The sequence below is a fragment of the Neogemmobacter tilapiae genome (assembly GCF_014652215.1).
GTDB classification, from domain to species: Bacteria; Pseudomonadota; Alphaproteobacteria; order Rhodobacterales; family Rhodobacteraceae; genus Neogemmobacter; species Neogemmobacter tilapiae.
Genome location: NZ_BMYJ01000005.1, coordinates 294,372 through 352,042, shown reverse-complemented (window position 1 = coordinate 352,042; position 57,671 = coordinate 294,372). Strand labels below are relative to the sequence as shown.

50 protein-coding genes (2 of these 50 cut by a window edge) are annotated in these 57,671 nt (G+C 61.2%); 23 read left to right on the top strand and 27 right to left on the bottom strand.

The features are described 5' to 3' along the window. The 18 genes from rpsG to IE095_RS10335 form a co-directional block, all read right to left on the bottom strand. On the bottom strand, positions 1-444 hold the 5' portion of the coding sequence (rpsG, locus tag IE095_RS10420; RefSeq protein WP_189411579.1) for a 30S ribosomal protein S7. Its footprint begins 27 nt before the window's first position; 444 of the gene's 471 nt are visible here — the first part of the coding sequence; its start codon is at positions 442-444; the stop codon falls past the left edge of the window. Positions 445-455: 11 nt separating this feature from the next. Beyond that, positions 456-827 carry a 30S ribosomal protein S12 gene (gene rpsL, locus IE095_RS10415; RefSeq protein ID WP_165014620.1) on the bottom strand — a complete coding sequence of 124 codons (372 nt, stop codon included), beginning with the start codon at positions 825-827 and terminating at the stop codon, positions 456-458. Between the two features lie 286 nt (positions 828-1,113). After that, positions 1,114-1,998 carry a DMT family transporter gene (locus IE095_RS10410; RefSeq protein WP_268247716.1) on the bottom strand — a complete coding sequence of 295 codons (885 nt, stop codon included), beginning with the start codon at positions 1,996-1,998 and terminating at the stop codon, positions 1,114-1,116. A gap of 51 nt (positions 1,999-2,049) precedes the next feature. Further along, the gene (locus IE095_RS10405) at positions 2,050-2,874 is read right to left on the bottom strand and encodes a glycosyltransferase (RefSeq protein ID WP_189411578.1); all 825 of its coding nucleotides are present in this window, start codon (positions 2,872-2,874) and stop codon (positions 2,050-2,052) included. Between the two features lie 97 nt (positions 2,875-2,971). Beyond that, positions 2,972-7,213, bottom strand: a complete 4,242-nt coding sequence (rpoC, locus tag IE095_RS10400) for a DNA-directed RNA polymerase subunit beta' (protein ID WP_189411577.1) — start codon at positions 7,211-7,213, stop codon at positions 2,972-2,974. Positions 7,214-7,309: 96 nt separating this feature from the next. Continuing rightward, the gene (rpoB, locus tag IE095_RS10395) at positions 7,310-11,443 is read right to left on the bottom strand and encodes a DNA-directed RNA polymerase subunit beta (protein ID WP_189411576.1); all 4,134 of its coding nucleotides are present in this window, start codon (positions 11,441-11,443) and stop codon (positions 7,310-7,312) included. Between the two features lie 241 nt (positions 11,444-11,684). Further along, positions 11,685-12,059, bottom strand: a complete 375-nt coding sequence (rplL, locus tag IE095_RS10390) for a 50S ribosomal protein L7/L12 (protein WP_189411575.1) — start codon at positions 12,057-12,059, stop codon at positions 11,685-11,687. 71 nt (positions 12,060-12,130) lie between these two features. Next, complete coding sequence (gene rplJ, locus IE095_RS10385) at positions 12,131-12,646, bottom strand: 50S ribosomal protein L10 (protein ID WP_189411574.1); 516 nt, start codon at positions 12,644-12,646, stop codon at positions 12,131-12,133. Positions 12,647-12,890: 244 nt separating this feature from the next. Then, positions 12,891-13,586, bottom strand: a complete 696-nt coding sequence (gene rplA / locus IE095_RS10380) for a 50S ribosomal protein L1 (RefSeq protein WP_189411573.1) — start codon at positions 13,584-13,586, stop codon at positions 12,891-12,893. 5 nt (positions 13,587-13,591) lie between these two features. Then, positions 13,592-14,044, bottom strand: coding sequence for a 50S ribosomal protein L11 (gene rplK, locus IE095_RS10375; RefSeq protein WP_189411572.1), 453 nt, complete (start codon positions 14,042-14,044; stop codon positions 13,592-13,594). 99 nt (positions 14,045-14,143) lie between these two features. Continuing rightward, entirely contained in the window at positions 14,144-14,677 is a 534-nt protein-coding gene (nusG, locus tag IE095_RS10370) for a transcription termination/antitermination protein NusG (protein ID WP_189411571.1), read from the bottom strand. A gap of 188 nt (positions 14,678-14,865) precedes the next feature. Then, on the bottom strand, positions 14,866-15,063 hold the full coding sequence (secE, locus tag IE095_RS10365; RefSeq protein ID WP_189411570.1) for a preprotein translocase subunit SecE: 198 nt from the start codon (positions 15,061-15,063) through the stop codon (positions 14,866-14,868). Positions 15,064-15,131: 68 nt separating this feature from the next. Then, the gene (gene arfB / locus IE095_RS10360; protein ID WP_189411569.1) at positions 15,132-15,557 is read right to left on the bottom strand and encodes an alternative ribosome rescue aminoacyl-tRNA hydrolase ArfB; all 426 of its coding nucleotides are present in this window, start codon (positions 15,555-15,557) and stop codon (positions 15,132-15,134) included. 242 nt (positions 15,558-15,799) lie between these two features. After that, positions 15,800-16,420 (bottom strand): queuosine precursor transporter, encoded by a 621-nt coding sequence (locus IE095_RS10355; protein WP_189411568.1) that lies wholly within the window; start codon positions 16,418-16,420, stop codon positions 15,800-15,802. Positions 16,421-16,503: 83 nt separating this feature from the next. After that, positions 16,504-17,310: an esterase-like activity of phytase family protein gene (locus IE095_RS10350; RefSeq protein WP_229804696.1), complete on the bottom strand. Its 807-nt coding sequence runs from the start codon at positions 17,308-17,310 to the stop codon at positions 16,504-16,506. Between the two features lie 26 nt (positions 17,311-17,336). After that, the gene (gene mepA / locus IE095_RS10345) at positions 17,337-18,227 is read right to left on the bottom strand and encodes a penicillin-insensitive murein endopeptidase (protein WP_189411566.1); all 891 of its coding nucleotides are present in this window, start codon (positions 18,225-18,227) and stop codon (positions 17,337-17,339) included. Then, complete coding sequence (locus tag IE095_RS10340; RefSeq protein ID WP_189411565.1) at positions 18,224-19,585, bottom strand: MFS transporter; 1,362 nt, start codon at positions 19,583-19,585, stop codon at positions 18,224-18,226. The genes mepA and IE095_RS10340 overlap by 4 nt, the downstream gene beginning before the upstream one ends. Before the next feature lie 68 nt (positions 19,586-19,653). After that, entirely contained in the window at positions 19,654-20,184 is a 531-nt protein-coding gene (locus IE095_RS10335) for an acyl-CoA thioesterase (protein ID WP_189411564.1), read from the bottom strand. A 126-nt stretch (positions 20,185-20,310) separates the two neighbouring features. Here IE095_RS10335 and IE095_RS10330 point away from each other — a divergent pair, with 126 nt between their 5' ends. Both IE095_RS10330 and recQ read left to right on the top strand, forming a co-directional pair. Further along, complete coding sequence (locus IE095_RS10330; RefSeq protein ID WP_189411563.1) at positions 20,311-20,598, top strand: YggT family protein; 288 nt, start codon at positions 20,311-20,313, stop codon at positions 20,596-20,598. A gap of 35 nt (positions 20,599-20,633) precedes the next feature. Next, positions 20,634-22,682, top strand: a complete 2,049-nt coding sequence (gene recQ / locus IE095_RS10325; protein ID WP_189411562.1) for a DNA helicase RecQ — start codon at positions 20,634-20,636, stop codon at positions 22,680-22,682. Here the strand turns inward: recQ and IE095_RS10320 are convergent, their stop codons facing one another. Next, positions 22,683-23,621, bottom strand: coding sequence for a sugar kinase (locus tag IE095_RS10320; RefSeq protein ID WP_189411561.1), 939 nt, complete (start codon positions 23,619-23,621; stop codon positions 22,683-22,685). Further along, complete coding sequence (locus IE095_RS10315; protein WP_189411560.1) at positions 23,584-24,291, bottom strand: GntR family transcriptional regulator; 708 nt, start codon at positions 24,289-24,291, stop codon at positions 23,584-23,586. The genes IE095_RS10320 and IE095_RS10315 overlap by 38 nt, the downstream gene beginning before the upstream one ends. Positions 24,292-24,393: 102 nt before the next feature. Here IE095_RS10315 and uxaC point away from each other — a divergent pair, with 102 nt between their 5' ends. From uxaC to uxuA, 9 genes are all read left to right on the top strand, one after another. Continuing rightward, complete coding sequence (gene uxaC / locus IE095_RS10310; RefSeq protein ID WP_189411604.1) at positions 24,394-25,800, top strand: glucuronate isomerase; 1,407 nt, start codon at positions 24,394-24,396, stop codon at positions 25,798-25,800. A gap of 37 nt (positions 25,801-25,837) precedes the next feature. Continuing rightward, a complete protein-coding gene (locus IE095_RS10305) occupies positions 25,838-26,821 on the top strand; it encodes a TRAP transporter substrate-binding protein (protein WP_189411559.1) in 984 nt (327 codons plus the stop codon). 64 nt (positions 26,822-26,885) lie between these two features. Continuing rightward, on the top strand, positions 26,886-27,428 hold the full coding sequence (locus IE095_RS10300; protein WP_229804694.1) for a TRAP transporter small permease: 543 nt from the start codon (positions 26,886-26,888) through the stop codon (positions 27,426-27,428). 3 nt (positions 27,429-27,431) lie between these two features. Then, complete coding sequence (locus IE095_RS10295; RefSeq protein WP_189411558.1) at positions 27,432-28,712, top strand: TRAP transporter large permease; 1,281 nt, start codon at positions 27,432-27,434, stop codon at positions 28,710-28,712. Between the two features lie 7 nt (positions 28,713-28,719). After that, entirely contained in the window at positions 28,720-29,025 is a 306-nt protein-coding gene (locus IE095_RS10290; RefSeq protein WP_189411557.1) for a cupin domain-containing protein, read from the top strand. A gap of 12 nt (positions 29,026-29,037) precedes the next feature. Further along, positions 29,038-29,862 (top strand): 5-dehydro-4-deoxy-D-glucuronate isomerase, encoded by an 825-nt coding sequence (kduI, locus tag IE095_RS10285; RefSeq protein ID WP_189411556.1) that lies wholly within the window; start codon positions 29,038-29,040, stop codon positions 29,860-29,862. Further along, positions 29,859-30,587: a 2-dehydro-3-deoxy-D-gluconate 5-dehydrogenase KduD gene (gene kduD, locus IE095_RS10280; RefSeq protein ID WP_229804693.1), complete on the top strand. Its 729-nt coding sequence runs from the start codon at positions 29,859-29,861 to the stop codon at positions 30,585-30,587. Before kduI ends, kduD begins: the two co-directional genes overlap by 4 nt. Continuing rightward, entirely contained in the window at positions 30,565-31,989 is a 1,425-nt protein-coding gene (locus IE095_RS10275) for a mannitol dehydrogenase family protein (protein ID WP_373295408.1), read from the top strand. The genes kduD and IE095_RS10275 overlap by 23 nt, the downstream gene beginning before the upstream one ends. After that, complete coding sequence (uxuA, locus tag IE095_RS10270) at positions 31,986-33,143, top strand: mannonate dehydratase (protein WP_189411554.1); 1,158 nt, start codon at positions 31,986-31,988, stop codon at positions 33,141-33,143. Before IE095_RS10275 ends, uxuA begins: the two co-directional genes overlap by 4 nt. A gap of 2 nt (positions 33,144-33,145) precedes the next feature. Here uxuA and IE095_RS10265 read toward each other — a convergent pair whose 3' ends face one another. Further along, complete coding sequence (locus IE095_RS10265; protein WP_189411553.1) at positions 33,146-35,710, bottom strand: hybrid sensor histidine kinase/response regulator; 2,565 nt, start codon at positions 35,708-35,710, stop codon at positions 33,146-33,148. Between the two features lie 156 nt (positions 35,711-35,866). Between IE095_RS10265 and IE095_RS10260 the strand changes: the two genes are divergently transcribed. Further along, positions 35,867-41,317: an alpha-2-macroglobulin family protein gene (locus IE095_RS10260; protein ID WP_189411552.1), complete on the top strand. Its 5,451-nt coding sequence runs from the start codon at positions 35,867-35,869 to the stop codon at positions 41,315-41,317. Beyond that, the gene (gene pbpC / locus IE095_RS10255) at positions 41,314-43,356 is read left to right on the top strand and encodes a penicillin-binding protein 1C (RefSeq protein WP_189411551.1); all 2,043 of its coding nucleotides are present in this window, start codon (positions 41,314-41,316) and stop codon (positions 43,354-43,356) included. Before IE095_RS10260 ends, pbpC begins: the two co-directional genes overlap by 4 nt. A 1-nt stretch (position 43,357) precedes the next feature. Here the strand turns inward: pbpC and IE095_RS10250 are convergent, their stop codons facing one another. Then, positions 43,358-44,581, bottom strand: a complete 1,224-nt coding sequence (locus IE095_RS10250) for an FAD-dependent monooxygenase (protein WP_229804692.1) — start codon at positions 44,579-44,581, stop codon at positions 43,358-43,360. A gap of 82 nt (positions 44,582-44,663) precedes the next feature. On the opposite strand from IE095_RS10250, the gene IE095_RS10245 reads away from it, so the two are divergent. After that, entirely contained in the window at positions 44,664-45,995 is a 1,332-nt protein-coding gene (locus IE095_RS10245; RefSeq protein WP_189411601.1) for an amidase, read from the top strand. On the opposite strand, the gene IE095_RS10240 is transcribed toward IE095_RS10245, so the two are convergent. Further along, a complete protein-coding gene (locus IE095_RS10240) occupies positions 45,992-46,993 on the bottom strand; it encodes a polyprenyl synthetase family protein (protein ID WP_189411549.1) in 1,002 nt (333 codons plus the stop codon). The two genes, IE095_RS10245 and IE095_RS10240, sit on opposite strands and share 4 nt — an antisense overlap. Positions 46,994-47,047: 54 nt before the next feature. Between IE095_RS10240 and IE095_RS10235 the strand changes: the two genes are divergently transcribed. From IE095_RS10235 to IE095_RS10225, 3 genes are all read left to right on the top strand, one after another. Then, entirely contained in the window at positions 47,048-47,260 is a 213-nt protein-coding gene (locus tag IE095_RS10235) for a putative signal transducing protein (protein WP_189411548.1), read from the top strand. After that, positions 47,260-48,015, top strand: coding sequence for a tRNA1(Val) (adenine(37)-N6)-methyltransferase (locus IE095_RS10230; RefSeq protein WP_189411547.1), 756 nt, complete (start codon positions 47,260-47,262; stop codon positions 48,013-48,015). Before IE095_RS10235 ends, IE095_RS10230 begins: the two co-directional genes overlap by 1 nt. A 100-nt stretch (positions 48,016-48,115) precedes the next feature. Next, positions 48,116-48,283 carry a DUF465 domain-containing protein gene (locus IE095_RS10225; protein WP_189411546.1) on the top strand — a complete coding sequence of 56 codons (168 nt, stop codon included), beginning with the start codon at positions 48,116-48,118 and terminating at the stop codon, positions 48,281-48,283. Here IE095_RS10225 and yddG read toward each other — a convergent pair. The 4 genes from yddG to IE095_RS10205 form a co-directional block, all read right to left on the bottom strand. Beyond that, entirely contained in the window at positions 48,261-49,151 is an 891-nt protein-coding gene (gene yddG / locus IE095_RS10220; protein ID WP_189411545.1) for an aromatic amino acid exporter YddG, read from the bottom strand. The two genes, IE095_RS10225 and yddG, sit on opposite strands and share 23 nt — an antisense overlap. A 58-nt stretch (positions 49,152-49,209) precedes the next feature. After that, positions 49,210-49,935 (bottom strand): acetoacetyl-CoA reductase, encoded by a 726-nt coding sequence (gene phbB / locus IE095_RS10215; protein WP_189411544.1) that lies wholly within the window; start codon positions 49,933-49,935, stop codon positions 49,210-49,212. A gap of 112 nt (positions 49,936-50,047) precedes the next feature. Then, complete coding sequence (locus tag IE095_RS10210; protein ID WP_189411543.1) at positions 50,048-51,220, bottom strand: acetyl-CoA C-acetyltransferase; 1,173 nt, start codon at positions 51,218-51,220, stop codon at positions 50,048-50,050. Positions 51,221-51,311: 91 nt separating this feature from the next. Then, entirely contained in the window at positions 51,312-52,163 is an 852-nt protein-coding gene (locus IE095_RS10205; protein ID WP_189411542.1) for an EAL domain-containing protein, read from the bottom strand. Between the two features lie 92 nt (positions 52,164-52,255). On the opposite strand from IE095_RS10205, the gene IE095_RS10200 reads away from it, so the two are divergent. From IE095_RS10200 to IE095_RS10175, 6 genes are all read left to right on the top strand, one after another. After that, positions 52,256-52,831 (top strand): DNA-3-methyladenine glycosylase I, encoded by a 576-nt coding sequence (locus IE095_RS10200; protein WP_189411541.1) that lies wholly within the window; start codon positions 52,256-52,258, stop codon positions 52,829-52,831. Between the two features lie 129 nt (positions 52,832-52,960). Next, complete coding sequence (locus tag IE095_RS10195; protein ID WP_189411540.1) at positions 52,961-53,497, top strand: DUF2087 domain-containing protein; 537 nt, start codon at positions 52,961-52,963, stop codon at positions 53,495-53,497. Positions 53,498-53,528: 31 nt separating this feature from the next. Further along, positions 53,529-55,922: a ligase-associated DNA damage response DEXH box helicase gene (locus IE095_RS10190; protein WP_189411539.1), complete on the top strand. Its 2,394-nt coding sequence runs from the start codon at positions 53,529-53,531 to the stop codon at positions 55,920-55,922. 27 nt (positions 55,923-55,949) lie between these two features. Next, positions 55,950-56,609, top strand: a complete 660-nt coding sequence (gene pdeM / locus IE095_RS10185; protein WP_189411538.1) for a ligase-associated DNA damage response endonuclease PdeM — start codon at positions 55,950-55,952, stop codon at positions 56,607-56,609. A gap of 85 nt (positions 56,610-56,694) precedes the next feature. Continuing rightward, a complete protein-coding gene (locus IE095_RS10180) occupies positions 56,695-57,048 on the top strand; it encodes a fluoride efflux transporter FluC (RefSeq protein WP_189411537.1) in 354 nt (117 codons plus the stop codon). Beyond that, positions 57,045-57,671, top strand: the 5' portion of a protein-coding gene (locus IE095_RS10175) for an RluA family pseudouridine synthase (protein ID WP_189411536.1). 426 nt of this gene lie beyond the right edge of the window; the window shows 627 of its 1,053 coding nt (coding positions 1-627); the start codon lies at positions 57,045-57,047; the stop codon falls past the right edge of the window. The genes IE095_RS10180 and IE095_RS10175 overlap by 4 nt, the downstream gene beginning before the upstream one ends.

The window sequence follows — 57,671 nt, the reverse complement described above, 5'->3', positions numbered from 1 at the left end:
GTTCGCATCGGCCATCTTGTGGGTGTCTTCCCGCTTTTTCACGGCGGTACCACGGTTGTTCACGGCATCCGACAGTTCGGCGGCCAGACGCTCTTCCATGGTGTTTTCGTTGCGCTTGCGGGCCGCGATGATCAGCCAGCGGATCGCCAGAGCCTCGCGGCGCTCGGCGCGCACTTCGACCGGAACCTGATAGGTGGCCCCGCCCACACGGCGCGAGCGCACTTCAAGTGACGGCTTCACATTGTCCAGCGCTTCGTGGAAGCACTCGATCGGTTCGCGCTTCAGACGCGACTGGACACGGTCCAGCGCACCATAGACGATGCTTTCAGCGACGGATTTTTTGCCGTCCAGCATCAGGTTGTTCATGAACTTGGTCAGAACCCGGTCGCCATACTTGGCATCGGGCAGAATTTCGCGCTTTTCGGCGGCGTGACGACGAGACATATCTTAAATCCTCACTTCGGACGCTTGGCGCCGTATTTCGAACGACGCTGGCGACGGTCTTTGACGCCTTGCGTATCAAGCACACCGCGCAGGATGTGGTAGCGGACGCCCGGAAGGTCTTTTACCCGGCCGCCGCGGATCAGAACAACCGAGTGCTCTTGCAGGTTGTGCTTTTCGCCCGGAATGTAGCTGATGACCTCGAAACCGTTGGTCAGGCGCACCTTGGCCACTTTCCGCATAGCGGAGTTCGGCTTTTTCGGCGTCGTCGTGTAGACGCGGGTGCAGACGCCACGCTTTTGCGGGCAGGATTCCAAGTGCTGCGACTTGGACTTTCTTACGTTGGCTTCCCGCGGCTTGCGGATAAGCTGTTGGATCGTCGGCATTCACATACCCCTTTTGCGCCATCGGCGCTGTCAATACTCGCACCCGGCCCCGGGCGCACTGCTTCTCGACGTCGCTTTGCGCGAATCGCAAAACGATAAAACCGCGGCCTGCCCCTTTGGCGGGGGCGGTGCGGTGGAATTCCAGAGGATCGGGGCATTTCGGCCCGGATCATGACCACATCAAGCAATCTGATCCCAAAGTTCGGGCGGACCTGCCCCTTGGGATGGGGGGCGTATAGGGTGAGTCTGTCGGACTGTCAACATGCGCTGATGGGCGGCAAGGCCGCTATGCACGGGCCGCGCGTTTCAAATGTCGTTCGCGCAAAAGCGTGAAGATGCCGCTGCCGACAACGATGGTCGCCCCGATCAGGGTCAAGGCATCGGGCAGGCTGTTGAAGAGCAGCCATCCGGCAATCAGGGCCCAGATAAGGGACATATAGCGGAAAGGCGCGATCAGGCCGATATCGCCTGCCCGCATGACCATGACAACGGTCAGATAGCCGATGATCAGATTGGCTGCTGCGGCCAGCAGCAAAAGGGCGTTCCAGCCGGTCAAGGCCACGGGTTGCTCGAAAAGAATGCCGATGCCGCCCATGATTGTGACAGCGAGCGAGGCCCAGAGAGCCACTGTAAGGGAAGGGACCGCGGACGAAACGCCCCGCGCGGCCAGGTCGCGGACCATGACCGTCAGAACTGAGGCCAGGCCGAGCAGCGACCAGACCGTAAATCCAGAGGTTCCGGGTTGGATGATCAGGATGACGCCCACGAACCCCACAAGAATGGCCGACAGGCGACGCCAACCGATTCGTTCCTTGAAGATCAGAGCGGCGGCCAGAGTCACGACCAAGGGCAGCGACTGCATGATGGCCGAAAGATTGGCGAGATCCATATGTTGCAAGGCGGTCAAGAAGGTGAGGGTTGCGGCCACCTCGGCTGCGGTACGCAGGGTCATGATGCCCATGTCACGGCCGGGCGGCAGCAGAACCAATTGACGCATCACAAGCGCCATGATCAGAAGCCCGGCTGTGGTGACAATGCCGCGCAGGGTGATCGCCTGGAACAGCGGCATGGTCTGCATCACGGCCTTCATCGCCGTATCGTTCAGTGTGAACACCAGCATCGCCAGGTTCATCAAGAGAATGCCACGCAGATTGTCGGACAAGAGATTCACGCCATTGCAATTCCGATTTGGCCTATCAGCCTGCCCTGCCCGGCGAAAGTCCTATTGCGCGAGACGGGCCAGTTCTTGGCTAAGCTTTTCCAAATCGATGGCGAATCTTTCCCGCATGATCCTTTTGGGGGGACCGGGCAGATCGACTGGCGTGCCAACCCGCACAGCATCGCGGCTGTCGTTTTCCGCATGCCGCCCCCGCAGAAACATGACCTGATCGGCTAGGGACAGAAGCGGAAAGAAATGGCCGAGTTTGTGATGGGCGAAACTCATCACCGAATTGCGAAAACCCGATGGGGTAAATAGCGCCAAGGCCGCTGGATGCTGATGCGATATCTGTGGATGCAACATCAGATGCCCGGTCTGTCCAGTATCCAGCGTAATGCCGAATGAATAATCCAAGGCCACAGCCTTGCCAGCGCCGGCCATCAACGGGTCAACAAGAGCCCGATAGTCCTGCCGAAGCCGCGCCACGAAGTCGACGGCGACAGCATCGTCATCATCCAAACGAAACTGGGCTGTGGCCTGGGCCAAAGCGTCGATTTGCGCGTGGAGAACAGCGGTGCACACACCGCGGTGCGGCAGTGGGTCTTCTTGCACCAGACGAATCTGGGGAATGTCGGCAACCAACGCCCGCAACCGGTCAAATTGCGGGAAGTCCCGGCCCGTCAGCACGATCAGGGTGAAATCTGCGTCGGTTTGTGCCCGCAGGGCTGGCAGCGTAACATGGGTGAACCAGCCGAACCGCCGATCCAAACGGGCTGGATCATAAAGAAATGCGCGCTGCGCGGCCAGGCTGGGCTGAGCCTGTTTGAAGCCGCCGATCGCCAGATAGGAAAATCGGCATAGTCCCAGAACCTGCAATCGCTTGGTCATTCGCTGCCCCCTGCCCTTCTGCATAGCGGTCAAAGGAAAGGTCCGGCAAGGCTGTTGCCTTGCCGGACCTGATCAATACACCGCGTAGGAACCGGGCTTACTCTTCCCGGCTCTCCACGGTTTCCACCAGCCCGCTATCAGCGTCGTCCTCAAAAACCGCCATCGGCGCGGCCAAGGCCACGGCCGCCTCGGCTTCGGAGCGGCGGGCGTCGATCACCGTCTGATCGCGGTCGGTGGCGATCTTCTTGATCCGCGAAGTGGCCCCACCCGTCCCTGCCGGGATCAGACGGCCCACGATCACGTTCTCTTTCAGACCGACAAGTTTGTCGCGCTTGCCTTGAACCGAGGCTTCGGTCAGCACCCGCGTCGTTTCCTGGAACGAGGCCGCCGAGATGAAGCTGCGGGTTTGCAGCGACGCCTTGGTGATCCCCAGCAGAACCGGCTCGGCCTTGGCCTCGCGCAGGCCACGGGCCCGTGCCTTGGCGTTTTCCTCGTCCAGTTCGATCTTTTCGACCTGTTCGCCTTTCAGCAACGTGGTTTCACCCGAATCCAGCACTTCGAACTTTTGCAGCATCTGCCGCACGATGACTTCGATGTGCTTGTCGTTGATCTTCACGCCTTGCAGCCGATAAACGTCCTGCACTTCGTCGATCATGTAGTTGGCCAAGGCCTCGATCCCCATGATCCGCAGGATGTCATGCGGCGCGGGGTTGCCGTCCATGATGTAATCGCCCTTCTGGACGAAGTCGCCTTCCTGCACCGGAATATGTTTCCCTTTCGGGATCATGTATTCCATCGGCGTCAGCGTTTCATCGACGGGTTCCACCGTGATCCGACGTTTGTTCTTATAGTCCTTGCCGAAGCGCACATAGCCATCGCTTTCGGCGATGATCGCGTGATCTTTCGGACGGCGGGCTTCGAACAGTTCGGCCACGCGCGGCAGACCCCCGGTGATGTCCTTGGTCTTGGCCCCTTCGCGCGGAATACGGGCCACCACGTCGCCCGGACGCAGTTCCTGACCGTCTTCCACCGAAAGGATTGCGTCCACCGACATCGGATAGGTGATCGGATTGCCCGCGTCGTTGCGCACCGGTTCCCCCGTTTCCGGGTTCATGATGATGACCTCGGGCTTCAGTTCGTTGCCTTTCGGCGCGGAACGCCAATCGGTTACGATCTTCTGCGTCATGCCTGTCGCTTCGTCGGTTTCGTCCCGCACCGAGATGCCGCTGATCAGATCCACAAAGCGCGCCACACCGCCCTTTTCGGCGATGATCGGCAGGGTATAGGGATCCCACTCGAACAGCTTGGTCCCACGCTTGACCGCCTGACCGTCGGTGACATGCACCTTGGCCCCGTAAGTCAACTTGTGCGCGGCGCGTTCTGCCCCGGTCTCATCCAGGATGGCAATCTGCATGTTCCGGCCAACCACGATGTTTTCGCCGGCCACATTGGCCAGCAGGTTGGTGTTGCGGAACTCGATCTTGCCCTCTTGGCTGGCTTCGAGGAAGGACTGTTGCCCACCCTGCGCCACGCCACCGATGTGGAAGGTCCGCATCGTCAGCTGCGTGCCCGGCTCGCCGATGGACTGGGCTGCGATGATCCCCACGGCTTCGCCGATGTTCACCAAGGTGCCCCGTGCCAAGTCACGACCATAGCATTGCGCGCAAACACCCTCTTCCGCTTCGCAGGTCAGCGGCGAACGGATGCGGGCGGTCTGCACATGGGCCTGATCAATGGCGTCGGCTTTGCGTTCGTCGATCACTTCGCCGCGCGCCACGATCACCTCGTCGGTGCCCGGCACCACGATGTCATCGGCCGCCACACGGCCCAGCACGCGTTCGGCCAGCGACAGGACCAGTTCCCCATCGTTCACCGCCGCTTCCGCCGTGATCGCGTTTTCGGTGCCGCAGTCATGGACACGCACGATGCAATCCTGCGCCACGTCCACCAGACGCCGCGTCAGATAGCCCGAGTTCGCGGTTTTCAGCGCGGTGTCCGACAGACCTTTCCGCGCGCCATGGGTCGAGTTGAAGTATTCAAGAACGGTCAGACCTTCCTTGAAGTTCGAGATGATCGGCGTTTCGATGATTTCGCCCGAAGGTTTCGCCATCAGGCCGCGCATCGCGCCCAGCTGCTTCATCTGGGTCACGGAACCCCGCGCCCCAGAGTGGGCCATCATATAGACCGAGTTCGGTTCACGTTCCGAACCGTTGTCATCATGACGCACCGCCGAAATGGTGGCCATCATCGCCTCGGTCACCTTGTCGTTGCACTTGGACCAGGCATCGACAACCTTGTTGTATTTCTCGCCCTGCGTGATCAGACCGTCCAGATACTGTTGTTCAAAACCAGCCACCTGTTCCTTGACGTCATTCACGATTTCCCACTTGCTGTCCGGGATCACCATGTCGTCCTTGCCGAACGAAATCCCGGCGCGGAAGGCTTCGCGGAAGCCCATCGTCATGATCTGGTCGCAGAAAATGACCGACTCTTTCTGCCCGCAATAGCGGTAGACGGTGTCGATGACGTTCTGCACGTCTTTCTTCCGCAGCAGGCGGTTCACCAGTTCGAACGGCGCTTTCGCGTTCAGTGGCAGCAGGTTGCCCAGACGCAGACGACCGGGGGTCGTCTCGTAACGCTTCCAGACTTCGTTGCCGGTTTCGTCGATCTGCTTGATCCGCGCCTTGATCCGGGCGTGCAGATGCACGGCCCCGGCGGCCAGGGCGTGTTCTACTTCTTCGACATCGGCAAAGGCCATGCCTTCGCCGACCATGCCCTTGCGTTCCATGGTCGTGTAGTAAAGCCCAAGAACCATGTCCTGCGACGGAACAATGATCGGCGCGCCGTTGGCGGGCGACAGAACGTTGTTCGTCGACATCATCAGAACACGCGCTTCCAGCTGGGCTTCCAGCGAAAGCGGCACGTGAACAGCCATCTGGTCGCCGTCAAAGTCGGCGTTAAAGGCCGAACAGACCAGCGGGTGCAGCTGGATTGCCTTGCCTTCGATCAGGATCGGCTCGAACGCCTGAATCCCCAGACGGTGTAGCGTGGGGGCCCGGTTCAGCAGAACCGGATGTTCGCGGATCACTTCGTCCAGGATATCCCAAACCTCGGGACGTTCCTTTTCCACCAGCTTTTTCGCCTGCTTCACGGTACTGGAAAGCCCTTTGGCCTCCAGTCGCGAATAGATGAACGGCTTGAACAGCTCCAAAGCCATCTTCTTCGGCAGGCCGCACTGGTGAAGCTTCAGTTCCGGCCCGGTCACGATGACCGAACGGCCCGAGAAGTCCACCCGTTTGCCAAGCAAGTTCTGACGGAAACGGCCCTGTTTGCCTTTCAGCATGTCGGACAAAGATTTCAGCGGGCGCTTGTTCGTGCCCGTGATCACCCGGCCCCGACGGCCGTTGTCAAACAGCGCATCGACCGCTTCTTGCAGCATCCGCTTTTCGTTGCGCACGATGATATCGGGCGCCCGCAATTCGATCAGCCGCTTCAGACGGTTGTTCCGGTTAATGACCCGACGATACAGGTCGTTCAGGTCAGAGGTCGCAAAGCGGCCCCCGTCCAGCGGCACCAGCGGGCGCAGCTCCGGCGGGATCACCGGCAGCACGGTCAGAACCATCCACTCCGGCCGGTTGCCGGATTCCAAGAACGACTCGACAATCTTCAGCCGCTTGATGATCTTTTTCGGCTTCAGCTCGCCCGTCGCCTCTTTCAGCTCTTCCCGCAGGGTTTCCGCGGTCTGATCCAGATCGATGTTCGCCAGCATCTCGCGGATCGCTTCGGCCCCGATGTTCGCGGTGAAAGCATCCGCGCCATAGGTGTCTTGCGCATCCAGATACTCTTCCTCGGTCATCAGCTGACCATAGGACAGGTCAGTCAGACCCGGTTCGATGACGACATAGTTTTCGAAATACAGAATGCGTTCCAGATCGCGCAGCGTCATGTCGAGCATCAGCCCGATCCGCGACGGCAGCGATTTCAGGAACCAGATATGCGCAACGGGTGCCGCCAGTTCGATATGGCCCATCCGTTCGCGCCGCACCTTTTGCAGCGTGACCTCAACACCGCATTTTTCGCAGACAACGCCGCGATATTTCATGCGCTTGTACTTGCCGCAAAGGCATTCGTAGTCCTTGATCGGCCCAAAGATCCGGGCGCAGAACAGCCCGTCCCGTTCGGGTTTAAAGGTCCGGTAGTTGATCGTTTCCGGCTTCTTGATCTCGCCATACGACCACGAAAGGATCCGCTCGGGCGAGGCCAGGCTAATCTTGATTTCGTCAAAGGTCTTGACGGGGGCAACCGGGTTGAACGGGTTCGTCGTGAGTTCCTGGTTCATTTCATTTCCTAAGAATGGGGGCGGCGGGGGAAGGTTGCATGGCGGGGAAACCCCGCCCTACAGGGGGCGTAGGTCGGGCTTCAGCCCGACTGCCGCTCACTCTTCCTCCGCATCCAGGAGTTCCATGTTCAGGCCAAGGCCACGCACTTCCTTCACCAGAACGTTGAACGATTCCGGGACGCCTGCCTCGAAATTGTCCTCGCCCTTGACGATGGATTCGTAAACCTTCGTCCGTCCGGCCACATCGTCCGACTTGACTGTCAGCATCTCTTGCAGGGTATAGGCGGCGCCATAGGCTTCCAGGGCCCAGACCTCCATCTCCCCCAGACGCTGACCACCGAACTGCGCCTTACCACCCAGCGGCTGCTGCGTGACCAGAGAGTACGGCCCCGTCGAACGGGCGTGCAGTTTGTCGTCGACCAAGTGGTGCAGTTTCAGCATGTACTTCACGCCGACCGTCACCCGACGTGCGAATTTCTCGCCCGTCCGCCCGTCAAAGACATCCGATTGACCCGAGGTATCAAAGCCTGCCCGACGCAAGGCGTCGTTCACGTCCGATTCCTTGGCCCCGTCGAAAACCGGCGTGGCAATCGGAACGCCCTTGGTGACCAGACCCGCCTTTTCGATCAGCGTGTCATCGTCCATCTCGCCGAAGGCCTCGTCATAGGTTTCGTCGCCATAGGCAAAGCGCATCGCCTCTTTCACCGGAGTCAGGTCGCCCGACCGACGATAGCCTTTCAGCGCCTCGTCGATTTGCAGGCCCAAGCCGCGCGCGGCCCAGCCCATATGGGTTTCCAGAATCTGCCCGACGTTCATCCGCGACGGCACGCCCAAGGGGTTCAGTACCATATCGACCGGCGTTCCGTCAGCCAGGAAGGGCATATCCTCCATCGGCACGACTTTGGAGATAACACCCTTGTTTCCGTGCCGACCGGCCATCTTGTCGCCCGGTTGCAGCTTGCGCTTTACCGCGACGAAGACTTTGACCATCTTCATCACGCCCGGAGGCAGATCGTCGCCGCGGCGGACCTTTTCCACCTTGTCGTCAAAGCGGTGATCCAGCGCCCGTTTCTGGGCTTCGAACTGATCATGCAGCGCTTCGATTTCCTTGGCCAGATCCTCTTCGGCCACCGCCAACTGCCACCACTGGCCACGGCTCATCGTGCCCAGCAGTTCGTCGTCGATGGTCGAGCCGGCCTTGATGCCTTTCGGCCCCTTGACCGCCACCTTGCCCGAAATCAGCGATTTCAGACGGCCATAGATGTTGCGTTCCAGAATCGTCAGCTCGTCGTCCCGGTCACGGGCCAGACGTTCGACTTCTTCCCGCTCAATCTGCAAGGCGCGTTCGTCCTTGTCGACGCCGTGCCGGTTGAACACCCGCACTTCGACGATGGTGCCGAATGCCCCCGGCGGCAGGCGCAACGAGGTATCGCGCACGTCGCTGGCCTTTTCACCAAAAATGGCGCGCAGCAGTTTTTCTTCTGGCGTCATCGGGCTTTCACCCTTGGGGGTGATCTTGCCCACCAGAATGTCGCCCGGCTGAACCTCGGCCCCGATATAGACGATGCCGGCTTCATCCAGATTGCGCAGGGCTTCTTCACCCACGTTCGGGATGTCACGGGTGATCTCTTCCGGCCCCAGTTTCGTGTCGCGCGCCGCCACTTCGTATTCCTCGATATGGATCGAAGTGAACACGTCATCGCGCAGAATGCGTTCCGAAATCAGGATCGAGTCTTCATAGTTGTAGCCATTCCACGGCATGAAGGCGACGACCACGTTCCGACCAAGGGCCAGTTCGCCCATGTCGGTGCAGGGGCCGTCCGCGATCACCTCGCCACGGGTCACCGGGTCACCCACTTTCACCAACGGACGCTGGTTGATGCAGGAGGACTGGTTCGAACGCTTGAACTTGCGCAGACGGTAGATGTCGACGCCCGGCTCGCCAGGCTCCAGCATCTCGGTCGCCCGCACAACGATACGGGTTGCGTCCACCTGGTCGATGACCCCCGAACGCCGCGCCATGATGGCGGCACCCGAGTCGCGGGCCACAACGGCCTCGATCCCGGTGCCCACGAAAGGCGCATCCGATTGCAGCAAGGGCACGGCCTGACGCTGCATGTTCGAACCCATCAGCGCGCGGTTGGCGTCGTCGTTTTCGAGGAAGGGGATCAGCGAGGCCGCAACCGACACAAGCTGCTTCGGCGACACGTCGATCAGGTCAACCGCTTCGGACGGGTTCAGCATGAATTCGCCAGCACGACGCGACGAAATCAGGTCATCCGTAAAGCGGCCCTCGGCATCCTGCGCCGCATTGGCCTGCGCCACAGTGTGGCGCATTTCCTCGGTCGCCGACATATAGACGACCTCATCGGTCACCTTGCCGTCGATCACCTTGCGATAGGGTGTTTCGATGAAGCCATATTTGTTCACCCGGGCAAAGGTCGCCAGCGAGTTGATCAGACCGATGTTCTGCCCTTCGGGCGTCTCAATCGGGCACATCCGGCCATAGTGCGTGATGTGAACGTCCCGCACCTCGAACCCCGCCCGTTCCCGCGTCAGACCGCCCGGCCCAAGCGCCGACAGACGGCGCTTGTGCGTCACTTCGGACAGCGGGTTCGTCTGGTCCATGAACTGCGAAAGCTGGCTGGAGCCAAAGAATTCGCGCACAGCGGCTGCCGCCGGTTTCGCGTTGATCAGGTCTTGCGGCATGATCGTATCGATTTCGACCGACGACATCCGTTCCTTGATCGCCCGTTCCATCCGCAGAAGACCAACGCGATACTGGTTTTCCATGAGTTCGCCGACCGAGCGGACCCGGCGGTTTCCAAGGTGGTCAATATCGTCGATCTCGCCCTTGCCGTCGCGCAGTTCGGTCAACGCCTTGATGCAGGCCACGATGTCGTCGCGGTCCAGCGTGCGCTGGGTGTCGGGCTTGCCCAGATCCAGACGCATGTTCATCTTGACCCGGCCCACGGCCGAAAGATCATAGCGTTCCTTGTCAAAGAACAGCGTGTCAAACAGCTGGCTGGCCGCCTCAACGGTCGGCGGTTCGCCCGGGCGCAGCACGCGATAGATGTCCATCAGCGCCGTATCACGGCCCATGTTCTTGTCCGCCGCCATCGTATTGCGGATGTAGGGGCCGACATTGACGTTGTCGATGTCCAGAACCGGGATGTCGGTGATGCCTTGATCCAGCAGCACCTTCAGCGTGCCGCCTTTCACTTCGCCGTCACGGTCGTAGTCCATGGTCAGCTCGTCGCCGGCTTCGACCCAGATTTCGCCCGTTTCTTCGTTGATCAGGTCTTTTGCCACATAGCGGCCGACGATGTGATCGAACGGCACCAGCAGTTCGGTGATCTGCGCATCGTCGATCCACTTTTTCACCATCCGCGGGGTCGCTTTTTCGCCCGCCTTCAGGATCACCTCGCCCGAGGCGGCATCCACCAGATCATACGAAGGCCGCGTGCCGCGCACGCGTTCGGGGAAGAACTTGGTGACCCAGCCCTTATTCTTTTTATGGCTGAACGTAACGGTCTGGTAATAGGCATCCATGATGCCTTCCTGATCCATCCCCAGCGCATAAAGCAGCGTCGTCACCGGCAGTTTGCGGCGACGGTCAATGCGCGAGAACACCAAATCCTTGGCATCGAACTCAAAGTCCAGCCACGACCCGCGATAAGGAATGATCCGGCAGGCGAACAGCAACTTGCCCGAGCTGTGCGTCTTGCCCTTGTCATGGTCGAAAAAGACCCCCGGCGAACGGTGCATCTGGGAAACGATCACCCGTTCGGTGCCGTTCACGATGAACGTCCCATTCGGCGTCATAAGGGGCATGTCGCCCATGTAAACGTCTTGTTCCTTGATGTCTTTCACCGACCGTGCCCCGGTCGTTTCATCGACATCAAACACGATCAGACGCAGCGTCACCTTCAGGGGTGCCGCATAGGTCAGATCGCGCTGCATGCATTCGTCAACGTCGTATTTCGGCTTTTCCAATTCGTATTTCACGAATTCCAACACGCTGGTGTCGTTGAAATCCTTGATCGGGAAGACCGATTGGAAAACCCCCTGAATCCCTTCGCCATCCGCGGCTTTCGGGCCCTCGCCCGACCGCAGGAACAGGTCATAGCTGGATTTCTGAACCTCGATCAGGTTCGGCATCTCCAGAACTTCACGGATTTTGCCAAAGTAGCGGCGGACGCGCTTTTGACCGACATATGCTTGAGCCATGCTCGAAGTCACCTTTCTCTGTCTCGCATTGCCAACCGTCGGGCCACGGGCAGCATGCTTGCAAAGCTAAGACTGGTTCCATTCATGCCCGCCGTGCCAAAGGCGGGCTCCCGAACCAGTCGCACCTTGAATGAAACACTTGCCATGTTCCGATCAAGAGGCGACGTTTTAGACGCGCATGGCTGGAACCGATTTGCACGGTTCCAGCCAGTAACCCAGCCGGGGCGAGCCCCGATCCGAATTATTTCAGTTCGGCTTTGGCGCCAGCCTCTTCGAACTTCTTCTTCATCGCTTCAGCGTCAGCTTTCGAGATGCCTTCTTTGATCTTGCCGCCAGCTTCGGTCAGATCCTTGGCTTCTTTCAGGCCCAGGCCGGTGATTTCGCGCACAACTTTGATCACGTTGATCTTGTTGGCGCCTGCATCGGTCAGGACGACGTCGAATTCGGTCTGCTCTTCAGCAGCCGCAGCCGGGCCAGCAGCCGGGCCAGCAACCATGACAGCGCCGCCAGCAGCCGGTTCGATCCCGTATTCGTCTTTCAGGATCGTTTTCAGTTCTTGTGCCTGAAGCAGGGTCAGACCCACGATTTCTTCGGCGAGTTTTTTCAGATCAGCCATTTGTTTCTTCCGTTCAGTTAAGATGGGTTCCAACGAGATTGGATTTACCCCACGCAAGGTTCACGATTGCCTCAGGCCGCAGCCCGATCTTCGATGGTCGAAAGGATGCCAGCGATATTCGCCGCAGGCGCGCCAATGGCACCAGCGATGTTCGCAGCCGGAGCACCAATGCAAGACACGATCTGAGCGATCAGCTCTTCACGCGACGGCATCGAAGCCACGGCTTTCACACCAGCCTGGTCCAGAACCGTGTCGCCCATAGCCCCGCCCAAGATCACGAACTTGTCGTTGGTCTTGGAATAGGCTTCCGCCACCTTCGCCGCAGCGACGGGGTCTTCGGAATAGGCCATCACGGTTTGCCCGGTCAGCAGGTCACCCATCTTTGCAGCGGGGTTGCCTTCCAAGGCGATTTTGGCGAGCTTGTTCTTGGCGACACGCACGGACCCGCCTACTTCACGCATTTTCGCGCGCAGGTCCTGCATCTCGGCAACAGTGATCCCTGCGTAGTGTGCAACCACAACCACGCCAGAGCTTGCGAAGATCTGGCCGAGTTCCTCGACCACTTTCTCTTTCTGGGCTCTATCCACAGGTTCACTCCAAGGTTGGGGGTTTCCCCCCGGCTCTAGTTTGCCATCCCGGTTGTCCGGAACAGCGTTCGGGTCCGTTCAGGTTCCCGAGGCCAAAATCGCCCGTCGAAAGGCGCTTCAATCTCGTTCCCCATCTCAGGCAGGATTTATGACCTTTGGGGGTCACCCGCCGTCTCGGACAGGATGGGGCGGGCGAACCGCCCCATCGTTACCCTCGTTTGACCGAGGGATTTCTTACGCGCCCTTATTGGGCGGTCGAGGCCAGATCCAGGGCAATGCCCGGACCCATGGTCGACGACAGCGAAACTTTCTTGACGTAGGTGCCTTTGGCCCCAGCCGGTTTGGCGCGGGTCACGGCATCCACGAAAGCGCGGACGTTCTCGGCCAGTTTGTCGTCAGCAAAGCTGATCTTGCCGATGCCAGCATGGATGACCCCTGCTTTTTCGACTTTGAACTGGACTTCGCCGCCCTTGGCTGCTTCGACGGCCGCTTTCACGTCCATCGTCACGGTGCCCACTTTCGGGTTCGGCATCAGGTTGCGCGGGCCCAGGATTTTGCCCAGACGGCCCACCAGCGGCATCAGGTCCGGCGTTGCAATGCAACGATCAAACTCGATCTTGCCGCCCTGGATGGTTTCCAGCAGGTCTTCGGCGCCAACGATGTCAGCCCCGGCCGCTTTCGCCTCGTCGGCTTTTGCACCGCGCGCGAACACCGCCACACGAACGGTCTTACCCGTGCCGTTCGGCAGTTGCACAACGCCACGAACCATCTGGTCTGCATGGCGCGGGTCAACGCCCAAGTTCATCGCGATTTCCAGCGTCTCGTCGAATTTGGCCGAAGCCGCTTTCTTAACCAGCGCCACTGCATCTTCAACCGTCAGGCTGGTTTTGCCAGCAAACAGTTCTTGCGCCTTCTGGACGCGTTTTGCCAATTTTGCCATGACGATCAGCCCTTGATATCAATGCCGCAGGATTTCGCCGAGCCCAGGATGATCTGCATCGCCGCTTCCACGGAATTGGCGTTCAGGTCTTTCATCTTGGTTTCTGCGATCTGGCGGATTTGTGCCACGGTCACGGTGCCAGCCACTTCGCGGCCCGGCTTGGTCGAGCCTTTGGCGCGGTTCCGCTTGCCCACAGGCGGCAGGCCAGCGGCTTGCTTGAGCAGGAACGAGGCCGGAGCGGTTTTCAGTTCAAGGCTGAACGACTTGTCCTGATAATAGGTGATGATGACAGGCGTCGGGGTGCCCGGCGTGATGTCGGCGGTCTTCGCGTTGAATTCCTTCACGAAGGCCATGATGTTCAGGCCGCGCTGACCCAGTGCCGGGCCGACGGGCGGGGACGGGTTCGCTTGCCCCGCTTTGACTTGCAGCTTCAGGCTGCCGATAATCTTCTTGGCCATTTGGCCTCTCCTTCAATCACTGCGCCCTTTGGCGCGGTTTAGTGGTCCGGATTGTCACGGGCGATTGTCTGCCCGCGCGCCCCTCCCACGCGAAACACGTCAGAGCCCTTTGGTGACCTGCGTGAATTCCAATTCGACCGGGGTCGGACGGCCAAAGATCGACACCGACACTTTCAGCCGGTTGTGCGCCTCGTCCACCTCTTCCACCATGCCATCAAAGCCGTCGAACGGCCCGTCGGTGACCTTGACCTTTTCGCCGATGTCAAAGCGGATCAGGTTGCGCGGTGCAACTTCGCCCTCTTCGACACGGTTCAGAATGCCGTTCACTTCCGAATCGCGCATCGGCATCGGTTTGCCTTGCGGCCCGAGGAACCCCGTCACGCGATTGATCGACGAAATCAGGTGATAGCCCCGGCTGGTCATTTCCATGTTCACCAGCACATAGCCCGGCATGAACCGACGCTCGCTGGTCACTTTCTTGCCCCGGCGGATTTCAATGACTTCTTCGGTTGGGACCAGCACTTCGCTGATCTCATCCTCAAGCCCTGCGTCGGCGACTGCCGTTCTGATCTGTTCAGCCACCTTCTTCTCGAAGTTCGAGAGAACGGAAACCGAATACCACCGCTTCGCCATGCCTACTGCCATCTGCCTGCCAGGACATCTAAGTCCCGGTAATTCCTGTTATTTCAGACGGCTACACCGCCCGAACCCGAACAAAAAACAGCGCGCACGACGAATCGCTGCGCGCCGATTTCCATTGGTCTGGTGGGCTGTTTATCGTCAGGGGCCCGAAACTTCAAGGGAAACCTGCGCTTTTCGCGTCAGTTGAAGGCCGAGAGAATTCCTGTCAGCCCCGAGCGGATCGCCCAATCGACCAGACTAAAGAAGGTCGCCGTGATCGCCGAAAGGATAAAGACCATGATCGTCGTCAGGACCACCTCACGCCGGGTCGGCCAGACGATCTTGGCCGCTTCGCTGCGGACCTGCTGAAGAAACTGAAGCGGGTTCGTCGTGGCCATGGATCTGTCCTTTGCGGCGGTTCATTGCGGCAGATACGCCATCGGGGGGCGGGTTTCAAGGTCTGCGGCTATTCCTCATCCGTACCGACGCGGCCACGCCCGGCCTTGACCTCGCCGCGCACAGCTTTGGCAACCAGTCGCCGTTGCTGGCTGCCGTAGGTCGGTTTGGTGGCAATGCGCCGTTTGGGCGCGACCAGCGCCGCGCGGATCAGTTCAACCAAACGCTCTTCGGCGAGTTCACGATTGCGTTTCTGGCTGCGGGTTTCCTCGGCACGGATTACGATCGCGCCTTCCGTCGTCCAGCGCCGACCGGCCAGCCGTTTCAGCCGCGCCTTCACCGGCGCGGAAAGGTGGGGCGAACGATCCGCCTCGAACCGCAGTTCGACGGCGGTTTCCACCTTGTTCACATTCTGCCCACCGGGGCCCGAGGATCGGCTGAACTGTTCGCTCAACTCCCAATCCGCGATGATGATGTCGTCATTGATGCGCAGCATGATGCAATTCCAGAAGAGAAAGGGCCGCCCGCAGGCGACCCTTTCCGAGATCCTAGGAGACGAGCCAGTTAGAGGTAAGGCTCAATCACCGGAATGGTTTGCTGAGAGGCTGCCCTCAGAAAACACCCCCCGCGACTGTCCCGACACGTTTCTCCAATGACACTCTAGACACTGGATCACCTCCTTTCAAATGGTTGCCGATAGGGGGATGGTGGCACAGATTTGGTGTTTGTCAAAAGGTTTTACGCAACCCTTGTGGTAAATCTTCCGACAATGAGGCGGAAGGGAATCAGTGCCACAAAAGCCAGCAGCATCTTGACCGACCAATCCGCCACGGCGAGCGAGACCCAGAGCGGGGCCAAGGGGCCAAAGCCCAGCAAAGGTAGGCTTTCATTGGCCCAAGCGACATCATTGCCGGGTTCCAGAAAGGTTAGTGCGGCAGCAAAGGCGATGGTGAAGAAGACCAGCGTATCCAGCGTGGCCCCGACAAGGGTGGAAATGAAGGGGGCCTTCCACCACTGGCCTTGGCGAAAGCGGTTGAAAACCGTGATGTCGACCAGTTGCGCCAAAAGGAAAGCCGCCCCCGAACCCATGGCGACGCGCAGGGTGACCAGCGGACCGAATTCGCCCATGATCTGCGTGCCCACAAAAGAACAAACGACGCCGACAACAAAACCCACGACAACCACCTTGCGAGCAGCGGCGGCCCCCTGAAAGCGGTTGGTGAGGTCGGTGACAAGGAAAGCGAAGGGATAGGTGAAGGCCCCAAGGGTCAGCCATTGACCGTATAGGAACTGCACAAGGATGTTTGAGGCGACGACAATCGCCGCCATGGCAAGGATGCCGGGCAGAAGCTGTTTCATGTTGTATTCCGTTTTTACAAGGTCGCGGAGACTTGGCCCCATCCGGGGCAGAGGCGGCGCTTTAGGCGCGCAAAGGCGGCCTGTCAATCGCTCAGGCGATATTCGGCAATCTCGGTGCTTTGGAAAAAGCGGAAATTGTCGTCGGCGATCATCGTCAGTCGGATGAAACCATCCTGATCGCGCCAGACGGCCAGCCCTTCCAGATTGTCATGTTGACCAAGGCGGCTTTGCATCACAGTTTCACCCATGCCGCCGATCAAAGGGTCAAAACGCCTGACCCGGCTGGCAAAGCCACTGATTCCCTGAAAATTCCGCTCCAATATGTATAGCCATCCATCTGGCCCGAAATCGGCCGCAACGGGCAGAAAGTCACCCTGCCGCGCGATGAACACATCTTGCGACCATACACCCTCGGCGAAATGCCAAAGCGGAAAGTCGCCCTTCACATCCTCGGGCAGGGTATAAAGTGATCCGTCCGACGCAATAGCCAAAGCTTCCAGTGAGGCGTTGCGGGAGTAGCGCTTAAAGGCGTCTGGCCGGGGCAGATTTATTGGTTCCGCCTGCATGTCGACATAGTGCAGCACTCGCGTGGCCCCTTCGAACGAGACATAGAATGACCCGTCATCGGCCACCGCCAGTCCTTCGCTGTCAGCGCGTCCTTTGGGCAGGATCGCCTGCCCGCGCCCCAAAAGCTTTTGCAAGGGCGCGGCACGAATGCCCAGCAGCGCGCCCATCGCATCACGCTCCAGAATACCGTGGGTGACGGCACCTCGATCAGACAGGGCCACAAAACTCACCCCATCCGTCGTTAGGTCAAGGGCTGACATCCCCCCCATCAAGGGGTCATCACTGCGCCATGTGATGCTGCCCAGCCATTCGGCCTCGGCCATGGCAGGACCAACGCTCAGTGCAAGGATTAGTCCGAAGCTAATACAGCGGCGCATTGTGCAGGCAAATCGGCCATCGTGTATTCACGTGGCCCCTTTTTGACAGGTTCATCGGGGTCTTTTTCAACTTTGCCGCCTTCGGGCGGGTTCAGATAATCGGTCACCCACCACATCAGCGTGTCATCACAGCCATTGCCCCCGTTCGAAAGCTCGTCCACGGTCGGGGTCTGCGTCTCGCACAGCGTCGCCCCCTTGGGGCATTTCAGGCGCACATGGAAATGCGTGTCATGGCCCGCGACCGGCCGGATTTTTTGAAGCCATTTGGTATCGCGGCGCTTGGCGGTCTTGCACATTTCAATCTTGACGGCCGCGGCCACAAAGATGCGGTCTACACGCTTGTCGGATGCCGCTGCTTTCAGCAGCTCGCGGTGGGAATTGGTCCAGTTTTCGGTGACCGAAAGCTGATCAGCGGAACGGACGGGGATAGAGCTGATGTCTTCGCGTTGTTGCCGCGACAGCGCGAGGCTGGGCGGCGGCAGCATCCAGATGTCGGCATCGAGGCCAATCTGGTGGCTGGCGTGACCGCTGACCATTGGCCCCCCGCGCGGCTGGCTGATGTCGCCGATGTAAAGGCCGCGCCAACCAACCTTTGTTGCTGTGACCGACAGATCCTGCAAGAATTCGATCATGGTCGGCTGACCATAATTTCGGTTGCGTGACAGACGCATGGCCTGCCACGTCGGCCCGGTTTCCGGCAATTGCACCAAGCCTGCCGCACAACCCTTGGAATAGAAACCCACTGGCATTGGGTCTTGTTGCGAAGGCGCTTCCTTTGCCCCGAACAACTGGTTCGCCAGATCTTCGGCCTGCGTGGGGCCAACAGTCAAGGCGGCGATCAATAAAGCAAGACGGAGGATCATGCCCGGCTATCCCCTTCTGGTTTCACCCAGATTAGCAGAACCAGCCCGATCAGGAACAGCAGGATCAGGGGCGCAATGCCAATGCGCGGGTTGCCGCTGGCCAGCGTGACAGTCGTGATCAGCGCCGGCGCCAGAAAGGCCGTGGCCTTGCCGGAAAGCCCATACAGGCCGAAGGCACCATTGGCATCGTCTTGCGTCGCGTGAAAGACCATCAGCGTCCTGCTGGCGGATTGGATTGTCCCGCCCGCTGCGCCGATCAGCGCGCCGCAGACGTAGAAAATCAGGTTCGGGAGGCCAGATTCCGGGTCCAACTGGACGCCGAAAACCGAATGCGGTGTCAGGCCCATCAGCACGCAAACGACGGCGATCAGCACAAGGATCGACGCCACGATCACCGGCTTGGGCCCGATACGGCTGTCGATATGCCCACCCGCCCAAGCCGCCAAACCTGCGGTCACGGCGGCCAGAATGCCGAACAGCCCGCTTTGCACGACAGACCAACCCATGACATTGCTTGCAAAGGCCCCGCCTAATCCATAGACCGAATTCAGCGCATCGCGGTAGAACATTGATCCCAGCAAAAACGCGCCCAAGGATTTTCGGCGGGCAACACCTTTGATGTTGCGGCCCAATTCGCGTAGGCTTTCCCCCATCGGACGACGCTTGGTCTTTTTCGGCTCTTTCACCCAAAGGAAGAAGGGGATCATAAAGACAATATACCAGATCGCGGTGAAGGGGCCGACAAAGCGCGTGCCTTCGCGCGCTGCGGCATCCAGACCAAAAATCGGATCTAGGCCCAGGAAGGTTTTTCCGGTTTCAGCACTTTCGGCAAACAGGGCAAGCATCAGGATCAGCGCCAGCACGCCGCCCAGATAGCCAAAGGCAAAGCCCATGCCGGAAATCTTGCCCATCTCTTCATGCCCCGTCAGATCCGGCATCAGCGCGTTGGTAAAATTGGTGGCAAGTTCCATGGCTATGAAACCCAGTGAAAACCAGAACACAGGCCAGAACAGGCCCGGCATTTCCGGCATGACCCACCACAGCGCAAAGGAACCAACGACGTAGACCGCGGAAAAGGCCCAGATCCACAGCATACGCCGTTTGGACCCATCGGCCAGAACCCCTAGAACCGGTGCCAGCAATGCGATCAGCAGGCCGGTGATCGTCTGCGCGCCGGTCCAATAGGCCTGCGCCTGGGCCGCGGCGGCCTCGCCCTGATAGCCTTGGGTTGTGAAATAATCCCGCGCCACTTCGGCGAAGTAGGGGCCAAAAATAAAGGTCAGCAGCAGGGTGTTGTAAGGCTGGCTGGCGAAATCAAAGAAATACCAACCCCAAATGCGCTTTTTCTGACTGACCATCGCCTGCCCCTGCTATTTGCGCACATCTGGACAGAAAGCGCGGCGGGTCGCAAGGCAAGGTTGGGTGACTAGCGTTCCGGCGGCCAAGGCCTTGCGGCCTCGGCACTACTCCATTGCTGCACCCAGTCCGGCAAAATAGGATTTTCACCAGCATAACCCATTGCTTCCAGCACGCGTTCTGGCGGGACGATGCCTTGTTTTGATGTCACGGCCATGCGAACGACAACATGGCTGGTGCATTCCGTCGCGCGCCACAGACTTTGTTCCACATAAAAGAACCGCGCATCCCAGCCGATGCCTCGGCTGTGCATCTCCAGCCGATCAAACAGCACCACACGGCGGCGATAGCGCACGGTGCTGCCTGCCACCGTCATGCCCCAGCGATTGGTCCGGACCGCCCGCTTCAGCCCAGTGCGAAGACCCAAGGGAATGCGGCCCAGATCAAAGATCGTCAGTGTTCGCCCGTTGTTCAGTTCCAGAAACGGGTCCAGGTCCCAGGGCAGGATGAGATGATGGCTGACATGCGTATCTGTCATCACCAAGGAAGGGGTTTTGCGGACCTTCCAGGTTTGCCAAGCCAATCGGATAAAAGGATACATAGTGCCCCCTGTTTGCCTTGGCCTGCCCGCGCCCTGCCCCAAGGTCAAGCCCAACGCCGCGTCACTTCTTGCGACTTGGGCCGGTTTTCGCTACCAATCACTAGGGATGGTAGGAAAGGCCAAGAAATGACCTCGATCTTCCAAATTTTGATGCTGCTGCTGAACATCGCGCTTTGGATCGTTCTGATCCATGCGATCATGAGCTGGCTGATAAATTTTCAGGTGCTGAACCTGCGCCAGCCCCTTGTTGCGCAAATCTGGTATGGGCTTAACCGTCTGCTGGAGCCGGTCTATGATCGCGTGCGTCGGTTTCTGCCCAGCACGCCTGGGCTGGATCTGGCGCCGCTGGTGATCATTCTGCTCATCTATGCGCTGCGGATCATTCTGGTAAACAACGCCGCAATGTTCATCTGATTTTAACCTTGGTCCGGAAGGATCAGGGGCCAAGCATGCATCACCCGCGCGACCTTTTATCGACGATCTTTGGCTTTCCCGGCTTTCGTCCGGGACAGGAAGAAATCGTGCAGGCCGTGCTGGACGGGCGCGATACGTTGGCCATCATGCCGACAGGCGGCGGGAAGTCCCTGTGTTTCCAATTGCCGGCCCTTTGTTTGCCGGGCGTCACGATCGTCATTTGCCCTCTGATTGCCCTGATGCGCGATCAGGTGCGTGCTTTGAAGGCCGCTGGGGTAGAGGCGGGGGCCCTGACCTCGGGGAATACAGAGGCGGAGACGGAAGAGGTTTTCGAGGGGCTGGATCAGGGGCGCATTCGTCTGTTGTATATGGCGCCGGAAAGGTTGGCATCGCCCGGCACTCTGCCGATGCTGCGACGGGTGGGCGTCCAGAGGATTGCCGTGGACGAAGCACATTGCGTGTCACAATGGGGGCATGACTTCCGCCCGGACTATCTGCGCATTGGCGATCTGAAGCGGGCGCTTAATGTGCCTTTGGCGGCCTTTACGGCCACGGCGGACGAAGAAACCCAGGCAGAAATCGTCACGCGGCTTTTTGAAGGGCGTGAACCGGCGACGTTCCTGCGCGGTTTTGATCGACCGAACATCCATCTGGCCTTTCAGGTCAAGGACAATCCTCGCAAGCAGATTCTGGACTTTGCCGGGGCGCGCAAAGGTCAGTCGGGGATCGTCTATGCCGCGACGCGGGCCAAGACGGAAGTCATGGCGCAGGCGTTGCGGGAGGCCGGGCATGCAGCGTGTCACTATCACGGCGGGATGGACGCCGAAGACCGGCGACAGGTGGAAATCCGTTTTCAACGCGAGGATGGGCTGATCGTTGTGGCGACGGTGGCCTTTGGCATGGGGATCGACAAGCCCGACATCCGCTGGGTGGCCCATGCCGATCTGCCGAAGTCCATTGAAGGCTATTATCAGGAAATCGGGCGGGCGGGGCGAGATGGCGCCGCGGCGGAAACCTTTACCCTTTACGGCCCGGATGACATCCGGTTGCGCCGTTCGCAGATTGACGAAGGGATCGCGCCCGCCGACCGCAAGGCCGCAGATCATGGGCGGCTGAACGCGCTGCTCGGTCTGGCCGAGGCGACAGGCTGTCGGCGGCAACTGCTGCTGGGCTATTTCGGCGAGGCGAGCGGGAATTGCGGCAACTGTGACCTTTGCGAACGGCCAGCTGATGTGTTTGACGCGACGGATGCTGTGCGCAAGGCGCTCTCAGCGATCCTGCGGACGGGGGAGTGGTTCGGAGCGGGCCATCTGATCGACATTCTGACGGGGAATGCGACGGACAAAGTCAAGGAACGGGGACATGATGGCTTGCCGACCTTTGGTGTCGGGCGGGAATTGTCAAAGCCGGCTTGGGGGGCGGTGTTCCGCCAGATGATGGGGCGGGATCTGATCCGTCCGGATGGGGAAAGGCATGGTGCGTTGCGGATGACCGAGGCTGCGCGGCCCGTGCTGCGCGGCGAACAGCCGGTGACGCTGCGACGAGATTCGATCGCGCGCGCCACGCCGGGGCCGGTGGTGAAAACGCAGGTGTCGGATGAGGATGCGCCGCTTTTGTCAGCGCTCAAGGCCAAGCGGCGGGCCTTGGCAGAACAACAAGGCGTTCCGGCCTATGTCGTTTTCCCTGACAGAACACTGATCGAAATGGCGGAAAGACGACCAGCCAATCTGGACCAGATGGCGGGGATCACCGGGGTTGGGGCGAAAAAGCTGGAATCCTATGGAGCCGATTTTTTGGGGGTGATTACCGGCGAAATGGCCGCCAAGGCGCATCCCGCGCGGATGAAGCTGGCGGGGCGGGAGGCCGGATCTTTGTATGACCGACTGGCCGAATTGCAGCTTAGATTGCTGCGGGGCGCCGATGGGATTGGCAAGCCGATGTCACTTTCGCCCGCCCAGCTGCGCCGTATTGCCGAGGCGCGCCCGACATCCCTGTCGGATCTGGATCGAATTGCCGATCTGGGCGCGGCCAAGATCGAACGCTTTGGCGCGGCTATTCTTGAGGCCGTCGCCGAAAGCGCCTGATCAGGACATTTCGACCAAGGCCCCACGCGCCCCGATGACACGCCCGGCCAAGGCGGCCCCAGCCTGCAACGCCGTCGGCACACCAGTGCCAGCCAGACGCGCCGCCAAATAGGCCGCATTGAAACTGTCGCCCGCGGCGGTTGAATCAACGACCTGCGCTACGGCAGGTGGCTGGAAGTCGAACACGTGCCCACTGGATCTCACGCGCATAGCCCCTTCGCCGTTCTTGACCACCACCTCTTCCGCCTGTGCGTAGCGCGCCAAGGTTGCCGCTGGGTCAGTATCGCCAAACCAGCGCGCCTCATCGTCAAAGCTGGGCAGAACGATGTCAGACTGGGCCGCAGCCTGCATGATGGTTTCACACATCATGTTGCTATCCGACCAAAGCGCAGGGCGCAGATTGGGGTCGAAGGCCACTTTCGTTCCCGCCGCACGCGCAGCAGCCAGCGCCGCGAACAACCTTGCCCGGCCTTGGACATCCAAAATGGCCAAAGTGATGCCACTGAAATAGGCCAGGCCAACCCCGGAGAGCCGTTGAATCAACTGCGCCTCGTCGTCGGCCAAAAGCCGCGCCGCTGACTGGTTGCGCCAATAGGCAAAGCTGCGCTCGCCCTTGTCGGAAAGCTGTATCATGTAAAGCCCAACCGTGCGGTCAGGTCGCCGGATCACCGCGCTGGTGTCGATGCCGCTATCGGCCATGAAACCAATCATCCGGTCGGAAACGCCGTCTTGCCCGACCGCCGTCAGATAGCCGACCGACCAATCGGCAGGCAGGCAGCGGCGCAGATACCAGGTGGTGTTGAAGGTGTCCCCGGCAAAGCCCATCTTATAAAGGGCGCCCGCTTGCGGGGCCATTTCGACCATACATTCGCCAATCGCCAGAACACGCTTGGCCTTCAGATCAATCGACAAGTTCGTCCCCCTCAAAGAACGCCTCATGCTCGGTCCTGATCCGCCGGATCTGCTGCTTGATCCGCCCCAGATGATGCCGGATCACGCCCATGGCCGTTTCTGGGTCTCGCGCGCGGATTGCCTCCAGCAGCTTCACATGGTCGCCGAAAGCATCGTTCGACGCAAAGGACAGCGACAGAAAACGCACCCTATCCATATGCGCCTTGTTTTCGCGGATCGCTTCCCAGGCAAAGCCGTTGCCCGAGCGTTCGCAGATTTCACGGTGGAACTGGTCGTCCAGCCGGTGGAACAGCAGCGGTTCTTTCGCCTCGACCGCGCGGCGCTGGTCTTCGATCAGCGCATCCAGTGCCTCAAAATCACCGGCGCGGAGCTTGTCGCAGGCAACGCGCACGGTTTCCGCCTCAATCGCCGCCCGGATGAACCGGGCCTGCATCACCGCCGCTTCGGACAGATAGGATACCGTCGTCGCCCGCTGCGGGCGGATGGTCAGAAAGCCCAGCTTTGACAAGCGGTAAAAGGCATCTCGCACCGGCTGGCGCGACACGCCCAGCGCATTGGCCACGTCCGCCTCGGACATCTTGGCACCGGGCGGCAGGTCCAGCGCCAGAATCTGGCGGTGCAATTCGTCAAAGACACTGTCCGCCACCGAGGGGCGCTGGATCGGTTCCAGAGTTCTTAGAATTGCCGGTTCGGACATTTCTGGCCTCGTTGACAGGTTTCACATACTAGCATATTAGTCTACTAGAGCTTTGGGAAGTCCCTTGTGATGACCCAGACACCTGCGGAGGGGAGAACGCAAGTGCCGTTGTTGAATGCAGATCGTCTGTTCCCGGTCGACGGGCCAAGCCGCGCCACGGCGCGCGATCTGTATGAAACGATTCGCGGCCTGCCGATCCTAAGCCCGCATGGCCATACCGATCCGCGTTGGTTTGCTGAAGACGCGGCCTTTCCCGACCCGGCCCAGCTTTTCGTGACGCCCGACCATTATGTGTTCCGGATGCTGTTTTCACAGGGCGTACCTTTGGAACGCCTTGGTGTTCCGCGCGTGGATGGTGGGCCGGTGGAAAGCGACGGGCGGGCAATCTGGCGGCTGTTTGCGCAGAATTATCATCTGTTCCGGGGTACACCGTCGCGGCTGTGGCTGGATCATGCATTTTCCACCGTCTTCGGGCTGGAGGAACGGCTTTCGGCAGGGAATGCGGATGCTTTCTATGACCATATTGCGGCTTGCCTGAAACTGCCGGAGTATCGCCCGCGTGCGCTGTTCAAACGCTTTGGCATCGAGGTGATCGCCACAACCGAAGGTGCGCTGGACGATCTGCGCTGGCACCGGATGGTGCGCGAAAGCGGCTGGGATGGACGGGTGGTTACCGCCTATCGCCCCGATTCGGTGGTGGACCCGGAGTTCGAAGGTTTCGTGCAGAACGTCGAAAAACTGGGCGAACTGACCGGGGAAAATGCGACCGACTGGCAGGGTTATCTGAACGCGCATAAAATTCGGCGGGACTATTTCCGGGGTTTCGGTGCGACCTCCAGTGACCATGGCCATGCGACGGCCCGCACCGAAAACCTGACCAGCGCCGATGCGGCGGCGCTGTTTGCCAAGGCGCTGCGCGGTCAATGTTCGGCGGATGAGGCGGATGCTTTCCGGGGCCAGATGCTGACCGAAATGGCGAAGATGAGCGTTGAGGATGGGATGGTCCTGCAAATCCATCCCGGTTCCTACCGCAACCATTCGGCAGGGGTGATGGCCAAATTCGGCCGCGATAAGGGTTTCGATATTCCGACCCGCACCGATTATGTCCGTGCGCTGAAACCCTTGCTGGACGCGGTGGGGATGGAGCCTGGCCTGACCGTCATCGCCTTTACTTTGGATGAATCCGCCTATGCGCGGGAACTGGCCCCATTGGCGGGGGCCTATCCGGCGCTGCGGCTGGGTCCGGCCTGGTGGTTCCACGACAGCCCCGAGGGCATGTGGCGCTATCGGCAGATGACGACCGAAACGGCGGGATTCTACAACACCGTCGGCTTCAACGACGACACGCGCGCTTTCCTGTCCATTCCGGCCCGTCACGATGTGGCGCGGCGGGTGGACTGCGCGTTTCTGGCGACCCTCGTGGAGGGGGGGCGTCTGGATAAAGAGGAAGCATTCGAGGTCGCCCGCGACCTTGCATATGGGCTTGCGAAACAGGCCTACAGGTTGTGATCTGATCACAATCCACAAACAGGAGAGGAGAGGCTAAATGAAACAACTGAAAACAACACTGGCCGCACTGCTGGCCACGGCCGCGATGGCCGGGGCCGCAATGGCCGAATGCGAAGTGACCCTTAAATCATCTGACACGCACCCCGACGGTTATCCGACCGTCGAGGCGGTCAAGCATATGGGCGCGCTGGCCAAGGAACGCAGCGGCGGGCGGATCTGCATCGAGGTCTTCCATTCGGCCCAGTTGGGCGAGGAAAAAGACACGATCGAACAAACGAAATTCGGCGTGATCGACCTGAACCGCGTGTCGATGGGCCCGTTCAACAATCTGGTTGAACAGACCAAGATCGTGTCGCTGCCCTATATTTTCCGCAACGTGAACCATATGCACAAGGTGATGGACGGGGCCATTGGCGATGAAATCCTGGCGGCCTTTGCCCCGCATGGCTTTGTCGGTCTGGCCTATTACGACGGCGGCAGCCGCAGCTTTTACAACAGCCAGAAGCCGATCAAATCGATGGAAGACCTGAAGGGCATGAAGGTTCGCGTCATGCAGTCGGACATCTTTGTCGACATGATGACGGCGATGGGCGCTTCGGCGACGCCGATGCCCTATGGCGAGGTCTATTCGGCGATCCAGACCGGCGTGATCGAAGGGGCGGAAAACAACTGGCCGTCCTATGAAAGCTCGGGCCATTTCGAAGTGGCCAAATACTACACGCTGGACGAACACCTGATCGTGCCGGAAGTTTTGGTGATGTCGCAAGTCAGCTGGGACAGGCTGTCGCCGGAAGACCAAGAGATCGTGAAAACGGCGGCAAAAGATAGCGTGCCGGTGATGCGCAAACTGTGGAAAGAGCGTGAGAAGGCTTCGGAAGAGAAAATCCGCGCCGCTGGGGCCGAGATCATCACCGAGATCGACAAAACGCCGTTCATCGAAGCGATGATCCCGGTCTACGAAAAATATGTGACTTCGCCGGAAATGCGCGACCTCGTGAAGCGCATTCAAGCGACGCGCTAAGGCTGCAAGGCGCGTCTGGCGGGCAAGAGCTGGGACTTGCCCGCCGCATTTACAGGGGATAGTGGTGAAACAATTCGTCGAACAACTGGCCGGAGTGACCGGCAGGCTTTCAAGGCTCGCCTTGTGGATCGCAGGGATCAGCCTTGTGGTGATGACCCTTCTGGTCCTTTGGCAGGTGTTTACCCGCTATGTCCTGCATGAACCGTCGCATCTGACCGAGCCCTTCGCGGTGGTGCTGATGAGTTGGTTCATCTTTCTGGGGGCCGCCGTCGGCACGCATGAAGGCTTTCACATGAGCTTTGATGTGTTGACCCATGCTCTGCCCGCGCGGCTGCGCTGGGTCCCCGAAGTGATTTCCGACCTTGTGGTGGGCCTGTTCGGTCTGGGTATGGTCTGGTGGGGGGTGCAACTGGTTCTGGCCGGCATGGATTCGACGATGCCCTTGGTCGGCCTGCCGGACGGCGTGACCTATATTCCCGTCGTGGCGGGGGGAGCCCTCTTCGCCCTCTTCTCTTTGGAACGGCTTTGTCGCCGTTCGGTAGGCTTGCCCGCCAGCGCCCATGTCGCCGATCCCCACAATCCCGTCCCCGAAGTGACCGAGGCCTGATCCATGGAAATGACTATTCTTTTCGGGCTGTTCTCGGTCCTTCTGCTGATCGGGACACCGGTCGCCTTTTGTCTGGGTGCTGCGTCCTTGGCGACGATCATCTATATGGGCCTTTCGCCCATCGTTGTCTTCCAGCGCGTCAATTCGGGCATGAACGTCTTTTCGCTGATCGCCGTGCCCCTGTTCATCTATGCCGGTGACCTGATGGTGCGGGGGGGCATTGCCCAGCGCATCGTGGCCTTTGCCGGGTCGCTGGTCGGCCATGTGCGCGGCGGTTTGGGGCAGGTTAACATTGCGACAAGCACGCTGTTTGGCGGCATTTCCGGTTCGGCCGTGGCCGAGGCGGCGGCTGTCGGTGGTCTGATGATCCCGCAGATGAAAGAGCGTGGATATGGCGCGGATTATGCGGTGAACGTCACCTCGATGGCGGCGCTGATCGCGCTGCTGATCCCGCCGTCGCATAACATGATCCTGTATTCGATCTCGGCTGGGGGCAACATCTCGATTGCCGACCTGTTCACGGCGGGCATCATTCCCGGCTTGCTGCTGGCGGTTTCGCTGATGGTCACCGCCTGGATCGTGGCCGTCAAGCGCGGCTATCCGACCGAACCCTTTCCCGGTTTCGGCATTGCCCTGCGTTTGGGCCTGATTGCCTTGCCCGGCCTTTTGCTGATCGCCATCATCTTTGGCGGCGTGCGTTCCGGCGTCTTCACCGCCACAGAAAGCTCTTGCATCGCGGCGGTCTATGCCCTGCTGGTCACGATCTTTGTCTATCGGCAGATGACTTGGGCGAACTTTGTCGAAGCAACCTTTGGCGCGGTGCGGACCACGGCAATGGTGCTGCTGATCATCGGCATGGCCAGCGCCTTTTCCTGGCTGATGGCCTATGACAAGGTGCCAGCCCGCCTGATTGAGCTGATGAGCGGCATTTCGGAAAATCCGCTGGTGATCCTGCTTTTGCTGAACGTCATCCTGCTGCTGCTTGGCACGTTCATGGATATGGGCCCGACGATCATCATCGTGACGCCGATCTTTTTGCCCGTGGCGCAAGCCTTCGGCATCGATCCGGTGCATTTCGGGGTGATTATGATCCTGAACCTAGGGATCGGGCTGAATACACCGCCGGTGGGCGGGGTTCAGTTTGTCGCCTGTGCTGTGGGCAAGATCAGCATCTGGGAAGCCATGCGCTCGATCTGGCCCTTCTATGGCGCGGGGGTCTTCGTGCTGTTGCTGGTGACCTATATCCCCGAGCTGTCGCTTTGGCTGCCCGCCCAGTTCAAGTGAGGACAAGATGCGCTTTCCCATCGTTCCCACCGATCCGGGCGTGACCCGTCAGGTTCTGTCCGATCATCCCGATCTGATGGTGGTGGCCTTTCGTTTCACCGAAGGGGCCAGCGGCAAACTGCACAACCATGTGCATGTGCAGGCCACCTATGTCGAATCCGGCCGTTTCCGCTTCACGCTGGGGGATGAGGTCCGAGAGTTTGGGCCGGGCGACAGTTTCGTGATCCCCTCGATGCTGGTGCATGGCTGCACCTGTTTAGAGGCGGGGGTGCTGGTGGACAGCTTTACCCCCCGCCGCGACGATTTTCTGTAAAGGACGACTGCAATGCTGACCGTTGAAACCCGCCATGCCGTTTCGCAGGCTGAAACCAAGACATTGGACACCGAAGGCCTGCGCCGCGCCTTCCACGCCGGGGGCATGTTCCAGCCGGGCGAAATCCGTCTGGTCTATAGCCATTATGACCGGATGATCATGGGCGGGGCGGTGCCGAATGGCAAAGCCTTGGTGCTGGACCATGTCAAGGAATGCGGCACGGCCAGTATTCTGGATCGGCGCGAGTTGGGCGTGGTGAACATCGGCGGTTCAGGCAGGGTTTCAGCGGCGGGCACGGATTATGCGATGGAAAAGGGTGATGTCCTTTATCTGCCGATGGGCGCGGGGCCAGTGACCTTTGCCGGTGACGGCCGTTTCTACATCCTGTCGGCCCCGGCGCATAAGGCGCTTGAGGCGCGGTTGATTCGGATTGAGGACGCGAAATCCTTCCGCACAGGTTCGGCGGAAACGGCGAATGACCGGACGATCTTTCAGTTCATCCACCCTGAGGTGATGCAGTCCTGCCAGTTGGTGGTCGGTTATACCCAGTTCCACGGCGGTTCGGTCTGGAACACGATGCCCGCCCATCTGCATGACCGGCGGATGGAGGCTTATCTGTATTTCGACATGCCCGAAGACCGCCGCGTGTTCCACTTCATGGGCGAACCGCAGGAAACCCGGCATCTGGTTATGGCGAATGAAGAGGCGGTTCTGTCGCCGCCATGGTCGATCCACTGCGGGGCAGGCACGGGCAGTTATACCTTTGTCTGGGCGATGGCCGGGGACAATGTGGATTACCGCGATGTCGAAGTCGTGCCGATGGGGGCGCTGCGGTGAACCCTTTCTCACTAGCAGGCCGCCGCGCCTTGGTGACGGGGGCGAACACCGGCATCGGTCAGGCGATTGCTTGGGCGATGGGGCGTGCGGGGGCAGAAGTGGTCTGCGCAGCGCGCGGGGATTGCAGCGAAACGATGGCAGGTCTGCCGAATGGTCGCGCGGTGACGCTGGATCTCTCTGATCCGCTGTCGGCGAGTGATCTTTTCAAGGGTGAAGGCATCGACATTCTGGTGAACAACGCCGGAACGATTCACCGCGAGGACGCCATCGACGTGGCCTCCGACGATTGGGATCGCGTGATCGACCTGAACCTGAAGTCGGTCTATTTCACCACGCAGGCTTTCGCCCGCGAACGGATCGCCCATGGTCTTGGCGGTGCGGTGGTCAATATCGCCTCCTTGCTGTCCTTTCAGGGTGGCATCCGGGTTCCGGCCTATACCGCATCGAAACATGCCGTCGCAGGTGTGACAAAGGCTTTGGCTAATGAATGGGCGGCCAAGGGGCTGAACGTGAACGCCATTGCGCCCGGCTATATCGTGACGAACAACACTGCGGCCCTGCGCGCCGATGCCGACCGTTCGCAGTCGATCCTTGACCGCATTCCCGCAGGCCGTTGGGGAAAGGCGGATGACATTGGCGAGGCGGCGGTCTTTCTGTCTTCGCCCGCCGCGCATTACATTCATGGCGTGGTCCTGCCCGTCGATGGAGGCTGGCTTGCCCGTTAGACTGACCCGCGAACCGGGCGCGCTTCCCGGTATTGGCATTGTCCATCTGGGCCTTGGCGCTTTCTTCCGCGCGCATGGGGCTGTCTTTACGCAAGAGGCGATGGCAGCTTCGGGTGGGGATTGGGGCATTCTGGGCATCAGCCTGCAATCGCCCACCATTCGCGACCAACTGGCCCCGCAGGCCGGGCTTTACACCGCGCTGGAACTGGCCCCGACCGGGCCAAAGGCGCGGTTGGTTGATGTGGTGCAAAAGGTGCTGGTGGCACCCGAAGATCCCGAGGCGGTGCTGGCTGCAATGGCCGCGCCGGGGGTGCGGATCGTATCGCTGACCGTCACCGAAAAGGGCTATTGCCATGAACCAGCGACGGGGCGGCTGAATCTGGAACATCCGGGGATCGCGCATGATCTTGTGAACGACCTGCCCCGCACCAGCATCGGCTTTCTGGTGCGCGGCTTGCAGCGGCGTTTTGCGGCGGGGCTGGCCCCCTTTACCGTGATGACTTGCGACAACCTGCCACACAATGGGCAGCTTTTGCGTGGTTTGGTTTTGGATTTTGCGGGACGACTGGACAAGGGTTTGGCCGCGTGGATTGCCGAACAGGGGCGTTTCCCCTGCACGATGGTCGATCGCATCGTCCCGGCAACGACCGAGGCGGACCGGGAACGTGTCGCTGCCCTGACGGGCTTTGAGGATGCCAGCCCTGTCGTTCACGAACCCTTTCGCCAATGGGTGATCGAGGATGCTTTCGTCGGCGGCCTGCGCCCCGATTGGGGCCGCGTCGGCGCCGAGATGGTGGTCGATGTGGCCCCCTATGAATTCATGAAGCTGCGGATGCTGAATGGCACGCATTCCTCGCTCGCCTACCTTGGCTATCTGGCGGGGCATGAGACGATTGCAGATTGCTTGGCCGATGACGTTTTCCGCGCTTTCGTGCGCCACCTTTGGGCGGCAGAAATCATCCCCGCCCTGACGCCCCCCCCCGGCGTGCGTCTGGCGGACTATGCCAGCGCCTTGGAAACCCGCTATGAAAACCCCGGCATCCGGCACCGAACATGGCAGATCGCCATGGACGGCAGTCAGAAACTGCCGCAGCGCATTCTGGGAACTTTGGCCGAAAACCTAAAGGCAGGCCGCCCCTGCCCCGGTCTGATGCTGGCCGTCGCCGCGTGGGCACAATATGTCAGCGGCAAAGGGCTGGACGGCAAACCCATCGACGTGCGCGACCCCTTGGCTGCGACCTTGGCACAGGCGGCGAATGCGGCGGACCCGATCACCGCCCTTTTGGCGATGACGCAAGTCTTCCCTCCCGAGTTGGCCCCGCAACTGGCCACCGGTCTGCAAGCGGCAAGGAATGAACTTTTGACCAAAGGCGCGCGTGGCGCGATACAGGCCCTGACATGATCGAAAGCTGGCGCTGGTATGGGCCGTTCGACAAAATCACCTTACCCGAGATTGCCCAGACGGGTGCAACGGGCATTGTCACCGCTTTGCATGAAATCCCCTATGGGGAGGTTTGGCCAAGCGCGTTGGTCGCCAGCCGCAACGGCGAAATCCGTGCCGCTGGCTTTGATTGGGTGGTGGTGGAAAGCCTGCCGATCCACGAGCGCATCAAGCGCGGCGAGGGGGATCTTTCCGAACTGTTCGCCAACTATCGCCAGTCGATGGCCAATCTTGCCGCGAATGGCGTCAAAACCATTTGCTACAATTTCATGCCCCTGCTCGACTGGACCCGCACCGACCTGACCGCCCCCGTCGCACGCGGGGGTTCCTGCCTGCGGTTCGAGGCGGCGAAAATGGCGGCCTTTGAAATCCACATGCTGGGCCGCGCCGAGGCCGAGGCGGACTATACCCCCGAAGCCCTGCAAATGGCGGCGATCTGGTTTCAGAAGGCCAGCGAAACCGACCGCGACGCCCTGCTGCACGCCATCATGTCGGGCCTGCCGGGGGCCTTTGACCGCTATGATATCGCGGGTTTGCGCCAAGCGCTGAAAGGTTATGAAGGCATTGGCCGTGCAGACCTGCGGGCCAATTACCAGCGTTTCCTAGACGAAGTCGTGCCTGCCGCCGAAGACCTTGGCATGGCGCTGTGCGTCCACCCCGACGACCCGCCCCGTGACATTCTGGGGCTGCCACGGATCGTGTCGTCGGGGGCGGACATCACATGGGTGCTGAACGCCGTGGACAGCCCCGCCAACGGTTTGACCTTTTGCACGGGTTCCCTTGGGGCCAACCCCACCAATGACCTGCCCGCCTTGGCCCGCCAATTCGCGGACCGCGTCCATTTCGCCCATCTGCGCAATGTGCGCAAAGACCCGGACGGCAGCTTTGAGGAAGCGGCGCATCTGGAAGGCGACACCGACATGGCCGCTGTCATTGCGGCGCTGTTGGATGAACAAAAGCGCACGGGAAGGATCATCCCCTTCCGCCCGGATCATGGCCATGAACTGCTGTGGGACGCCGAAAAGGGAACCCATCCCGGCTATCCGCTGATCGGGCGGCTGCGCGGGCTGGCGGAACTGCGCGGTGTCATCGCAGGACTTCGGCATCGCGACTGATTTCAGGCGACTTGCGCCGCAGGGAGGGTTGGCTCTTCAAGAGGCGGTTGGGTATCCTGCGGCCTGTGGCGCAGCAAGGTTTCCACAATCGCCGCCCGGCGCAGCGGTTTTGTCATATATTGGTCGATGCCCGCCGCAAGAATGTCAGCCTCATCCCCATCCATCGCATGGGCAGTTAGCGCACAGATGGGCACATGGCCGCCCTCTTCCGCTTCGATCAGGCGGATCGCTCTGGTTGCCTGTCTTCCGTCCATCTCTGGCATTGAGATATCCATAAAGATCAAATCCGGTCGGAAGATGCCGAAAAGGTCCACCGCCTCGGCGCCATTGTTGGCAAATTCCAGTTCAATGGCCAAATCCTTCACCATCTTACGGAAGACCAGCTGGTTGGTCCTGTTGTCTTCAGCCGTCAACACCCGCATCAGGCGCAGATTCACCGGCATATCCGCGACGGGGGCCAGCGCTTCAGTCGTCGGCTCTCCGGCCAAGAACCGCAGCTTGCGATACAGTTCGCTGCGCAGAACCGGCTTTTGTACAATCCCAGCCAACAATTCATCAGCCCCCTGCTCTCGCAATGCCATAGGATTGACGGACATCAGCAGCACCGGGACGGTGCATCCCTTGTCGCGCAGTCTTGCCGCCAAAGTCAGCCCGTCCATGTCCGATAAATCCTGATCAGCAAGCAACAGCTCAAAATCTTGATCCTTGTCCAACAGGGCTAGAACATCCGCCCCGCTGCGGCAAAACGTGACCTGAATTCCGCAAGGGGTAAGTTGTCGTTCCAGAATTGTCCGATTGATCAGTTGTGCATGCACAACCAGCGCCCGGCGAATGCCCTGCGGCAGCTCCGCCGCGCCGGATTCTTCCGCGACGGGCAGGCTCAGGCGAAAGCCGAAACTTGAGCCTTTGCCCAATTCGCTGTCAACCCAGACCGATCCCCCCATATGTTCCACCAGACGCCGTGTAATCGCCAGACCCAACCCGGTGCCTTCAAACTTGCGGTTGGCGGCACTTTCCACCTGATTGAATTCGCCAAAGATGTTGTCCAGATGCTCGGCGGGAATGCCGATGCCGGTGTCTTCGACCGTCACATGCAGATCTTGTGTCCCATCGCCCTGTTCGATCCCAACCACGCGGATCAATACATGGCCCTGGTCGGTGAATTTGACCGCATTGCCCAACAGGTTGGTCAGGATCTGGCGCAATCTCCCTGGATCACCCACGAAATAGGTGGGCAGGAACATGTCGAAGTCGATCATGATGTCGATGCCCTTGGCCTTGGCGCGCGGCTGCAACAGCATGGCCACCTCGTGGATTGTGCGCTCCAAATCAAAAGGTTCTGGATGCAGGGTCAGCCGTTCTGCCTCGATCTTGGAATAATCAAGAATGTCATTGATGATGACAAGAAGTGCTTCGCCGGAGGATCGGATGGTTTCAGCAAACAGTTTCTGCTCTTCGGACAAGTCGGTGTCACAAAGTAACTCCGCCATGCCCACCACCCCGTTCATGGGCGTCCGGATTTCATGCGACATATTCGCCAGAAACGCCGATTTGGCGCGGTTCGCAGCCTCGGCAGCCGCTCTTGCAGCTTCTAGGGCTGCTTGCTGCTCCTTGGCAGGCGTAATGTCGATCCGCAGTCCCACCCGCCCTCCATCCGGTGTCGAATGGTCGTAGACACGTATCCACCGGCCATCAGCCAAGTTCTGCTCCGACGCACCTTCGGCCAACAAATGCGACCGCATTCGATCAGCCAGCCATTCCTCCTCCCGACCCAACGCATCGACATGCAAACCTTGCGCCAGACCGGCGCGCAAAATATCTTCAAAATACACGCCAGGCCTAATGGCCGACGCCGCTGCGGAATAAAGATCGCGATAACGTTGATTGCAGGAAATCAGCCGATCCTGGCGGTCGAAAAGCACAAAACCGTCGGGGATCGCCTCGATCGCGGCCCATGTGCGCATCTGTTCGGTGATATCTTGCACCAGCGACACCATGCCCCCGTCCAAGGTCCGCCGGTCCATCTTGCGCATCCAGTTGCCGTTCGTCAGCGGCATGACGAATGGTTCTGTTTCAGACATATCCCATCGCGCCAGCATGTCGGCGACCCAAACCTCCGGATCCTTCGCGCTGGCATCCATCACCCCCGCCGCCAAAGCACGGCGCAAAGCCTCTTCATAGGGCGTGCCAACCTCCAACGGATCGTCTCCGAACAAGGCCTGATAGGCCCTGTTCGCGGCGGCCAGCCGCCGATCCGGTCCGAATAGGGCAAAGCCATCGCCAATAGTGTTAATGGCTTCCCATAACCTTTGCTCGGCGGTCACAGCGACAGAATGCGCCTTCTCCAGATCAGTCATAAAGCGGCTGTTTTGGCCTTTCAGCGTCTCGGCCTCGCTGATCGCCGATTGCACCGCATAGCGTTGCTTGACAATCTGGTCAGACAGGGCTCGCGCGTGCAGGGCCAAGCGTTCGTTGGCCGCATAAAGTTCGCGGCTTTTCTGTTCTAGCAAGCGCTCAGCCTGCAACCGTGCCCGCCTTTCCTTGGCCAGCCGTTCCGCGAAATCCATACTTTGCCTGCGCCCTGGTCGCCCCTTCCCACCCAGAGTGATCAAGAGCAGTGAACGGGCGATTAACAGACGAGGATCACAGAGAATTTTGTAGATATCCTTGCAAGCCGGGGCCTTGCCGTGCCACATTCTGGCCAGATTTGAGGAGGTTTTTCCATGCGCACGCTCTCGCGGCTTGTTTTCCTTGGGCTTTCAATGCTGGCCACGCCAATGGCCCTCCAGGCGCAAGACCTGATTCCAGCCAAGCGATTCGCGCTTTCGGAAAACACCGACTTGCCAGGGGGTGATCTGGCCTCGATCTTCGATACTGACCTAAACGCTTGCGAGCGGGCCTGTCTAACGAACAGCGCCTGTACCGCTTTCACCTTCAACACGACAAACGGTTCCTGCTTCCCCAAATCGGGGGCCGGTGAAGGCGCTTATTTTGAAGGGGCAATGTCCGGTACGATCCTTTTGGCGCAACCAGGAGTGACGGCCCGTGCTGGGTTCCGCCGCGGTGAAATTGCCTTCCTGCCCGATTGGGACGTGGCCGCTGCCACCGAACAGGCCGCCGATATCGGCAATCAGCACACCACCAACGGCTACAGCGCCGAGGAACATCTGCAATCCGCTGCCGATTCCGAAAATTCCGGCGACTTCGTTATGGCCACGAACTTCACCGGCGCGGCATTGGTTTTGACCGATAGCGGGGCGCATTGGGCGGAATATGCTCGGCGTCTGTTGCTGGCGGCAACACAGGACACCAATCAAGCCAGTTGGTATCAATCCCGCGCTTTCAACGCCTCGATCAACGCTTATCTGCGGTCAGAAAACCCGGCCCTGCGCCATTCGATCCTTGTGACCATGGCCGATGCGGCGGAAAAGATCGGGCGCGGTCGCGATACCGTCTCCGCCCTGCGACTGGCGCAGGAACTCCAACCGCGCGACGATACGGCGGCACTGCTCGATGATGCGATTGGCAAGTATGGTTTCCGTATTCTGGAAACCGTGGTGCAATCGGAATCGACTCGTCCACGCGTCTGCGCCAATTTCTCGGAAGATTTGGTCGCAACCGGTGTCGATTATTCGACCTTTGTCCAACTGCCGGAACCGGGGCTTACCGTTGTTTCGGGTGAATGGCGGCAGCTGTGCGTCGAGGGGATCGAATTCGGCAAGCGCTATGCCATCACCTTCCGCGAAGGTCTGCCCGCCGCCGATGGCCAAACAATGGCGAAATCGGTCGAAATCACCCAATACATCCGCGACCGTTCGCCCGGCGTCCGCTTCTCGGGCCGAGGCTATGTGTTGCCCAAGACAGGCAATGTGGCGATTCCGGTCGAAACCGTGAACACGGAATCGCTGGAACTGGTGCTGTACAAGGTCAGCGACCGGAACATCCTGCGGTCGATCCAAAACAGCTATTTCGGCGCGCCGATGGGCGATTGGCAGACCTATGACTTTGCCAATCAGGTGGCCGCACAGGTCTGGACCGGCACGGCAACGGTCAGCCAAGACGTGAACAAGGATGTGACGACCCGCCTTCCAATGGAAGAGGCACTGAAAGACCTGCCTGCGGGGATTTACGCGCTGGAGGCCAAGGTGCCGGGAGTTGATCCCTATACGATCCCTTCGGGCTGGCAGTGGTTCGTGGTGTCCGATTTGGGCATGACGACGATGACGGCGACCGATGGCCTGCATGTCTTTGTGCGGTCCTTGGGCGATGCCTCGGCCAAAACTGGGGTGACGGTGGAACTTCTGAGCCGTGCGAACGAGGTGCTGGGCACAGCCACGACCGATGATCAGGGCTATGCGCGTTTCGATGCGGGGTTGGTTAAAGGCACCGATGGGGCCGCACCTTCGGTGGTGGTGGCGAAATCGGGGACCGAGGATATTTCCTTCCTGTCGCTGACCGATCCGGAATTCGACCTGTCCGACCGTGGCGTCGAGGGGCGCGAGGCGGCAGGTTCGGTCGACGTGTTCATGACGACCGACCGTGGCGCCTATCGGGCGGGCGAGACGATCTATGCCACCGCATTGACCCGCGATGCTGACACAAAGGCCGTCGAAGGTTTGCCGTTGACGGCGATCCTGTATCGGCCGGATGGGGTGGAATATTCCCGTGCGCAGGTGCAGGACGGCGGCAAGGGCGGCCATGTCTTTGCGATGCCCGTCGGCGGTTCCGCCCCGCGCGGCGTTTGGCGTCTGGCCGTGATGGCCGATCTGGAAGGCGAAGAACTGGCCAGCCAGTCGGTTCTGGTCGAGGATTTCCTTCCCGAACGCATCGATTTTGAACTGTCTTTGCCCGAAGGCATCCTGAATGCCTCGGACACGCCGGAACTGACCGTCGCTGCGAAATATCTGTTCGGCGCGCCGGGGGCCGGGCTGAACATTGAGGGCGAGGTTTATCTGACCCCCACCAGCGAGTTGCCAGATTACCCCGGATACAGCTTTGGCAAGCACGACAGCGCCAGCTATGGGCTGATGCAGTCCTTCGACGGCGGTTATGTCACCGATGAACAGGGCAATGCGGTGATCAGCACCTTCCTGCCGGAACTGCCCGAAGGTGCTGGCCCCTTCACCGCGAACTTCAACGTGCGTGTTGCAGAAGGCTCCGGTCGTCCGGTGGAACGGCGCGAAAGCCGAACGCTGGCACCGGGAACCGATCTGATCGGTATCAAGCTTTTGTTCGATGACGTGGTCCCCGAAGGCACCGAGGCGCGGTTCAGCCTGATGGCGCTGGACGCGGGTCTTGCGCCCACGGCGATGCAGGTGAAATGGCGGCTGAACCGGATTGATACGCATTATCAATGGTATCAGAACTATGGCAACTGGTCGTGGGAGCCTGTCGTCACCCGCGAACTGAAAGCCGAAGGCGTGGCTGACATTGGCACCGCACCCACCGAAATCGCAGCGGCGGTGGAATGGGGCGAATATGAATTGGTCGTTGAACGCACCGTGGGCGATGCGCCTCTTTCGGCTTCAACCACTTTCTGGGCGGGTTGGTATGCGCCCGCCGATGCCAGTGCCACACCCGATACGCTGGAATTGTCTCTGGACAAACCGGCCTACAAACCGGGCGAAACCGCAAACCTGCGTGTCGTGCCGCGTGCGGCTGGGACGGCGCTGGTGACGGTTCTGTCGAACCGCCTTGTGTCGATGCAGGCGGTGCAAGTGAAGGAAGGGGAAAACCTGATCCCGCTCCCCGTGACCGATGAATGGGGCGCGGGGGTCTACGTCACCGTTTCCGCCATCCGTCCGATGGATGTGGCCGCTGGCCGCAATCCGGCGCGGGCCTTGGGGCTGACCTATGCCAGCATTGATCCGGGTGCGCGGCGGTTGTCCGCAACGGTGGAAATGCCGGATGAGGTCGCGCCGCGCGGCCCGTTCGACGTGGCTGTCAAGGTCGATGGCGTCGAACCCGGCGATCATGCCTATGTCACCATCGCCGCCGTCGATGTCGGCATCCTGAACCTGACGGGCTTTGAAAGCCCCAATCCCTCCGATTATTATTTCGGCCAGCGCAAGTTGGGCGTCGGCATTCGTGACGTTTATGGCCGTCTGATCGACGGGCTGAACGGGGCCGAGGGTACAGTTCGTTCCGGTGGCGATGCGGGTCTGCAAGCGGGGGCCGAAGCGCCGCCGCCGACAGAGGAACTGGTGGCCTATTTCTCTGGCCCTGTGGCGGTGACCGAAGACGGCTATGCTCGTGCCAAGTTCGACATGCCTTCCTTCAACGGCACCGTCCGCGTCATGGCGGTGGCTTGGTCGGGCAAGGGCGTCGGACAGGCCGAAAAGGATGTCTTCGTCCGCGATCCGGTGGTGGTAACGGCCTCTGTTCCGCGTTTCATGGCCCCGGGCGATACCTCGCGTCTGCTGTTGGAAGTTGTCCACGCCACAGGCCCTTCGGGCCGCATGGGGCTTGACGTGACGGCCAATGGTTTGACGCTTGGAACGGCTCCTTCGGGGGTTGATCTGGCCGACAAGGGCAAAGCGGTGATCGAGGTTCCGGTGACGGCTGGCGATGTGGGCAACCAGACCATCACGATCAGCCTGACCACGCCCGACGGCAAGGTTCTGAAGAAAGATCTGACCGTGCCCGTGCAAGCGAACGATCCGATCATTGCCCGCATCAGCCGCTTTGATCTGGCCAAGGGCCAAACCTTTACCTTTGGTCCCGATGTGTTTGCCGGGATGCTGCCCGGATCGGGCAAGGCCACGCTTGCGGTGGGGCCGATTGCGAAACTGAACGCGCCGGGGCTTTTGCAGGCCTTGGATCAGTATCCCTATGGCTGCACCGAACAGATGACATCAAAGGCCCTGCCACTGCTGTATTTCGATCAGGTGGCGCAGGCGATGCAGTTGAAGGGGGCGGAGAATATCCGCGTTCGCGTTGATCAGGCGATCACCGAAATCCTTCAAAACCAGACCGCTGAAGGGGCCTTTGGCCTGTGGTATGCCTATTCGGGCGATATGTGGCTGGATGCCTATGTCACTGACTTCCTGTCCCGTGCCCGCGCCCAAGGCTTCACCGTGCCGGATGTCGCTTTCCGCAACGCTTTGGACAACCTGCGCAATCAGGTGAACTATCACCCCGAATTCGATCAGGGGGGTGAGGCGCTGGCCTATGCTTTGATGGTTCTGGCCCGCGAAGGGGCAGCGGCGGTCGGTGATCTGCGTTACTATGCCGATGTGAAGCCAGATGCCTTCAGCACGGCCTTGGCCCAGGCCCAACTGGGCGCGGCGCTCGCATCCTATGGCGATCAACCCCGCGCCGATGCGATGTTCACCCGCGCGGCGGCGAAGCTGGATGCTTTGGCGACGGCGGAAAAGGAACAGATCTTCCGCGCAGATTACGGCACCAACTATCGTGATTCTGCGGCCGTTCTGGCCTTGGCTTTGGAGGCAGGGACAAAAGCCGTCGATGCCACCGCCTTGACTGAACGGCTGGCCCGGCAAGGCGACTACCTTTCGACGCAAGAGGCGACATGGGCTTTGCTGGCGACGAATGCGCTTCTGGATGGGCCGGGGCTAGAGGGCGTGACCATCGACGGCAAACCCGCCAATGGGCCTTTGGTCCGCGTGCTGGACGCGGGCGCTGCAACGGCGGCGGTGATCAAGAACGACAGTCAGGCGAACACCTATCTGACGGTCACCACCTATGGCGTCCCGGTGGAACCCGAACCTGCGGGCGGCAACGGCTATGCCATCACCCGCAGCTATTTCACGCTGGATGGTCAGCCGGTGGACCTTTCGCAGCCGGTCAAGGCCGGAACGCGGATGGTCACGGTGCTGGAGGTCACGCCCTGGGGCCGCGGCGAAGCGCGCTTGATGGTCAACGATCCGCTGCCCGCCGGGTTTGAAATCGACAACCCGAACCTGATGGCGGCGGGCTCCACCTCGACCCTCGGTTGGCTGGACGCGATCACCGATGTTCAGAACAGCGAATTCCGGCAGGAACGCTTCCTGACGGCGGTGGACCGCTATGACAATTCGACCTTCAAATTGGCCTATGTGGTGCGGGCGATTTCGCCGGGCACCTACAAACACCCGGCAGCCAGCGTCGAAGACATGTATCGCCCGGACTTCAGGGCGCGCAGTGAAACGGGGGCGGTGACCGTCACCCCATGACGTTGCGCGCGCGCTGGTATTTTGCCTTGGCCGTCACCCTTTGGGTGGCGGCCTTTGCGCGTGACAGTTTTGACGATTGGGTGGATGCCACCGAACTGCCTTCTCTGATCTTGGCCACCTCGCCCGAGGTGCGGGCGCGGGATGGTTCCCTGCTGCGCGCCTATACCGTCGCCGATGGCCGTTGGCGGATGGCCGCGACGGTGGGTGAGGTGGACTCGGAATATCTGGATCTGCTGATCCGGTACGAGGATAAGCGTTTCTATTCCCATGCGGGCGTGGACCCAGTGGCCGTACTTCGGGCCTTTGGGCAGGCGGTGCGTTATGGGCGGGTGGTCTCGGGCGGATCGACGCTGACGATGCAGGTGGCCCGGCTGCTGGAAGAAAGCGGCACGGGCAAAGTCGGCGGCAAGCTACGCCAGATGCGGGTGGCTTTGGCCTTGGAACGGCGGCTGACCAAGGATGAAATCCTGAACCTTTACCTGCAACTCGCCCCTTTCGGGGGTAATCTGGAAGGGGTCAGGGCGGCAAGTTTTGCCTATTTTGGCAAGGAACCCCGTCGCTTGACAACCGCCGAAGCGGCGCTGCTGGTCGCCATCCCCCAAGCCCCCGAAAGCCGCCGCCCGGATCGTCACACCGACCGCGCCAAAGCCGCCCGCGAAAGGGTGCTGCTGCGCGCCGTGCGCGACGGCATTCTGGACGATGACGAAGCCCAAGCCGCCCTGACCGAACGCGTCCCCGATGCCCGCCGCGCCTTTCCTCAGCTTGCCCCGCACCTTGCTGACCGCCTGCGCGCTGCCGATCCCTTGGATATGCGGATCGAGACCACCATCGACGCCGCCCTACAAGCCAAGCTGGAAAAGCTGGCGGTCGAGGCGGTGGCGGGGCAAGGCGAACGCTTGCAAGTCGGACTTCTGGTGGCCGATCACCAAACCGGCGAAATCCTCGCCTCGGTCGGTTCGGCGGGCTACACGGGTGACGCACGCCAAGGCTTTGTCGATATGACCCAAGCCCTGCGCAGCCCCGGTTCCACCCTGAAACCCTTGGTCTATGCCTTGGCCTTTGACGAAGGGCTGGCCCATCCCGAAACCCTGATTGACGATCTGCCGATCAACATCGGTGGCTATGCGCCCCAGAATTTTGACAAGCACTATCGCGGCACGGTCCGAATGCGCCAAGCCTTGCAGATGTCGCTGAACATTCCCGTGGTGCTGATCGTGGATGCCATCGGCCCCGCCCGTCTTTTGGCCGCGATGGATCGGGCGGCGATGGGCTATGAAATTCCGCCGCCCGGCAAGCCAGGTCTGGCGATAGCCTTGGGCGGGCTGGGGGTCAGCCTGCAAGACATGGTGCAGCTTTACGCCGCCCTCGCGCGGGGCGGGGTGGCCCTGCCGCTGCATGTGACGGGGGAGGACTCCGCAGAGGGCCAAAGGCTGGTCTCTGCCGTCGCCGCTTGGCAGGTCGCGGATATTCTTTCAGGCATGCCCCCGCCGCCCGGCTCGCCGGAAAACCGGCTGGCCTATAAGACCGGCACCAGCTATGGCCACCGCGACGCTTGGGCCATTGGTTTTGACGGGCGGCACGTGGCGGGGGTTTGGCTCGGCCGCGCCGATGGCACACCGGTACCGGGGGCCTTTGGCGCCGAAACCGCTGCACCCCTGCTGTTCCGCGTGATGGGGCGGATCAAGCCTGAACTGGCGCAACTCCCCCCGCCGCCGCCCGCAACGCTGTTGTTGTCCAACGCTCAGCTTCCTCAGCCCTTGCAGAAATTCCGCTCGCGCAGCGCCGCCTTCGTTGTCGCCGATGCCCCCGCAGTGGATTTCCCACCTGATGGTGCACAGGTCGAATTGCTGCCCGAAGGGCTGCTGGTGCGCGTGCGCGGTGGCAAAGCGCCCTTTACATGGCTGGTTGATGGCCTGCCTTTGGCGCGCGACCAACGCGACAGGGCCACGATCCTTTCTCTGCCCGGCAGGGGTTTTATCACGCTATCGGTGATTGACGCGCTGGGGCGTTCGGCAAGGGCAAAGGTACAGGTGCGTTAGATCATAACGCCTGTCCCGCCAAAAGGCGCGGCAGGGGGCCGGATAGGCCCGCCGCCTGCCGCATGGCAGCACGGCGCAGGGCGGGGGTGCGGGTGATCACGCCCATGCCGATGTCGCGCACCATGCGCAACAGGCTGTTGTCGTTAGAAAACAGCCTGTTCACGCTGTCCATGCCCAAGGCCATCGCCGTATCGTCAAAGCGCCGCCAGCTTTGATAGCGTTCCAAAACATCTAGCGCGCCAATGTCTTCACCGCGACGCACCGCTTCGACCAAGACTTCCGCCAAAGCCCCGACATCGCGTAGGCCCAAGTTCAGACCTTGGCCTGCAATCGGATGCACGCCATGCGCCGCATCGCCCACCAGCGCCAGACGCGGGGCGACATAGCTTTCGGCAAGGGACAATGACAGCGGATAGGTGAAACGGACCCCCGCCAAGGCCACTTCCCCCAGAAAATCGCCGAAGCGGGGGCGCAGGGCGGTCAGGTAGTCGGCATCATCCAGCGCTTGGATCGCGCGGGCTTGGGCATCGGTCTCGCTCCACACAATGCTGGAATGATGGCCGCCGGGCAGGGGCAGGATCGCCAAGGGGCCTTCGGGCATGAAATATTGCTGGGCGATGCCTTGATGGGGCTTGGCGTGGTGAATGGCGGTGACAAGGGCGGTCTGGCCATAAGCCCAACCCTGCCGCCGGAAGCCCGCCCGCGTGGCCGTGCCGCTGCCCCGCCCATCGCAGCCGATCAGCAGACGCCCCTTAATCTGATCGCCATTGGCCAGCGTGACCATCGCCCCGCTGGCCGTGATGTCCTGCGCCACAACGGTCTGGCCGTGGATAAGGGTGATACCGGGGCTGGCCTGCATCTGCGCCAGAAAGGCCGCGTAAAGGTGGCGATCTTCGACCATATGGCCCATCGCGCCTTCGTCCAGTTCGGCGCTGTCGAAATGCAGGAACAGGGGGCTTGGCCCTTCGCCCGCGCGGCCATCGCTGGCTTTGACCTGAAGGATGGGTTGCGCTTTGTCGGCCAGTTGCGGCCAGACGCCAATGCCTTGCAACAACCGCCGTGACGCCAGCGCCAAGGCATAGGCCCGCCCGTCAAACCCAGCCTCGGCGCGGGCGGGGGCGGGGCGTGCGTCGATCAGCGTGACGGGCAATCCGGCCCCCGCAAGGGCCAAGGCCAAGGCGGGGCCATTCAAGCCGCCGCCGACGATCAGAACACGGTTTTCCATGGGCTTGATTATGGCGCTTGATGCGGGATTGTCCATGGCAGGCGGGGCGGTTAGCGTGGCTTTGCAATCATGGGGCGGGCATATGGACGGGAACTGGCTTTGGAGACCGGCGGCGGAACTGGGGCGGGCCATCGGCGCGGGCAAGATCAACCCGGCGGAACTGACCGAAGCCTATCTGGACGCCATCGCCGCCCATCCCGACGGCGCGCGGATCTATGCGCGCACCACGCCAAACCGCGCGCGTTCGATGGGTTTGGCGGCGGCGGGGCGGGCCAAGACGGGGCAGCGGCTGGGTCTGCTGGATGGTGTGCCGCTGTCGTGGAAAGACCTGTTCGATGCGGCGGGGGCGGGATGTGAGGCGGGCTCGGCCCTGCTGAAAGGCCGGGTGCCCGACCGCGATGCGGAAGTGCTGGCACGGGCGACGGCGCAGGGTTCGGTCTGTCTGGGCAAGACGCATATGACGGAACTGGCCTTTTCCGGCCTTGGGCTGAACCCGGTGACGGCCACGCCGCCGAACCGCAATTTTCCGGGCGCGGTGCCGGGGGGGTCATCCTCGGGGGCGGCGGCCTCTGTCGCCTTTGGCTTGGCGGCGGGGGGGATTGGTTCGGACACAGGCGGTTCGGTGCGGGTGCCTTCGGCCTGGAATGATCTGGTGGGGCTGAAGACGACCTGGGGCAGCCTGCCGATGGCGGGCGTTGTGCCGCTGGCCCCGCGTTTTGACACGATTGGACCTTTGGCGCGCACGGTGGAGGATGCGGCGCTAATCCATGCCCTGCTCCGCGGCGAAAAGGCCCCGGATTTGGAAGGGGTTTCGCTGGCGGGGATGCGTTTTGCGGTGCTGGAAACCGTGGCGCTGGATGATCTGCGTCGTGAACCTGCCAAGGGCTTTGATGATGCGGTGGTGCGGCTTTCGCGGGCGGGGGCGGTGATCGAGCGGATCAAGGCCCCGGAAGTGGCCGAGGCTTTGGCCTTGGCTGGAACTTTGGTCGCGCCCGAAGCCTATGGCACCTGGGCCGAAAAGATCGAATCCGCGCCGGAAAAGATGTTCCCGCCGGTGCTGGAACGCTTTCGTGGGGGGGCGGCGGTCAAGGCGATGGATTATGTGCTGGGCTGGCAAAAGCTGGAACGCCTGCGCGCCATTTGGAATGACCGTGTGGCGGGGTTTGATGCGGTGCTGGTGCCGACCTCGGCCATCCTGCCGCCGGATGCCAACCGCCTTCTGACCGACCCCAGCTATTTCGCGCAGGAAAACCTGCTGGCCCTGCGCAACACGCGGATCGGCAATCTGCTGGATCAGGCGGTGCTGACCCTGCCCACCGGCCAGCCCTCTTGCGGGATCAGCTTCATGGCCGGGCCGGGGCAGGAATTGCGGCTGCTGCGCGTGGGGTCTGCGGCGGAAAGGGCGTTGGTCTAGGAAATCCGCGCCACGACATAGCCCGCCAGATCGGCCAGCATGTCACGCAGATCACCCGCTGGCAGCGGCTCCAGCGCCTTTTGCGCCCGTGCAGCCCATGACAGCGCATCCTGCCGTGCCGATTCCAGCGCGCCATGCCCCGTCATCAGCGCCATTGCCTGTTCCAGATCACCGTCCTTTTGATCGCCCGCCTCAATCACCCTTGACCAGAACGCCCGCTGTTCGGCATCGGCCTTCGCCACCGCCTTGATCACCGGCAGGGTCATCTTGCGTTCGCGGAAATCATCGCCCGTGTTCTTGCCAATCGTCGCATCCGACCCGCCGTAATCCAGCAGGTCATCCACGATCTGAAAGGCAATGCCCAAGGCATCGCCATAATCTGCCAAAGCCCGCACTTGCGCCTCAGACCCCCCCGCAATCACACCGCCCACTTCCGTCGCCGCCGCGAAAAGCGCCGCTGTCTTGCCCCGCACCACTTGCAGATAGATGCCTTCATCGGTGTTCAGGTCTTGCGCGGCGGTCAGTTGCAGAACCTCACCCTCGGCAATCGTGGCGCTGGCGTTCGACAGGATCCGCATCACGTCGAGGTTCTGGCATTCCGTCATCAACTGGAACGACCGCGCGAAAAGATAATCGCCGACCAGCACAGAAGATTTGTTGTCCCACAGCAGATTCGCCGTTGGCCGCCCCCGCCGCCGCTGGCTTTCATCGACCACATCATCATGCAAAAGCGTCGCCGTATGGATGAACTCCACCGTCGCCGCCAGATGCACGTGATAGGGGCCGTCATAGCCACACAGCCGCGCCGCCGCCAAGGTCAGCATGGGCCGCAGGCGTTTGCCCCCCGCTTCCACCAGATGCGCCGTCACCTCGGGGATGCGTGGGGCGTGTTCGCTGGCCATGCGTTCGCGGATCAGCGTATTCACCGCTGCCATGTCACCCGCCAAGGCTTTGCCCAGCCGGTCTGCCGGGTTCACGGACGCATCATCCAGGCTCATCGTCATCCCCCGACCCACCTCGACAAAGCGTGCAGGCCGCCGTTATCTGTTGCCATGAAAGAACTTCTGCGCACCACGGACCCGACGGTCATCGCTTTTGCCGAAGCCCTGCTTCGCAGCGAGGATATAGAGGTATTCGCGCTGGACGTCCACATGAGCATCCTTGATGGATCCTTGGGCATCCTGCCCCAACGCCTGATGGTGCTGGACTGCGACCTGTTCATGGCCCGCGCGATCATGGCCGACCATGACATTCCGACAAGCTGATGTTTGAAGACGCCGACCTTTCGCTGGACGATTTCCTTTGCGGGCGGCTTGCGCTTTGGCAGCCGAAACAGGGCTATCGCGCCGCCACTGACCCTGTTCTGCTGGCCGCCTCCGTCCCTGCCCGCGCCGGACAATCGGTTCTCGATCTGGGTTGCGGCGCGGGCGCGGCAAGCCTCTGTCTGGCTTGGCGCGTGCCGGGGTTGGAGCAGATGGGGCTAGAAATTCAACCCGATTACGCCGAACTGGCGCGGCGCAACGCCTTGCACAACAACATGGCGCTCAAGGTGGTGACGGGCGATCTGTCGGCCATGCCCGCCGAACTGCGCCGCGATTTTGACCATGTCATCGCCAACCCGCCCTATTACCACGCCGCAGGTTCCGCCTCGCCCATCACGGGCCGTGACACCGCCTTGCGCGTCGATCTGCCCTTGGCCGAATGGGTGCGGGTGGGGGCAAAGCGTCTGGCCCCCGGCGGTTGGCTGACGATGATAGCCCTGCCCGAAAACCTGCCCGATCTGCTGGCCGGGGCCGAAAAGCTGGGCTCGATCAGCGTTTTACCCCTGTCCGCCCGTGAGGGCCGCGCCGCCAAGCGGATGATCTTTCAGGCCCGCAAGGGCGGCAAAGGGGCCTTGCGCCTGCTGGCCCCCTTTGTCCTGCACCAAGGCCCTGCCCATGATGGGGATCGTGAGAATTACACGCCACAGGCCAATGCGGTTCTGCGCGACGGGGCCGATCTTCTTTCAGCCTTTCGGTAATTTTTCGCCATTTCACCCGACCGTGATGTGAAGATTTGGTGACACGACTCAATTCCTGTGTTGAACTGACCTTATCGACACTCATCATAGGAGGAACGACATGACCATTGCCTCGCATCTTCAGGAACTGCGCCGCAAGCATGAGAACCTTTCATCGATGGTCGAAAAGGAACAAAGGCAACCCGGCACGGACGCCCTGAAGATTGCCGAGCTGAAGAAGCAGAAACTGAAGCTCAAGGAAGAAATCACGCGTCTGATGCACGCGTAACGGACCGTTTGGTCCCGGCGCTGGCCCAAGCGGCCAGTGCCGCGCCTGCCGTGATCAGCAGGGCGGCCAGCAACAGGCTGGGTTTCGGTTCTGCCAGACCGGCCACGACCAAGGCCAGCGTCGAAAGCAAAGGGGCGGCATAGGATGCCACGCCCAAAAGTTGAATGTCGCCGCGCTTCATGCCGATGTCCCAGGTGAAAAACGCGGCCCCCACCGGGCCAAGGCCCAATGCCAGAATGCTGGCCCAGCCAAGGCCCGTTGCGGGCCATTGGGTGTCCTCCAGCGCCAGATGGCAGGGCAGGGACAGGGCCGCCGTGGCCAGACAAAACACCGTGACGCTTTCGGTGGGGATCTGCCCCAGACGGCGCGACAGCACCGAATAAAGCGCCCATGTCACGGCGCAGCCAAAGGCCAGCACGATGCCCAGATTGATGTCGATGGACAGGCCCTGCCCCCCGGTCACGATCAGCCCCGCGCCCACAAAGGCCAGCCCCGCGCCGATCAGATGCAGTGGCCCCAGCCTTTCCCCCGGCAGCAGCCCGGAAAACAGTACGATCAGCAACGGCCAAAGATAGGCGATCAGCCCGGTTTCGGCTGTGGGGGCCAGACGAAAGGCGGTGAAATACAGCGCGTGATAGCCGAAAAGCCCCAAAGTGCCAAAGGCATAGACCGTCCACGGCACTTGGGCCAGAACCTTCAGCCCCGCCCCCCGCGCCGTCCAGATCAGGCCAATGGAACCACCCAGAGCAAAGGTCAGCATGTTCAGTTGAAACGGCGGAACCGGGGCAGAGCCGATGGTCAGCAGCGCCAAAAGCGCCCACATCAGAACGGCGGTGAAACCAATCACCGTGGCCTTGCGTCGCGTCATTGGCTTCCCCAGAAAACCGCTGATCCCTGATCAGCGATTTTCTGCCACATCGCAAGCCTTAGACGAAGAACTGCCCGCCATTGGCGCTGATCGTCGAACCGGTGATGAAACCCGACCCTTCTGATGCCAGAAACACCACAATCCGCGCCACCTCTTCGGGTTCGCCCAGACGGCCCACGGGAATCAGCGGCAGGATGCGTTCGTTCAGCACCTTTTCGTCAATCGCTTTGACCATTTCGGTGCCGATATAGCCGGGGCAGATGGCGTTCACGGTGATGCCCGCCCGCGCACCCTCTTGCGCCAAGGCCTTGGTCATCCCCAAATCGCCCGCCTTGGACGCGGAATAGTTCGCCTGCCCGGCCTGCCCCTTTTGCCCGTTGATCGAGGAAATGTTGATGACCCGCCCAAACTTGCGGTCGCGCATCCCCGACCAGAGCGGATGGGTCATGTTGAACAGCCCGTTCAGGTTCGTATCAATCACCTCGCGCCATTGCTGGGGGGTCATCTTGTGGAACATCGCGTCGCGGGTGATGCCCGCGTTGTTCACTAGAATATCCACCGGCCCCAGATCGGCCTGCACCTTGGCCACGCCCGCCGCGCAGGCGTCATAGTCCGCCACCGACCATTTATAGGTCGCAATGCCGGTTTCCGCTGTAAACGCCTGCGCCGCCTCGTCATTCCCGGCATAGTTCGCGGCCACCGTGTAACCCGCTTCCTTCAGCGCCACGGAAATCGCCGCGCCAATCCCGCGCGAGCCTCCGGTTACAAGTGCGACACGTCCCATGGCATCCCCCTTCAAGGTCTTGATTCTGCTTTCAGTAGTAACAGCGTGTAAAAAAGGCGCAACAACGTTGCGCCTTTTGCTGCATTTGCGAAATAATGCTGCGCGTGCGAGATTAACGTTCCAGACACATGGCGACGCCCATGCCCCCGCCGATGCACAGGGTCGCCAGACCCTTTTTCGAACCGCGCCGCGCCATTTCAAACAGCAGCGTGTTCAAGACCCGTGCGCCCGAGGCCCCGATGGGGTGGCCGATGGCAATTGCCCCGCCGTTCACGTTCACGATGGAAGGATCCCAGCCCATGTCCTTGTTCACCGCACAGGCCTGGGCTGCAAACGCCTCATTCGCTTCGACCAGATCCAGATCGCCGACCGACCAGCCGGCCTTGGCCAGCGCCTTGCGGCTGGCATGGATCGGCCCCACGCCCATGATCGCCGGGTCCAGCCCCGCCGTCGCATAGGACGCAATCCGCGCCAAGGGCGTCAGGCCCCGGCGCGACGCTTCCTCTGCGCTCATCAGCAGGACTGCCGCTGCGCCGTCATTGATGCCGCTGGCATTCGCGGCCGTGACCGAGCCGTCCTTGGTAAAGGCGGGGCGCAGTTTCGTCATGGCGTCCATCGTCGCCCCGTGGCGGATGTATTCGTCTTGATCGACGGTCACATCGCCTTTGCGGCCCTTGACGATGAAGGGGATGATTTCATCGGCAAACTTGCCCGCCTTTTGCGCCGCCTCGGCCTTGTTCTGGCTGGCCAGCGCGAATTCATCCTGCATTTGGCGGGAAATCTGCCATTGGTTGGCGACGTTTTCTGCCGTTTGGCCCATGTGATAGCCGTTGAAAGCGTCCCACAACCCATCTTTGATCATGCTGTCGACAAAGGACATGTCGCCCATTTTATGCCCGGCGCGCAGATGCGCCACATGCGGCGACAGCGACATGTTTTCCTGACCACCCGCCACGACGATCCCGGCATCGCCCAACTGGATATGCTGCGCGCCCAAGGCCACCGCCCGCAGGCCCGAACCACAGACCTGATTCAGGCTCCAGGCGCTGGCTTCTTGTGCCAGGCCCGCCTTGATATGGGCCTGCCGCGCCGGGTTCTGGCCTTGCCCTGCGGTCAGCACCTGACCCAGAATCGTTTCATTCACCTCGGCCTTGTCGATGCCCGCGCGGGCGACCACGCCTTCGATCACGGCGGCCCCCAGATCATGGGCAGGCGTGCCCGCAAAAGCCCCGCTGAAACTGCCGACGGCTGTGCGTCCTGCCGAAACGATCACGACATTGGTCATGGTAATCTCCCCTGCACCAGAACGGGCGATATGCCCTTTGTTCAAGGGGTAAGGGCCAGCCCGCGAAAGCGCAAGCGGCGCCGTCGCAACCTTAGGCAGAAACGCGCTTGGCCTTGTCCAGAAAATCGGGCCGGACCGAGGGTGCGCCGGTGTGATAGCCTTGCAAAGCATCAACGCCCAAGCGGCGCAGCATGTCCGCCTCGTCCTGCGATTCGACGGATTCGGCCACCGTCATCAAATCGAAATGCCGGGCCAGCAACACCATGCCCCGAACCAGCATCTGGTTGTCAGGGTTGCTGGTGACGCCCCGGATGAACTGCCCGTCGATCTTCAGAATGTCGAAATAGAAATCCCGAAAATGCCGCAGCGCGGTCATCCCCGCCCCGAAACCATCGACCGCAAAGGACACCCCTTCGGGCTGCAATCCTTCCATGAATTCGGCGACCAGTTCTGGCACCAGATTAAGCGAGGCCTCGTTGATCTCTAGGATCAGCCGTTCCCCCACCGTCGGCCCTGCCTTCAACCCGCGTTTCAGAATGGCGACCCAGCGCGGATAGCCGATGGAACGCGCCGACATGTTGATCGAAAGCCGCACCTGCGGATGCCGCAGCAACACCCCCAGCCCCAACTCCAGCGCCGCACAGTCGATCAGCCGCCCGATATCCAGCGTTTCGACGGCCCCAATGAAATCCCGCGCGGGAATGACCCGGCCTGTCGGGTCCAGCACACGGATCAGCCCTTCGTGAAAGATTGGCTGATCGGGTTGGCGGGCCAGAACCACGGGCTGATAGGCCAGCCGCAGGCGTTTGGTTTCCAGCGCGGCGCGCACCATCTGGATGGTCTGGCCATCCTGAATGTTGATGGCGGCGCTGAAAGGGTCACGGTCAGCGGGCCGAACCTCGGCCCCCTGCGGCCCGGTGAAATCTGTCTGCGCAACCGACATGGAATCGTCCCCAAGATCATCACCCCAGACTTGACGGCAAGGGGTAAACACGGGATGAAGATTCCACTTTTGTTCTAATTTTAGGGATCGCCATGCAACGCTGCCCTTGGAGCGGGACCGACCCGCTTTATGTCGCCTACCATGACCATGAATGGGGCGTGCCCGAACGCGACAGCCGGACCTTGTGGGAAATGCTGATGCTGGAAGGGTTTCAAGCGGGGCTGTCCTGGTACACGATCCTGAAAAAGCGTGACAATTTTCGGGCGGCCTTTGCGGGGTTTGATCCGGCGGTGGTGGCAGGCTGGGGCGCGGCTGAGGTGGAACGCCTGCTGGCCGATCCGGGCATCGTGCGGCATCGGGGCAAGATCGAAGGCACGATCCTTTCAGCACAGGCCTATCTGCGGGTTGAGGAAAAGCAGCCCTTCAGCGATTGGATCTGGGCCTATGTGCAGGGCCAGCCGATCCAGAACCGGCTGGGCAGCATGGGAGAGGTGCAGGCGCAAACGCCTTTGGCGGCCCAAATCTCGAAAGACCTGAAAAAGGCGGGGTTCAAATTCTGTGGACCAACGATTGTCTATGCCTTCATGCAGGCCGTCGGCATGGTGAACGACCACCTAGTGACTTGCCCCCGCCATGCCGAGGTTGCGGCGATCGGCGGAAAGGGCTAGGAATGGACAGGGTCCGCAGTTCACCCAGGCGTCACCATCCAGCTAAACCTGCCACGAACCGCGTCGCGCAACCTTCTGCCCGCCGCCAAGGGTGACCAGCGAAATTCGGGCCTGAAAGCAGAGGATGCGATGACACGCCCTGTTCTATCCCTGACGATTGACGACCTTTCCCCCTTTGCCCGCCGCCTGCATCAGGCACTGGCGCAGGCAGGGTCTGCCCCAAGTCATCTGGCTCTTATGAACATGTTAGCCCGCGCGGGGGGGTGGCAGAATTTTCAACATTTCCGTTCTGGGGCGCTGGCACAGATCGAACCGGCCGGATCGATGATGGTTGTTGATCAGCCGCGCGTGACGCAGGCCTTGCGGCATTTCGACGGGCAAGGGCTTCTGCTGCGCTGGCCAGCAAAGACAAACTTGCAACATTTGGCCGTCTGGGGACTTTGGTCACAGTTGCCCAAGGGGGCGGTGATGACCGAGCAAGAAATCAGCAGCCGATTGAACCGTTTGCACCTGTTTGGCGATGCCGCGATCCTGCGCCGCACAATGGTGGAACTGGGGCTTGTCAAAAGAACCGCAGATGGGCGGGAATATCGGCGTGAAGAACGGGCCCCTGCCCCAACCGAACGGGCGCTGATCCGTCATCTGCATGTGCGGTCTGCCAGTTGACGTGGCATCAGGCGGGCGGGCAGAACGGGCTATGCCCGATTTGCCCGCCCGCCTTATCGAATGGTTCGCCGCCCAAGGTTGGGCGCTACATTCGCATCAGCAAGCGATGCTGGATCTTGGGGACAGATCTTCGACCCTGCTGATCGCACCGACAGGTGGGGGCAAGACGCTCTCGGGCTTTCTGCCCAGTCTGGCGGAATTGGGGGAAACGCCGGAGGCGGGGCTGCACACCCTGTATATCTCGCCCCTCAAGGCGCTGGCGGCGGACATAAGGCGGAACCTGCGGCGGCCCATCGAAGGGGCGGGTTTGGCGATCAGGGTGGAGGATCGGACGGGGGATACGTCCTATACGCAGCGGCGGAGGCAGCGCGCGGACCCGCCGCATATTCTGCTGACAACGCCGGAATCCTTGGCGCTGATGCTGTCCTATCCGGATGCCGGGCGGACCTTTGCCGGGCTGCAACGGGTGGTGGTGGATGAAATCCACGCTTTGGCGGAAAGCCGGCGGGGGGATCAGCTGATGCTGTGTCTGGCGCGACTGGAGCGGCTTTGCCCCGGCCTGCGGCGGGTGGGGCTGTCAGCAACGGTGGAAGACCCCCCTGCCCTTGCGCGGTTTCTGGGGGCTGGGACGGAAATCCTGTTGGCCGAGGCGGGGCCAGACCCGGATATTTCGATGCTGGAAACCGAAACGGCCCCGCCTTGGGCGGGGGGTGGCGGGCGCTATGCGATTGGCGAGATTCTGGAACAGGTCAAGGCGCATCGGACGACGCTGATCTTTCACAACACGCGGGCGCAGGCGGAGATCTTTTTCCACGAGCTTTGGCAGGCGAATACGGAAAACCTGCCGATTGGCATTCACCACGGCAGTCTGGCGCGGGAACAGCGCGAGCGGGTGGAACAGGCGATGGTCGAGGGCCGGCTGCGGGCGGTGGTCTGCACCGGGAGCCTTGATCTGGGGATCGACTGGGGCGATGTCGATCTGGTCATTCAGGTGGGGGCCCCGAAGAACGTAAAGCGGCTAGTGCAGCGCATTGGCCGGGCGAACCACCGCTACAACGCGCCGTCCAAGGCGCTGCTGGTGCCCGCAAACCGTTGGGAGATTGTGGAATGTCAGGCGGCGCTGGAGGCGGTGAAGGCGCATGATCTGGATGGCGAGCCGCGCGGGCCGGGGCCAAGGGATGTGGTTTGCCAGCATATGCTGATGGTGGCCTGTGCCGGGCCGTTTGAGGAAAAGGCGCTGCTGGCGGAAATACGTGGGGCGGGGCCCTATGCCGACTTGAGCCGCGCCGAGTTTGACGATTGCCTGAATTTCGTGGCGACGGGGGGCTATGCCTTGCGGGCCTATGACCGCTGGCAAAGGCTGATGCAGCGGGATGGGCTTTGGCAGTTGCGCGACCCTCGGGCGGCTTCTGTCATCCGGCAGAATCTGGGCACGATCATCGACACGGAAACCCTGAAGGTGCGGCTAAAGGGGCGCTTTGGCGGGCTGGCCTTGGGGGAGGTGGAGGAAAGCTTTGCGGCCAGTCTGACGCCGGGGGACACGTTCCTGATCGGCGGCAAGGTGGTGCGCTATGAGGGGTTGAACGAATTGACGGTGGAGGTGACGCCTTCACCGGGGCGCGACCCGAAGGTGGCGGTTTTCAGCGGCACGAAATTTGCGACCTCGACCCTGCTGACGCGCAGGATTTTGGAGATTTTGGCGCAGGACAGCTGGCCGGAATTGCCCGCCCATACCGCCGAATGGCTGGATTTGCAGCGGCGGGTCAGCCGGATGCCGGAGGCGGAATCGCTGCTGGTGGAAAGCTTTCCCTATGAGGGGCGGGAACATCTGTGCGTGCATGGCTTTGCGGGGCGGAATGCGCAGCAGACCTTGGGTCTGATCCTGACCAAGCGGATGGAAGAGGAAGGGCTGGCCCCCTTGGGTTTTGTCGCCAGCGATTATGCGACGCTGATCTGGGGGCTGGATCCGGTGCTGGAACTTGGCCAGCTGTTCGACTTGGCACGGATGCGGGACGGGTTGGAAGGCTGGTTGCAGGGCAATGCCTTGATGAAGCGGACCTTTCGCACGGTGGGGGTGATCAGCGGCTTGATTGAGCGTCAGCATCAGGGGCGGCGCAAGTCGGGGCGACAGGCGACGTTTTCCTCTGACATCCTGTATGACACTTTGCGGCGGTTTGATCCTGACCATCTGATGCTGCGCCTGACGCGGGATGAGGTGATGCGGGGCATGGTCGATTTCGGGCGGATCGAGGAATTGTTTGCGCGGGTGGGCGACCGGATCGACCTGCGGCGGTTGGAACGGGTGCCGCCCTTGGCAGCACCACTGTTCCTTGAGGTGGGCAAGGTGCCGGTGCAGGGCGAGGGGCGCGAAAGGCTGCTGGCGGTGCAGGCGGAGCGGTTGATGCAGGCGGCGGGGCTTGCTTGATCGGGGCGATTGCCGCAAGAACAAGGCATGAACGGCTATGATTTCAACTTTGCGGGCCATGGGCTGACGGCGTTGCCCTCGGGTGCTTTGTTCTGGGCGGCGCGGGGCTTGCTTTGCGTGTCAGACCTGCACTTGGGCAAATCGGAACGGCTTGCACGGCGGGGGGGTGGGCTTTTGCCGCCCTATGATTCCTTGGCGACCCTTTCGCGGCTTTCGGATGATCTGGATCGGACCGGGGCGGGGCGGGTGATCTGTCTGGGGGACAGTTTTGACGATCTGGCGGCGGGCGCGGCTTTGGGTGAGGCGGAACGCCAGACCTTGATGCGGCTGATGGCCGGGCGGGAATGGGTTTGGGTGGAAGGGAACCACGATCCGGGCCCGCTGGACATTGGGGGTAGTCATCGGGCGGAACTTTGGATCGAACAACTGGTCTTTCGTCACCAGGCCGAAAGTCGTAGCGCGGCCGAGATTTCTGGGCATTATCACCCAAAACAACGTCTTGCGGGGACTGCACGGCCTTGTTTCCTTCTGGACGAGAAGCGAGTCATTCTGCCAGCCTATGGAACTTACACCGGTGGTCTGTTCTGCGATGCGCCGGAACTGGACCGATTGATGGGGCCGGGGGCGCTGGCCATACTGACAGGTTCGCGCGCGCTGCCCTGCCCGATGCGCCCGCGCCGCGCCTAGGTTGGGGCCGATAAGCGGGACTACAAAAACCTGCCGCGCAGCCAGAAAGGTTGACAATCCGCCCAGCGCGGCGGATGGACGGCGAATGATCCAGTCCCTTCCTCTTGTCGCCCTTGGTGGGGCAATCGGCGCATCTTTGCGCTTTTTGGCGGTCAGCCTTTGGCCTGCGCCGTGGGGAATCATGACCATCAACGTGCTGGGCTGCCTGCTGATGGGCGGGCTTTTCGTGCTGTTGGAAGGGCGTTCGGCCTGGGTGTTTTTTCTGATGACCGGGATTCTGGGCGGCTTTACCACGTTTTCGGCCTATGCGCTGGACACGATGAAGCTGTGGCAAGCCGGGCAGATCCTGCCCGCTTTGGCCTATGCCGGGGGCACGGTCATTCTGTCGCTGGGGGCGGTTGGCCTTGGCGCATACATTGCAAGGGGGATCACGCCATGAGCGGGATCATGATGTTGAAAGTCTCGCACGAAGATGGCGAGCAGCGGTTGGATCGGTGGTTCAAAAAGCGTTTCCCGCATCTGACGCAGGGGGCGGTGGAAAAGTTGTGCCGGACGGGGCAGATTCGGGTGGATGGCGGGCGGGTCAAGGCGTCCGACCGTGTGGCACCGGGCATGGAAATCCGTATTCCGCCCCTACCCGACGCGAATGAGGTCGCGGCACGGCCGAAATCGGACAAGATCAGCATTTCGGATGAACAGATGATCCAAAATGCGGTGATCTTTAAAGATGAACATCTGATCATCCTGAACAAACCGGCGGGCCTGCCCAGCCAAGGTGGCAGCGGGCAAGGTGATCGGCATGTGGACGGTTTGGCCGCGGCGCTGAAATTCGGCTATAAGGACAAGCCAAAGCTGGTGCACCGGTTGGACAAGGACACATCGGGCGTGCTGATGCTGGCACGGACAGATCGGGTGGCACGCGCACTGTCCGAGGCTTTGCGACACCGCGAAACGCGCAAGATCTATTGGGCGCTGGTGGCGGGTGTGCCGAACCCGCGGCAAGGGTCCATCAAATACGGGCTGATAAAAGCCCCCGGTCACGGGCGGGGCGGCGAAGGCGAA

Excerpts from the sequence above, each read along its gene's own strand:
- rpsL (WP_165014620.1), bottom strand. The coding sequence starts at position 827 with ATGCCGACGATCCAACAGCTTATCCGCAAGCCGCGGGAAGCCAACGTA.
- IE095_RS10405 (WP_189411578.1), bottom strand. The coding sequence starts at position 2,874 with ATGACCAAGCGATTGCAGGTTCTGGGACTATGCCGATTTTCCTATCTG.
- rpoC (WP_189411577.1), bottom strand. The coding sequence starts at position 7,213 with ATGAACCAGGAACTCACGACGAACCCGTTCAACCCGGTTGCCCCCGTC.
- rpoB (WP_189411576.1), bottom strand. The coding sequence starts at position 11,443 with ATGGCTCAAGCATATGTCGGTCAAAAGCGCGTCCGCCGCTACTTTGGC.
- rplL (WP_189411575.1), bottom strand. The coding sequence starts at position 12,059 with ATGGCTGATCTGAAAAAACTCGCCGAAGAAATCGTGGGTCTGACCCTG.
- rplA (WP_189411573.1), bottom strand. The coding sequence starts at position 13,586 with ATGGCAAAATTGGCAAAACGCGTCCAGAAGGCGCAAGAACTGTTTGCT.
- rplK (WP_189411572.1), bottom strand. The coding sequence starts at position 14,044 with ATGGCCAAGAAGATTATCGGCAGCCTGAAGCTGCAAGTCAAAGCGGGG.
- nusG (WP_189411571.1), bottom strand. The coding sequence starts at position 14,677 with ATGGCGAAGCGGTGGTATTCGGTTTCCGTTCTCTCGAACTTCGAGAAG.
- secE (WP_189411570.1), bottom strand. The coding sequence starts at position 15,063 with ATGGCCACGACGAACCCGCTTCAGTTTCTTCAGCAGGTCCGCAGCGAA.
- arfB (WP_189411569.1), bottom strand. The coding sequence starts at position 15,557 with ATGCTGCGCATCAATGACGACATCATCATCGCGGATTGGGAGTTGAGC.
- IE095_RS10355 (WP_189411568.1), bottom strand. The coding sequence starts at position 16,420 with ATGAAACAGCTTCTGCCCGGCATCCTTGCCATGGCGGCGATTGTCGTC.
- IE095_RS10350 (WP_229804696.1), bottom strand. The coding sequence starts at position 17,310 with ATGGCCGAGGCCGAATGGCTGGGCAGCATCACATGGCGCAGTGATGAC.
- mepA (WP_189411566.1), bottom strand. The coding sequence starts at position 18,227 with ATGATCCTCCGTCTTGCTTTATTGATCGCCGCCTTGACTGTTGGCCCC.
- IE095_RS10340 (WP_189411565.1), bottom strand. The coding sequence starts at position 19,585 with ATGGTCAGTCAGAAAAAGCGCATTTGGGGTTGGTATTTCTTTGATTTC.
- IE095_RS10335 (WP_189411564.1), bottom strand. The coding sequence starts at position 20,184 with ATGTATCCTTTTATCCGATTGGCTTGGCAAACCTGGAAGGTCCGCAAA.
- IE095_RS10330 (WP_189411563.1), top strand. The coding sequence starts at position 20,311 with ATGACCTCGATCTTCCAAATTTTGATGCTGCTGCTGAACATCGCGCTT.
- recQ (WP_189411562.1), top strand. The coding sequence starts at position 20,634 with ATGCATCACCCGCGCGACCTTTTATCGACGATCTTTGGCTTTCCCGGC.
- IE095_RS10320 (WP_189411561.1), bottom strand. The coding sequence starts at position 23,621 with ATGAGGCGTTCTTTGAGGGGGACGAACTTGTCGATTGATCTGAAGGCC.
- IE095_RS10315 (WP_189411560.1), bottom strand. The coding sequence starts at position 24,291 with ATGTCCGAACCGGCAATTCTAAGAACTCTGGAACCGATCCAGCGCCCC.
- IE095_RS10305 (WP_189411559.1), top strand. The coding sequence starts at position 25,838 with ATGAAACAACTGAAAACAACACTGGCCGCACTGCTGGCCACGGCCGCG.
- IE095_RS10295 (WP_189411558.1), top strand. The coding sequence starts at position 27,432 with ATGGAAATGACTATTCTTTTCGGGCTGTTCTCGGTCCTTCTGCTGATC.
- IE095_RS10290 (WP_189411557.1), top strand. The coding sequence starts at position 28,720 with ATGCGCTTTCCCATCGTTCCCACCGATCCGGGCGTGACCCGTCAGGTT.
- kduI (WP_189411556.1), top strand. The coding sequence starts at position 29,038 with ATGCTGACCGTTGAAACCCGCCATGCCGTTTCGCAGGCTGAAACCAAG.
- IE095_RS10275 (WP_373295408.1), top strand. The coding sequence starts at position 30,565 with ATGGAGGCTGGCTTGCCCGTTAGACTGACCCGCGAACCGGGCGCGCTT.
- uxuA (WP_189411554.1), top strand. The coding sequence starts at position 31,986 with ATGATCGAAAGCTGGCGCTGGTATGGGCCGTTCGACAAAATCACCTTA.
- IE095_RS10265 (WP_189411553.1), bottom strand. The coding sequence starts at position 35,710 with ATGGATTTCGCGGAACGGCTGGCCAAGGAAAGGCGGGCACGGTTGCAG.
- IE095_RS10260 (WP_189411552.1), top strand. The coding sequence starts at position 35,867 with ATGCGCACGCTCTCGCGGCTTGTTTTCCTTGGGCTTTCAATGCTGGCC.
- pbpC (WP_189411551.1), top strand. The coding sequence starts at position 41,314 with ATGACGTTGCGCGCGCGCTGGTATTTTGCCTTGGCCGTCACCCTTTGG.
- IE095_RS10250 (WP_229804692.1), bottom strand. The coding sequence starts at position 44,581 with ATGGAAAACCGTGTTCTGATCGTCGGCGGCGGCTTGAATGGCCCCGCC.
- IE095_RS10245 (WP_189411601.1), top strand. The coding sequence starts at position 44,664 with ATGGACGGGAACTGGCTTTGGAGACCGGCGGCGGAACTGGGGCGGGCC.
- IE095_RS10240 (WP_189411549.1), bottom strand. The coding sequence starts at position 46,993 with ATGAGCCTGGATGATGCGTCCGTGAACCCGGCAGACCGGCTGGGCAAA.
- IE095_RS10235 (WP_189411548.1), top strand. The coding sequence starts at position 47,048 with ATGAAAGAACTTCTGCGCACCACGGACCCGACGGTCATCGCTTTTGCC.
- IE095_RS10230 (WP_189411547.1), top strand. The coding sequence starts at position 47,260 with ATGTTTGAAGACGCCGACCTTTCGCTGGACGATTTCCTTTGCGGGCGG.
- IE095_RS10225 (WP_189411546.1), top strand. The coding sequence starts at position 48,116 with ATGACCATTGCCTCGCATCTTCAGGAACTGCGCCGCAAGCATGAGAAC.
- yddG (WP_189411545.1), bottom strand. The coding sequence starts at position 49,151 with ATGACGCGACGCAAGGCCACGGTGATTGGTTTCACCGCCGTTCTGATG.
- phbB (WP_189411544.1), bottom strand. The coding sequence starts at position 49,935 with ATGGGACGTGTCGCACTTGTAACCGGAGGCTCGCGCGGGATTGGCGCG.
- IE095_RS10210 (WP_189411543.1), bottom strand. The coding sequence starts at position 51,220 with ATGACCAATGTCGTGATCGTTTCGGCAGGACGCACAGCCGTCGGCAGT.
- IE095_RS10205 (WP_189411542.1), bottom strand. The coding sequence starts at position 52,163 with ATGTCGGTTGCGCAGACAGATTTCACCGGGCCGCAGGGGGCCGAGGTT.
- IE095_RS10200 (WP_189411541.1), top strand. The coding sequence starts at position 52,256 with ATGCAACGCTGCCCTTGGAGCGGGACCGACCCGCTTTATGTCGCCTAC.
- IE095_RS10195 (WP_189411540.1), top strand. The coding sequence starts at position 52,961 with ATGACACGCCCTGTTCTATCCCTGACGATTGACGACCTTTCCCCCTTT.
- IE095_RS10190 (WP_189411539.1), top strand. The coding sequence starts at position 53,529 with ATGCCCGATTTGCCCGCCCGCCTTATCGAATGGTTCGCCGCCCAAGGT.
- pdeM (WP_189411538.1), top strand. The coding sequence starts at position 55,950 with ATGAACGGCTATGATTTCAACTTTGCGGGCCATGGGCTGACGGCGTTG.
- IE095_RS10180 (WP_189411537.1), top strand. The coding sequence starts at position 56,695 with ATGATCCAGTCCCTTCCTCTTGTCGCCCTTGGTGGGGCAATCGGCGCA.